This is a genomic window from Nostoc linckia z4 (assembly GCF_002608075.1).
Classification (GTDB): domain Bacteria; phylum Cyanobacteriota; class Cyanobacteriia; order Cyanobacteriales; family Nostocaceae; genus Nostoc; species Nostoc linckia.
This window is the reverse complement of the sequence record NZ_LAHA01000082.1, coordinates 1-52,465: the sequence shown is the minus strand read 5'-3', so window position 1 is coordinate 52,465 and position 52,465 is coordinate 1. Positions and strand designations below refer to the sequence as shown.

Annotated in this window: 46 protein-coding genes, 1 tRNA gene and 2 pseudogenes; 26 read left to right on the top strand and 23 right to left on the bottom strand. The window is 39.4% G+C overall.

Features of this window, described 5'->3' with window-relative positions; all coding sequences use genetic code 11:
* The first annotated feature begins 85 nt into the window (after positions 1-85).
* The 3 genes from upp to VF06_RS35470 all read left to right on the top strand — a co-directional run bounded on the left by upp (position 86) and on the right by VF06_RS35470 (position 1,568).
* Entirely contained in the window at positions 86-736 is a 651-nt protein-coding gene (gene upp, locus VF06_RS35480; RefSeq protein ID WP_099071432.1) for a uracil phosphoribosyltransferase, read from the top strand.
* A 74-nt stretch (positions 737-810) separates the two neighbouring features.
* Positions 811-1,164: a ssl2009 family thylakoid membrane protein gene (locus VF06_RS35475; RefSeq protein ID WP_099071433.1), complete on the top strand. Its 354-nt coding sequence runs from the start codon at positions 811-813 to the stop codon at positions 1,162-1,164.
* Positions 1,165-1,304: 140 nt separating this feature from the next.
* A complete protein-coding gene (locus VF06_RS35470; protein WP_099071434.1) occupies positions 1,305-1,568 on the top strand; it encodes a YggT family protein in 264 nt (87 codons plus the stop codon).
* 387 nt (positions 1,569-1,955) lie between these two features.
* Here the strand turns inward: VF06_RS35470 and VF06_RS35465 are convergent, their stop codons facing one another.
* On the bottom strand, positions 1,956-2,387 hold the full coding sequence (locus VF06_RS35465) for a biotin carboxylase (RefSeq protein WP_099071435.1): 432 nt from the start codon (positions 2,385-2,387) through the stop codon (positions 1,956-1,958).
* Between the two features lie 380 nt (positions 2,388-2,767).
* On the opposite strand from VF06_RS35465, the gene VF06_RS35460 reads away from it, so the two are divergent.
* Positions 2,768-3,382, top strand: coding sequence for a hypothetical protein (locus tag VF06_RS35460; protein ID WP_099071436.1), 615 nt, complete (start codon positions 2,768-2,770; stop codon positions 3,380-3,382).
* Positions 3,383-3,541: 159 nt separating this feature from the next.
* Here VF06_RS35460 and VF06_RS35455 read toward each other — a convergent pair whose 3' ends face one another.
* The 3 genes from VF06_RS35455 to VF06_RS41705 all read right to left on the bottom strand — a co-directional run bounded on the left by VF06_RS35455 (position 3,542) and on the right by VF06_RS41705 (position 6,108).
* Entirely contained in the window at positions 3,542-4,747 is a 1,206-nt protein-coding gene (locus VF06_RS35455) for an alpha/beta hydrolase (protein WP_099071437.1), read from the bottom strand.
* A gap of 328 nt (positions 4,748-5,075) precedes the next feature.
* Positions 5,076-5,957 (bottom strand): shikimate dehydrogenase, encoded by an 882-nt coding sequence (locus tag VF06_RS35450; protein WP_099071438.1) that lies wholly within the window; start codon positions 5,955-5,957, stop codon positions 5,076-5,078.
* A complete protein-coding gene (locus VF06_RS41705; protein WP_180267958.1) occupies positions 5,950-6,108 on the bottom strand; it encodes a histidine kinase in 159 nt (52 codons plus the stop codon). The genes VF06_RS35450 and VF06_RS41705 overlap by 8 nt, the downstream gene beginning before the upstream one ends.
* Before the next feature lie 98 nt (positions 6,109-6,206).
* Between VF06_RS41705 and VF06_RS35445 the strand changes: the two genes are divergently transcribed.
* Positions 6,207-7,142 (top strand): alpha/beta fold hydrolase, encoded by a 936-nt coding sequence (locus tag VF06_RS35445; RefSeq protein WP_099071439.1) that lies wholly within the window; start codon positions 6,207-6,209, stop codon positions 7,140-7,142.
* A 78-nt stretch (positions 7,143-7,220) separates the two neighbouring features.
* Here VF06_RS35445 and VF06_RS35440 read toward each other — a convergent pair whose 3' ends face one another.
* Positions 7,221-7,934 (bottom strand): hypothetical protein, encoded by a 714-nt coding sequence (locus VF06_RS35440; RefSeq protein ID WP_099071440.1) that lies wholly within the window; start codon positions 7,932-7,934, stop codon positions 7,221-7,223.
* A gap of 786 nt (positions 7,935-8,720) precedes the next feature.
* On the opposite strand from VF06_RS35440, the gene modA reads away from it, so the two are divergent.
* The 5 genes from modA (at position 8,721) to VF06_RS35415 (ending at position 13,650) form a co-directional block, all read left to right on the top strand.
* Positions 8,721-9,575, top strand: coding sequence for a molybdate ABC transporter substrate-binding protein (gene modA / locus VF06_RS35435; RefSeq protein ID WP_244918107.1), 855 nt, complete (start codon positions 8,721-8,723; stop codon positions 9,573-9,575).
* Between the two features lie 66 nt (positions 9,576-9,641).
* Complete coding sequence (locus tag VF06_RS35430; RefSeq protein WP_180267567.1) at positions 9,642-10,268, top strand: DUF642 domain-containing protein; 627 nt, start codon at positions 9,642-9,644, stop codon at positions 10,266-10,268.
* A 154-nt stretch (positions 10,269-10,422) separates the two neighbouring features.
* Positions 10,423-11,121, top strand: coding sequence for a DUF642 domain-containing protein (locus tag VF06_RS35425; protein ID WP_099071442.1), 699 nt, complete (start codon positions 10,423-10,425; stop codon positions 11,119-11,121).
* Positions 11,122-11,469: 348 nt separating this feature from the next.
* Positions 11,470-11,543: transfer RNA gene (locus tag VF06_RS35420), tRNA-Met, on the top strand.
* Between the two features lie 463 nt (positions 11,544-12,006).
* Entirely contained in the window at positions 12,007-13,650 is a 1,644-nt protein-coding gene (locus VF06_RS35415) for a purple acid phosphatase family protein (RefSeq protein ID WP_099071453.1), read from the top strand.
* Between the two features lie 76 nt (positions 13,651-13,726).
* Here the strand turns inward: VF06_RS35415 and VF06_RS35410 are convergent, their stop codons facing one another.
* Entirely contained in the window at positions 13,727-14,392 is a 666-nt protein-coding gene (locus tag VF06_RS35410) for a class I SAM-dependent methyltransferase (protein WP_099071443.1), read from the bottom strand.
* Between the two features lie 67 nt (positions 14,393-14,459).
* Here VF06_RS35410 and VF06_RS35405 point away from each other — a divergent pair, with 67 nt between their 5' ends.
* Both VF06_RS35405 and VF06_RS35400 read left to right on the top strand, forming a co-directional pair.
* Entirely contained in the window at positions 14,460-14,867 is a 408-nt protein-coding gene (locus VF06_RS35405; protein WP_099071444.1) for a hypothetical protein, read from the top strand.
* Positions 14,868-15,450: 583 nt separating this feature from the next.
* Positions 15,451-16,224, top strand: coding sequence for a hypothetical protein (locus tag VF06_RS35400; RefSeq protein WP_099071445.1), 774 nt, complete (start codon positions 15,451-15,453; stop codon positions 16,222-16,224).
* Positions 16,225-16,231: 7 nt separating this feature from the next.
* Here VF06_RS35400 and VF06_RS35395 read toward each other — a convergent pair whose 3' ends face one another.
* Together VF06_RS35395 and tftA are read right to left on the bottom strand one after the other, a co-directional pair.
* Positions 16,232-17,578, bottom strand: a complete 1,347-nt coding sequence (locus VF06_RS35395; RefSeq protein ID WP_244918108.1) for a BsuBI/PstI family type II restriction endonuclease — start codon at positions 17,576-17,578, stop codon at positions 16,232-16,234.
* 197 nt (positions 17,579-17,775) lie between these two features.
* Positions 17,776-19,125: a hormogonium tapered terminus morphoprotein TftA gene (tftA, locus tag VF06_RS35390; protein WP_099071447.1), complete on the bottom strand. Its 1,350-nt coding sequence runs from the start codon at positions 19,123-19,125 to the stop codon at positions 17,776-17,778.
* A 232-nt stretch (positions 19,126-19,357) separates the two neighbouring features.
* Between tftA and dnaG the strand changes: the two genes are divergently transcribed.
* Complete coding sequence (dnaG, locus tag VF06_RS35385) at positions 19,358-21,271, top strand: DNA primase (RefSeq protein WP_099071448.1); 1,914 nt, start codon at positions 19,358-19,360, stop codon at positions 21,269-21,271.
* Positions 21,272-21,881: 610 nt separating this feature from the next.
* Here the strand turns inward: dnaG and VF06_RS35380 are convergent.
* Both VF06_RS35380 and VF06_RS35375 read right to left on the bottom strand, forming a co-directional pair.
* A complete protein-coding gene (locus tag VF06_RS35380) occupies positions 21,882-23,792 on the bottom strand; it encodes a DUF1565 domain-containing protein (RefSeq protein ID WP_099071454.1) in 1,911 nt (636 codons plus the stop codon).
* A 365-nt stretch (positions 23,793-24,157) separates the two neighbouring features.
* Positions 24,158-24,577, bottom strand: coding sequence for a COG3650 family protein (locus VF06_RS35375; RefSeq protein ID WP_099071449.1), 420 nt, complete (start codon positions 24,575-24,577; stop codon positions 24,158-24,160).
* Between the two features lie 252 nt (positions 24,578-24,829).
* Between VF06_RS35375 and VF06_RS35370 the strand changes: the two genes are divergently transcribed.
* From VF06_RS35370 to VF06_RS35345, 6 genes and pseudogenes are all read left to right on the top strand, one after another.
* The gene (locus tag VF06_RS35370; protein WP_099071450.1) at positions 24,830-26,446 is read left to right on the top strand and encodes an ABC transporter ATP-binding protein; all 1,617 of its coding nucleotides are present in this window, start codon (positions 24,830-24,832) and stop codon (positions 26,444-26,446) included.
* A 188-nt stretch (positions 26,447-26,634) separates the two neighbouring features.
* Positions 26,635-27,105, top strand: a complete 471-nt coding sequence (locus VF06_RS35365) for a DUF3592 domain-containing protein (protein ID WP_099071451.1) — start codon at positions 26,635-26,637, stop codon at positions 27,103-27,105.
* 223 nt (positions 27,106-27,328) lie between these two features.
* Positions 27,329-28,054: pseudogene (locus VF06_RS35360) on the top strand (penicillin acylase family protein); the annotation flags it as partial.
* Positions 28,055-28,257: 203 nt separating this feature from the next.
* Positions 28,258-30,183: a penicillin acylase family protein gene (locus VF06_RS35355; protein ID WP_257208156.1), complete on the top strand. Its 1,926-nt coding sequence runs from the start codon at positions 28,258-28,260 to the stop codon at positions 30,181-30,183.
* Positions 30,184-30,512: 329 nt separating this feature from the next.
* The gene (locus tag VF06_RS35350) at positions 30,513-30,956 is read left to right on the top strand and encodes a hypothetical protein (RefSeq protein WP_099066231.1); all 444 of its coding nucleotides are present in this window, start codon (positions 30,513-30,515) and stop codon (positions 30,954-30,956) included.
* A gap of 321 nt (positions 30,957-31,277) precedes the next feature.
* Positions 31,278-33,053 carry an SWIM zinc finger family protein gene (locus tag VF06_RS35345; protein WP_099066232.1) on the top strand — a complete coding sequence of 592 codons (1,776 nt, stop codon included), beginning with the start codon at positions 31,278-31,280 and terminating at the stop codon, positions 33,051-33,053.
* 128 nt (positions 33,054-33,181) lie between these two features.
* Here VF06_RS35345 and VF06_RS35340 read toward each other — a convergent pair whose 3' ends face one another.
* Positions 33,182-33,982: a PEP-CTERM sorting domain-containing protein gene (locus VF06_RS35340; RefSeq protein WP_099066233.1), complete on the bottom strand. Its 801-nt coding sequence runs from the start codon at positions 33,980-33,982 to the stop codon at positions 33,182-33,184.
* Between the two features lie 795 nt (positions 33,983-34,777).
* Here VF06_RS35340 and VF06_RS35335 point away from each other — a divergent pair.
* The 7 genes from VF06_RS35335 to VF06_RS35300 all read left to right on the top strand — a co-directional run bounded on the left by VF06_RS35335 (position 34,778) and on the right by VF06_RS35300 (position 41,174).
* Positions 34,778-34,981, top strand: coding sequence for a hypothetical protein (locus VF06_RS35335; protein WP_099076563.1), 204 nt, complete (start codon positions 34,778-34,780; stop codon positions 34,979-34,981).
* 207 nt (positions 34,982-35,188) lie between these two features.
* The gene (gene dacB, locus VF06_RS35330; protein WP_244918109.1) at positions 35,189-36,661 is read left to right on the top strand and encodes a D-alanyl-D-alanine carboxypeptidase/D-alanyl-D-alanine endopeptidase; all 1,473 of its coding nucleotides are present in this window, start codon (positions 35,189-35,191) and stop codon (positions 36,659-36,661) included.
* Positions 36,662-37,160: 499 nt separating this feature from the next.
* Positions 37,161-37,736, top strand: a complete 576-nt coding sequence (locus VF06_RS35325; protein ID WP_099066236.1) for a TerD family protein — start codon at positions 37,161-37,163, stop codon at positions 37,734-37,736.
* Between the two features lie 35 nt (positions 37,737-37,771).
* Positions 37,772-38,374, top strand: a complete 603-nt coding sequence (locus VF06_RS35320) for a TerD family protein (RefSeq protein WP_099066237.1) — start codon at positions 37,772-37,774, stop codon at positions 38,372-38,374.
* A 137-nt stretch (positions 38,375-38,511) separates the two neighbouring features.
* Positions 38,512-39,084 (top strand): TerD family protein, encoded by a 573-nt coding sequence (locus VF06_RS35315; protein ID WP_099066238.1) that lies wholly within the window; start codon positions 38,512-38,514, stop codon positions 39,082-39,084.
* A 146-nt stretch (positions 39,085-39,230) separates the two neighbouring features.
* The gene (locus VF06_RS43190) at positions 39,231-40,478 is read left to right on the top strand and encodes a TerD family protein (protein ID WP_244918110.1); all 1,248 of its coding nucleotides are present in this window, start codon (positions 39,231-39,233) and stop codon (positions 40,476-40,478) included.
* Positions 40,479-41,174 carry a matrixin family metalloprotease gene (locus VF06_RS35300; RefSeq protein WP_099066239.1) on the top strand — a complete coding sequence of 232 codons (696 nt, stop codon included), beginning with the start codon at positions 40,479-40,481 and terminating at the stop codon, positions 41,172-41,174.
* Between the two features lie 122 nt (positions 41,175-41,296).
* On the opposite strand, the gene VF06_RS35295 is transcribed toward VF06_RS35300, so the two are convergent.
* From VF06_RS35295 to VF06_RS41700, 12 genes and pseudogenes are all read right to left on the bottom strand, one after another.
* Positions 41,297-42,307 carry a phycobilisome rod-core linker polypeptide gene (locus VF06_RS35295; RefSeq protein WP_099066240.1) on the bottom strand — a complete coding sequence of 337 codons (1,011 nt, stop codon included), beginning with the start codon at positions 42,305-42,307 and terminating at the stop codon, positions 41,297-41,299.
* A 192-nt stretch (positions 42,308-42,499) separates the two neighbouring features.
* On the bottom strand, positions 42,500-42,838 hold the full coding sequence (locus tag VF06_RS35290) for a CpeR family transcriptional regulator (protein WP_099066241.1): 339 nt from the start codon (positions 42,836-42,838) through the stop codon (positions 42,500-42,502).
* A complete protein-coding gene (locus tag VF06_RS35285; RefSeq protein ID WP_099066242.1) occupies positions 42,832-43,461 on the bottom strand; it encodes a chromophore lyase CpcT/CpeT in 630 nt (209 codons plus the stop codon). Before VF06_RS35285 ends, VF06_RS35290 begins: the two co-directional genes overlap by 7 nt.
* Before the next feature lie 134 nt (positions 43,462-43,595).
* The gene (locus VF06_RS35280; RefSeq protein WP_099066243.1) at positions 43,596-44,132 is read right to left on the bottom strand and encodes a phycobiliprotein lyase; all 537 of its coding nucleotides are present in this window, start codon (positions 44,130-44,132) and stop codon (positions 43,596-43,598) included.
* Positions 44,133-44,301: 169 nt separating this feature from the next.
* Positions 44,302-45,060, bottom strand: coding sequence for a phycobilisome rod-core linker polypeptide (locus VF06_RS35275; protein ID WP_099066244.1), 759 nt, complete (start codon positions 45,058-45,060; stop codon positions 44,302-44,304).
* 36 nt (positions 45,061-45,096) lie between these two features.
* The gene (locus VF06_RS35270) at positions 45,097-45,960 is read right to left on the bottom strand and encodes a phycobilisome linker polypeptide (RefSeq protein ID WP_099066245.1); all 864 of its coding nucleotides are present in this window, start codon (positions 45,958-45,960) and stop codon (positions 45,097-45,099) included.
* 432 nt (positions 45,961-46,392) lie between these two features.
* On the bottom strand, positions 46,393-47,397 hold the full coding sequence (locus tag VF06_RS35265; RefSeq protein WP_099066246.1) for a S1 family peptidase: 1,005 nt from the start codon (positions 47,395-47,397) through the stop codon (positions 46,393-46,395).
* A 429-nt stretch (positions 47,398-47,826) separates the two neighbouring features.
* Positions 47,827-49,302: a S1 family peptidase gene (locus VF06_RS35260; protein ID WP_099066247.1), complete on the bottom strand. Its 1,476-nt coding sequence runs from the start codon at positions 49,300-49,302 to the stop codon at positions 47,827-47,829.
* A gap of 36 nt (positions 49,303-49,338) precedes the next feature.
* The gene (locus VF06_RS35255; protein ID WP_099066248.1) at positions 49,339-49,887 is read right to left on the bottom strand and encodes a COP23 domain-containing protein; all 549 of its coding nucleotides are present in this window, start codon (positions 49,885-49,887) and stop codon (positions 49,339-49,341) included.
* Between the two features lie 329 nt (positions 49,888-50,216).
* The gene (locus VF06_RS35250) at positions 50,217-51,380 is read right to left on the bottom strand and encodes a serine/threonine-protein kinase (protein WP_099066249.1); all 1,164 of its coding nucleotides are present in this window, start codon (positions 51,378-51,380) and stop codon (positions 50,217-50,219) included.
* A gap of 292 nt (positions 51,381-51,672) precedes the next feature.
* Positions 51,673-52,251: a bilin-binding protein gene (locus VF06_RS35245; protein ID WP_099066250.1), complete on the bottom strand. Its 579-nt coding sequence runs from the start codon at positions 52,249-52,251 to the stop codon at positions 51,673-51,675.
* Positions 52,248-52,465, bottom strand: a pseudogene (locus VF06_RS41700) (hypothetical protein); the annotation flags it as partial. The gene VF06_RS35245 and the pseudogene VF06_RS41700, both read right to left, overlap by 4 nt.

Here is a 52,465-nt window from a genome sequence, read left to right as displayed (position 1 = left end):
ATCCCCTCTCCTAGTCAGTCGGATGCAGGAAAGAGTATTATGGTTTTTCAGTTCATGTACAATCAAAAGGCGCTGACTTCTAGCTATGACGCTACAATTGCGGGTTTATGTACCACCTCATCCCCTAATACAACACTGGCTGGCAGTGGCTCGTGATGCAGGCACGCCTTCAGTATTATTCCGCAGTGCGATGACTGAGTTGGGAAGATGGCTGACTTATGAAGCTGCACGTGACTGGTTGCCTACTCAAGAAACAGCAGTGCAGACTCCCTTGGATGCCTGTCCAGCAACTGTGATTGATGCACAAATACCAGTGGCAGTAGTACCAATTCTCCGGGCGGGGCTGGGATTGCTAGAGGGAGCGCAGACTTTACTGCCTTTAGCGTCGGTTTATCATCTCGGATTGGCACGAGATGAAGAAACGCTACAACCTCATTGTTATCTGAACAAGTTACCAGAAAAATTTCACCCCCAAACACGAGTGTTAGTTACCGATCCGATGCTGGCAACGGGAGGGTCGATTATGACAGCAATGGCAGAATTAACACAACGGGGCGTAGATCCAAGTTTAACGCGGATTGTTTGTGTGGTGGCGGCTCCACCAGCTTTGCAAAAATTGAGTGCTAATTATCCAGGTTTAATAGTTTACACCGCAACCATTGATGAAAAACTCAATAGCCAGGGGTATATAGTACCGGGATTGGGGGATGCAGGCGATCGCATCTTTGGGACTTAAGTTAGTATGCAGCTAGGATAGATTCATGGCATAACTACTGTAAGAGTTGCAAGATTGTTGAAGGCGGTAAACATATGAGTCAGCGAGATGGTTTTGCCAGTGGTTTTTTAGCAGGGGCATTTGTCGGTAGCGTATTTGGTGGTGTCATTGGCGCGCTGATTGCTTCTCGACGCGATTCGGAATTGCTAGCAGAGGAAGAAACAGAACAACCAGATAGCCAAGCCGAAGCCAAGAAAATAGCAGCAAAACGGCGTCAAATGAAAGCCTCAGAAACAGAGAGTGTTAGCATAGAAGTAGCTCGGCGATCGCTAGAAGACAAAATTGCCCAGCTAAATGCCACAATTGATGAAGTGCGAAAGCAGCTAGGAAATGTGAATGGCGGTTCACCACAAACAGTTGGCGATCGCTCTTTTCCTAAAGATTCCTAAACTTTGTGGAAGCATGATAAAAGTACCAAGTGTGGTAAATACTAAACCTGCAAACACCGTGACATAGACTAAATTAAAATCAATAGATAAGACCGCGTTTGAAACTTAGTAGGAAACCTTAGTAGGAAACCACGCTATCTATGGAATTACTGATTACCACTCTTGCTACTTTTACCCAGATTTATACTTTTTTGTTATTGATTCGGGTTCTTTTAACCTGGTTCCCGACAATCAACTGGTATGACCAACCATTTGCAGCTTTGAGTCAGATAACCGATCCTTACCTCAATGTGTTTCGGTCATTTATCCCCCCACTGGGCGGCATAGATTTTTCACCAATGTTAGCTATTCTACTTCTACAATTTGTAGGCGGATTTATCACTCGTCTAGCCTACGTTGTGTAATAGAAAATTTGCTGTTTGTTTGATGTTCAATTAGGGACTTCCAAGTAAAGAAATATTTCATTGCTGTTGTTCGCTGTTGACTGTTGACTGTTAACTGTGAATATGAGCCACTGAGGGTATGTAGGGGTTTCCCCATACCCTCAGTGGCTTTCAACAGTCTTTTATGGAATACTTTTTTGGAAGTCCTTAAAATTTATTTTACTTGGCAGTGGCTAAACGCCCTGCAAGCTCTAATAGTACTTAGCACTATTCATTGAGTCTTTTGCACAAGAGTGCTTTTTGCACTCTCGTGGTCAAAGGGATACATCTTTATTGGGGAAAGGGAAAATAATACCAAACCTTTCCCCGTTTCCCCTTCCTCTTTTCCCTACTTATCTTAGAAGTCTATTACTTCCGTACCGGAGCGCTAAATCCGGCTGCCTTAAACTGCTTGAGTTTTAATGGAGTAGGCTGATTTGCAGGTACAGAAATTCTCAATTCAAAATCGCTAACACCTGGTGGTATCTCAGCAATGGAACCAAGACGGGTGCGATTTTGCATTACTGAGTCATTGTTAGCATCATAGATGCGTCCATAAATATCTGCATCATAAACAGTTTTTTTAGTACCATTTTCTGCCTTGCCAATAACGATAAAGCAATTAGCAGCACCACTACCGCTACTAGTCACAGCTCCTTGTGCCAGTTCAGGGGGACAATCCTGATAAGAAATATCAAATAGTCTAATCTGTGTCAGCGCTAGAGCGGGGGGAGTAAGCACCCACGATAGAAGAGTGATGAAACAAGAAATCAAAACAACCGTGAGCGATCGCAACCGCATAAAAAACTCCGTAACTTAATTAAATAGTGATGTAACTGATAACCTCAGCTTACAACGGAATTACGGTTGATTGATGACAGTTGACTGATGACGGGAAACAGCAAATTTTTTCCTGTTTTTACCTGCAAGTCTCAGCATTATTGATTACACCCTAACAATAAGGGAACTTGAAAAAATAAATTATTCCGTTTCAGGTGCTTGATTGTTGACTGTTAACAGTGAACCGTCAATAGTCATCAGTATTCAGTAACAACGGAATATTTTTTACTTGCAAGCCCCTAGTCTTTAATCGAACTTCATATTATTAGAGGTAGATTGAAAACTTGAATTTAGCATTTGTAATAATTAAGTAAATAAACCCACGATTGCTATTAATTTTTATGACACCAGATGAGATTGAAACAGCTATGCAAGCAGCCTTTAATAGTTGTGATGCAGTTGGCTGTCCTCTCACTGACGCGCAGAAAGAGATATTATTGCAATTCGTTGAGCAAATTCAGGAAAATTCTCACTCTGGGCCGTCAGATGTTGCTAATCCCTTAGACGAACTTACCCCAGAGGAGTTAGAAGTTTTTTTAGAATTTGTGAAGACTCAAGAACAACGTAACCGTACTTGGAAAATACAATTACTCAATGATTGGCTGTTGGATAATGACTCTGGAACAGTACAATTTATCCGCCAACGCTACGGTTTAGAGTGGCTCAACCGTCTGGAGTCGTACCATTTTGATAAGTATTGTTATTTAGAAGATGTATTGAAGTTGAGAGTAGGCGATCGCATCGAAATTTGCAATGCATTGTGGGAATGGGTGCAAGCAGATGGCCCCTGTAAACCAGAGTGGTTTCCATCCATTGTGATTCAAATTAATGAAGTTAGCGATGTACGCCATAACTCCTGTACTAATTGCGTTGTCCGCTTCCTCAACGGCGCTGAATATGAAATTCAAGGAATCTACGAATGGAATCGCTATAACTGGCGCTGGTGTCAGAAGTAGGAGAAGTGGGCAGAGGCGGTTCGACTTCTCTACGAGACGCGAACGCTCACTAAGCGGGAGATGGGGGAGATGGGGGAGACAAGGGAGACAAGGGAGATGGGGAGATGGGGAGATGGGGAGAATATAATTCCCCAGTCAACACTCAACAGTCAACAGTCATCAGTCAACACTTCCACGCAATGCCCAAGCCAAAAACCTTTCAGTATGATACAAGGCTAATTGATTGCTCACACCATTAAAAACAGCATCAAAAGCGTGTTCTGCCCAAGGAATTTCTAGAAAAACCGCAGTGTTACCAGAACTATGTAAACTTTCGTACATCTGTTTTCCAAATTGAGGTTTTACCACATGGTCGCGACTGCCGTAAATTAATAAAGTTGGTGGTAAAGGATGCCTTAAGTAATTTATCGGTGAAGCAATTTGATATTGATTAGGCAATTCTTCTAACGAACCACCGAGAAATGCTTTTAAAACAGCGCGGTTATTAATAGGATCGGGACTTGGTGGTGATTTGTATCCTTCAGTTAAGTCAACAGGCCCGTAATAGCTGACCACAGCACGGATGGGTGGTGCATCCGGTTGATAAGCTGCTAGCATTGCTAAGTGTGCCCCGGCAGAATATCCTATAAGTACAAGATTTTCTGGGTCGGCTTCATATTCGGCTGCATGTTTGCGAATAAAATTGAGGGCTGTACGCACGTCATCCAACTGAGATGGAAATTGATATTGAGGTGCGTGTCGATAGTCGATGGCAAATACTGTATAGCCCTGCTGAGCTATATATTGATTGAATTCACTATTGGCGCTGGGATTGCCACGTTGCCAAGCTCCACCATAAATTACTATAACTGCTGGATATTTTCCCACCTCCTGCGGTTGGTAAACTTCCATTTTTAAAGGCACTCCCGCAGGATTCGCAAAGATAATATCTTTTTGCTGACGTGTTTTACCTAATGCAATACCCCGGAAAGAATTAACCAAGTTAAAGGGATGAGTTTGCATTTTGGCTTTTAATTGAACTGGGATTTTTTCTAGATAATCTGCTCCCAATGCTTGTTTCATCGCTCGCTCCATCTGCTTTTGAGTGAGTGGAATCTTCACTAACACCGAGCCACAAATTAGCAATCCGATGACATTGAAAATACAAATTAAAATCTGTACTTGACGGTAACGGATATAGAAAAAAGACAGCAATAAACAGAACAAATTTAATAACAATAACCAAGGACTTACTTCTGGCGCTCCCACTGCTAGAGTGAGTAAAAACATATTTGGAGCCGGAAGGATAATCCAAGAACTAAGGAATAGGCTTGTAAAAGCTAGTAATAATACAAGTATGGAAACAAGCGATCGCACAACAGCCATAACTCTTATGACAAAATAATATTTAAGTTTAAATGTAATTTATACAAATCACAGTTAAAGGATTTTTGCCATAATTTAAGGATAAATTAAGCAATACAATGGTTATTGATTACTGGGTAAGAATATAACACTAATATACATACCAATACCCTTGGGTTAACGAGCGTTCGTGGAAATAATTGCTCTTTGAAGACGCGATAAATCGCGTCTCTACATGAGGATTTTAGGTTAATCTAAACTGTATTGACATGTCCCCAACACCAAAATCATTTAGGATCATCTGAAAGTCAGAGACATTAGATAATTGGTGCATGAATTTTGGAATCAGTCATCTTGCCAAACCCAGATGATTTTGTAAAGCTTGGCGCATGACTTCTACAGGTATAGTTTCCTGCTGCAACCAGATTTTTAATGCTGCTACCCCTTGTTGGACTAGCATTTCTAAGCCATCAATGGCAATTGCGCCTTGTTTTTCTGCAAGCTTGAGAAATTGCGTTGGTTTAGGAGTATATATCAAATCATAGGCGATCGCACCTTGGGGCAATTGTGCTATTTCTTCTGCACTCAAAGGCGACTCATCAACTTTAGGATACATACCTATCGGGGTTGTATTGACTAGCAAATCTGCTTGGGGAATCAATTTTGCTAGTTCATCCCATGTACCGACTTGCAAATTCTGTTCTATAGCTGGATTACTCCAACTATCGCAAAATGCTTGTAATTTCTGCACATTGCGTCCCAATACATAAATTTTGGCAAAACCTAGTTGATGACAACCTGCCACAACTGCCCTAGCTGCACCACCATTGCCTAAAATTACCGCTACTTTTTGACTCCAATTTTGCTTATACGTTGTCTGCAAAGGCGCAATAAATCCTTCAATATCTGTATTTGTACCTAACCATTTGTGATTTTTGCGGCTAACAGTATTTACTGCTCCAATAGTTTGAGCAATAGGAGTAATTTCTGACAGCAGAGGGATAATTGCTTGTTTGTGGGGTATCGTCACACTAAAGCCCACTATATCAATAGCGGCGAAACCTGCGATCGCAATTTCCAAATTTTCTGGTGCGATGGAAAAAGGTAGATAAACATAATCTAATCCCAAATTAGCGATCGCTGCATTATGCATCACCGGCGACAGTGAATGTTCCACCGGATAGCCAATTACTCCTAAAAGTTTAGTTTTCCCTGTAATTAATTTAGTCATTTGTTATTGGGCATTGGGCATTGGGCATTGGGCATTGGGTATTGGGCATTGGGCATTGGGGATGGGAAGAGGACAAGGTAGACAAGGTAGACAAGGTAGCAATCTTTCTCCCTTGTCTCCCTTGTCTCCCTTGTCTCCCCCATCTCCCCATCTCCCCATCTCCCTCATCTTCCTCATCTCCCCATGCCCCATGCCCAATCCCCCACTTACTCTACAATTATTAAAGGCTACTTCACATTTGTTTAAATCATGCAGGCAACTACAGCCCCCTCTACAACTCCAATTCCTGGTAAATATTGGCAGTGGCGCGGGCACAATGTTTACTATGTACATGCGGGAGAAAAGCAAGCTCAGCGTCCGCCTTTGCTTTTAGTACATGGATTTGGTGCTTCCACTGACCACTGGCGCAAGAATATCACAGGATTGTGTCAAGATTTTGAAGTGTTTGCCATCGACCTTTTAGGATTTGGGCGATCGGCAAAACCAAAATTACAATACAGTGGTGACTTATGGCGCGACCAACTTCACGATTTTATCAGTGAAGCGATCGGCCAAAAAGCTATCTTGGCTGGTAATTCTCTTGGCGGTTATGCAAGCTTGTGTGTTGCAGCACAACGTCCTGATAGCGCGGCTGGCTTAGTGTTACTCAATAGCGCCGGGCCTTTTAGCGAAAGCCAACCTACACCGGAACCTGAAGCTTTACAAAGCCAAATTCAGCTTCCCAAACAACCCTCTTCTTTACAAAAACTCTTGGGTGACTCGGTTAAATGGATGTTTCAACAACCTTTAGCCCAATTTCTACTATTTCAATACGTGCGACAACGTTGGGTTATTCGCCAAACTTTAGAAAAAGTTTATCTTGACAAAAGCGCAATTACAGACCAATTAGTAGAAGAAATTTATCGTCCAGCTTACGATCCTGGAGCATTGGATGTGTTTGTTTCTGTTTTTAGTACGCCTCAAGGTGAAAAAGTCGATACCTTACTAAAGGAATTAACTTGTCCTTTGTTGCTGCTATGGGGAGAAGCAGATCCTTGGATGAATGCTAGAGAACGTTCTCGCAAGTTTCGTCAATATTATCCTCAACTTACAGAACATTTTCTAGCCGCCGGTCATTGTCCCCACGACGAAATACCCGATAAAGTAAACCAAGTTTTACGCGATTGGGTTTTGTCTGTTTCGTAGTGATAAATGCTGATTAGAGACGCAATTTAAGCGTCTCTAAAAAAGTTTAAAAACTCAAAATATATACTATATTTGAAATTATTTAACTATATATGATTTAACTTCTTGTTCTAGGCGATCGCTAATAATTTCTGTTCCAATACCTGGTCGATCTAAATTCACCCTCACAAAATTAGTGTTGTCTTCTGCACTGAATTTTTTATCATTATTGGAATCTTTAAGAATCTTGATAAAAATAGCGTTTTGGCTGGGAACAACAACCCAATTAAGAACTTGTGTATTGTTTGGGGTAATTTGCTGGATATTCTTACCCGATAAATCAGAAATATAACCAACAATGGCATCATCGATGTTAATTTTTTTATCGCCGTTTGTATCTTGGTCAATAATTTTATATAACCAAATTCTTGTAACCGCTTGATTTGTCGTTTTCACTTCTAGAAAATCAAAGGAGTTAATAAGGGCTTTTTTATTTAATAAAAGGTGAGCTTCGCCATCTTGTTTGCGATAAAATACAATGTTATACAAACTGCTACTTTTTCCATAAGAACGTGAAACACTTAGATTATTGTCCTGATTTCTATCCTGGTCTGTAAAATTAACTGGAATCATTAAATAATCAGACTGTTCCTTAATAATTAAATTACCATAGATAATATTTGATTCTGACTTTTTTTGGTCGGTTGCTTTTGCCTGTTCGCCGTTTCTGGTAACTTCGGGTTCACAGGAAAAAGAAACTAAGCCTATGATAATAGCTGTAGCAATTTTCTTTAAAAGGGTATATTTTTTCATAAATCTTTCACAGCAGAGTATGTTGCTGTTCCATTTTATTCGCTGTTATAAAATTCCCAAGAATTTTATGTAAATTTAGAGAATATCATAATCAAGAGGTAATAAGCAACAAATTTGACAGTCTCTTAATATAGTGATTTAAAAATCATGACTTAAAGGTTGTTTGAAAAGTACTTGGCTGTAATTTTAGATATCTATTTATCCCTCTTAACTTCAACTTAACAAGGGATAAACTGAAATCAAAGTTATTCTTTTTAAGCTATTAGACTTCTTGCAGAAGTTGGGAAAAGGGTAAGGGGAAAGGGGGAAAGGTTTGGTATTTTCCCTTTCCCCAATAAAGATGTATCCCTTTTCCCACAAGAGTGCAAAAAGCAATTGATTGCAAGAGGTCTATTTATTACCTAAATCTTTCTCAACAAAAGTGACAGTATTCACTCACATTGGATCTGGTAAATATATCTTTTTTCTACTTCTATGCTTAAAAACAAAGACTTGTATCTTGATTTTGGAGCTAGGTTGTTTCCCCTACACCCTACATAGTGTTCATGTGAGGTAACTACAAACTCATAGTTGAATGTCATGAAAAATTTACCAAATATTTTGGTAAATACCTACTTTACTGGTAAAATCTCTACATCCTAATCCCTTTTACTCTCTGTTTACGTAAACCTACCGGAGAATGATAAATTTCCATCCTTGGAAACGCTCTGGGCGATTCTTTGCGGTTATTTGTTTCCAGGTATGGATTATGCCAGTGATGGGGTTTCATTTCAAACTATGACTTTTATGAACAGAAGAAGACTTATTGCTTGGATGGCTACCGCAGCTGCCAGTATGATGCTGGTAGTTGGGTTGCAGTTCGTCAAATTATCACCAGCAAACTCAGTAACTACACTCAATGTGTATGCGGCTGTCAGCTTAACAAATGCGCTCAATAGCATTAAGACTCAGTACCAAAATGCTAACCCCGGTATCACTATTAATTATACATTTGGGGCCTCTGGTACTTTGCTCAGCCAAATACAAGCAGGAGCGCCGGCAGATATTTTCATTTCTGCTGCTGCTGACCAAATAGATGTTTTACAAAATGCAAGCCCAAGTAAATTGGTTGCAGGTAGCCGTAAAAACATTGTCAAAAACCGTCTAGTTTTGATAGCCCCTACAACACCTCCTGTGAGTGCTGGTAGTGCTGCTCTCAATAGCTTCAATGGTTTGACCAATGCCAACATTACTGGTATAGCCATAGGTGACTACACAGGGAATCCGCCAGTTGTCCCAGCAGGAAATTATGCCAAACAAGTTCTCACCAGCCGGAGTATTTTCACCACTCTCAGTCCTAAACTTTACCTTGCTAGCAATGTACGTAACGTTTTAACTGCGGTTGAAAATAAAACTCTTGTAGTTGGAGGTGTAAATAAAACTATTGATGCAGGTATCGTTTACAAAACTGATGCTGCCATTTCTAACAAAGTCAGAGTCGCAGATACTTCTTTGATAGCAGAAAGCGACCCGATTGTTTACCCACTGGGTATACTCACCAGAACTACAGTTTTAACGACTGCACAAAGTTTTTCTAACTATTTGAGTGGTACTACTGCTCAGAATATCTTCCGAAATAACTATGGATTTCTTGCACCTTAATCACTACAAAGTAAATCAATTAAGTAGTTGTTGTCTTGAATTTTGAACTATTTGGAGTCATGTTTTGTGAAGTTTACTCAAAAACTCTCAATTATTGTTTGTAGTCTGACTACTGCCTTCCTTCATACTGCTGTGATTACCAATACTTATAAATCAGCTGCACAAGCGGAAGGACAAGAATTAATTATTAACGGCAGCTTTGAATACGACGATCTTGTCAATCCTAATGAACCCGACACTCTAAATCCCAACGTTACGGGATGGATTAAATCTGGTGATTCATTAGCTGCATCAGGTATTAGAATTAGCAACTTTCCTAGCACTGGTAAGCAAGGTTTATCACTTGGTGCATTCTCAGACATTGGTTACATATCACAGACCATTCCCACAGTTCGCGGTCAACACTACCAACTTACCTACTATTTAGCATCCATAGAAGAAGCACCTGACCTCAAGAATAAATTTAAGGTCTTTATCGGTGGAAAGAAGGTTTCAGTGAAAACTGATACTTCTTTTCAGGCTTATACGCAATACACGGTAAATTTCAAAGCAAAAGGAACATCTACTGAAATCAAGTTTGGTTCCAAAGCCAAGTATGCGTTTTTATATTTGGATGATGTGAGTGTTAAAGCTACGCCCGAACATCCTGGAGAAAACTATGGGGATGAAGTCATAGATGATGAAGATGAATAAAACATCTGGTTTTTATCGTCCATGAATTGGGAATTGTAAATTGCTATGATGTCTGGCTCTACAGTTTTGATAATGCCTTGTTTAGAGCCAGCATTAATTAACCGTTTACGCAAATAAAATTGCAGAGATTTGGAATTATTTGGAGTCAAGTTTGATGAACTTAAGTAAAAAACTCTCAATTATTGTTTTTAGTGCTACCACTACCTTAGCTAGCACTGCTGTAATCTCTGGTACTTACATTCCAGCAGCACAAGCACAATACGATCCCAACTATGTTTTAGATCCCAGAGATATTGTTTTTAATGGAGGATTTGAACTCGATCCCCTTGTAGATCCTAACAATCCCAATACTACAAATCCGAATATCACAGGATGGAATAAAATTGGCGATCCCATCAATACATCAGGAACTAGAATTAGTAATTTTCCTCAAAGTGGTAATCAGGGTTTATCACTTGGTGGGTTTGTAGACCTGAGCTACATATCACAGACACTTTCTACACAACCTGGTCAGCAATACGAACTGAGTTACTATCTAGCATCCATAGCTGAAGCTCCCGATCTTGATAATCAGTTCCAAGCATTTATTGGTGGAAATAAGATTTTCGATGAAAAAAACATATCTTTCCAACCATACACTCAATATAAATTCAACTTCACAGCAGATTCATCATCCACAGAGTTAAAATTTGGCAATGTGGATAGATATGCATTTTTGTATTTAGATAATGTGAGTGTCAAACCTGTACCTGAATCATCAACTATTGGAGGAATAGTGGTTGCAGGATTATTAGGAATTTGGTTGAAGAAAAAGCGATCGCTTTCACTACCGCCTGATAAACTCTCTCAGTAATTGATATTTAAGTCGCAATCAAAGAGGGCGGGCAAGATGCCCACCCTACAAGATATTAAGAAAATTTTCATCTGCAAATTAGATGTGTTTTAGCCGATCGAGTATTTTGTGAAATAGTATTACACCCTAAAACTCTGTTTAACAATCACTTGATGTCTTACATCATCTAGGGATAATCAGTTGTGATTGCTGCATCTTTGGCAAAATCCCAAAAGCCTCTTCTCCCCTGCCCCCTGCCCCAAAATAAGCCAATCCTCAGTTCGTATTTGCAAAACAGAAAAACTATTTGTAAAAGAGGCTAGGCATCAAAGAATTTGTATGTTATATTCATAAATGACCGAAAAAAATGGCTCAGTAGCTCAGTTGGTTAGAGCACGGGACTCATAAGCCTGGGGTCGTTGGTTCAAATCCGACCTGAGCCACTTATGAAAAACGATAATATAAGGGTTTCAGCTTTCAGTTATTGGTGGACATGGAAGCTGAATCTTTGTTTTAACTCTCTTTGACTATCCAGTGACTATCCAAAATAGTCAAAGGATTCCCATTAAAATTGGTATTGAAGTATCTAAAGACGATCTTAGATTAAGATTTCCTAGAGCTTGCTTTAATGGAAATCAGAAATACTTATCTGTGAATTTAGCTGACACTCCAGACAACCAAGTTGTTGCTGAACTAAAGGTACACCAAGCTGAGTTAGATATGATTTACTCATGGCTCTCAACGGTTCTGTACTACGTATTTGCTTACACATTGAGAGCTTTTTTTTACTGCACAACCGACTTTTCAAGCATCCTCTTAGATAGCCGTAAAATCTCCTCAGTGGCTATGCTGTCGCTTGTTATATGCTTTACCCTAGTAAGCGTGCATTCATGTAGGCAAACAGATATGATATCAGCACCTTATCTGCTGACCGATCCGTTTTTGCAGCTGCCAACTGAAAATTCAGTGCGAGTAGTTTGGTTTACCGAGTTTGCTGGTACTCAACATACAGTGTCCTACGGTGAAAACCTCCAACAAATCGCTAAAGCAAATACTATCAAACTCAGTCGCACACGTGAAGACCAAAAATCAAGAGTTGGAAACCAAACGCAAGACAACCAAGTTTATCAAAAACCGGTCAGACGTGACATTTGGCGACATGAAGCCGAGGTAACTGGATTAACTCCTGGGATACGAGTAAACTATCGCGTTACAAGTGTGCGGGAAGATGGCGAAACTATTAGCAGTGATGTTTTTACTCTTGCGGCTACTCCAAAACCCGGTACACCATTAAAAATTTTGCTGACCTCAGACCATCAATTAAAGCCGATGACATCTGCAAATCTGCAAAAGGTAGTAGAAACTGTTGGACGAGTTGATGCGGTATGGTTTGCTGGTGATTTGGTCAATGTTAGCGATCGCGCCTCGGAATGGTTTGATGATAATAGCGGTGGTGCGCTGTTTCCTGGTTTACAAGGTCGCGCTAAATACGAAATAACCCACAATGGTGTTAAAACAACCTACACTGGTGGGCAAATAATTCAACATACACCCATGTTTACTTGCATTGGTAATCATGAAGTCATGGGACGATATGCTAGAACTGGCAGTTTAAATGATGAATTTGATGATACTATTCCTCAGGCAATTGCCCAAAAATTATACCCTGATAAATCTCTCATCGATAATTCTTTTAACACTATTACCTACGAAGAAATTTTCACTTTACCGACAAGCCAAGAAGGTGGAAAAAAATATTACGCAGTTACCTTTGGAGATGTACGTCTCGTAGTATTATATATTACAAATATGTGGCGTCCTCCCAGTTTAGATGGGAAGCGTAAAGGTAGATATGAAGAAGCAGAAAAAGATTTGCATAACCCAGAAAATTGGGGATACGGACAGGTAATTTATGAACCAATTGCTAAAGGTTCCCAGCAATATAATTGGCTAGAAACAGAACTCAATAGCCCTGAATTTCAACAAGCAAAATACAAAGTTGTAATGTTTCATCATCCACCTCATACTCTTGGTGATAATATAGTTCCCGCCTATACAGAACCAGTACAAATAATTGAGCGAGATGGTGATAACATTAAGGCTGTGCGTTACGAATATTCCAAAGGTGCAGATTATATCATCCGAGATGTTGTACCTTTGTTAGAAAAAGCTAATGTGCAATTAGTATTTTATGGGCATTCTCATTTGTGGAATCGCTTTGTTAGTCCCAGTGGAATGCACTTTTTAGAAACATCTAATGTTGGTAATACTTACGGTGCGGCTTGGGGTGATAGGAAACGAGAAGTGCCAACTAATTATCAAGAAGAGTATGTTCAACTCGGCGATGCCAATGGTTTAGTACCGATTGTACCAACAATTGCTCCTTTGTTAGGTGAAGATGCAAAACCGATGCCTTATATTGCTAGTAATGAAATTACAGTTTTTAGTATCTTTGACACAGCAACAGGTAGCATCGCTAGTTATCGTTTTGATACTCGTAAGCCTGATTCAGAAGTAGTAAAGTTTGATGAATTAGTCATTAGTCATTAGTCATTGGTCATTAAAAAATAATTACCAATTATAAAAAACTAATGACAATCAAATAAAGCAAGTGTATGAAAATGCACTAACGTCTTTTAAGTGCTAAAGTCAGCCCATCTGCAATGGGGACAAGAGAAAGAATTACGCGTTCGTCATGGTATAACTTTTCGTTTAATGCCCTAATTGCTTGGGTACTTTCATCTTGGAATTGTGGGTCAGCAACGTGTCCTGACCACAAAACATTATCAATGGCAATTAATCCGCCTGGACGGACTAATTGTAGCGATCGCTCATAATATCCTTCATAATTTTCTTTATCAGCATCGATAAAGGCAAAATCAAATGTCTCCGCTTGCCCAGTTGCTAACAATCGATCTAAAGTTTCCAAGGCTGGTGCTAAATGCAAATCGATTTTATGGGCTACCCCAGCTGCTTGCCAATACCGTCTGGCGATCGCAGTAAATTCTTCACTCACATCAGCCGCAATAATCTTACCATCATCTGGTAGCGCCAAAGCTACAGAAAGTGAGCTATAACCCGTAAATACACCAACTTCCAGGGTTTTCTTCGCTCCAATCAGCTGCACCAAAAACCTCATAAACTGCCCTTGTTCTGGCGAAATCTGCATTGTCCCATTGGGATGGTTCGCGGTTTCTTGACGCAACTTCCAAAGAATTTCTGGTTCTCGCAGCGATACGGATAAAAGATAATTGTATAGTTGGTTATCAAGACCTATGGACTGTTTTGGCATGGTAAATGAGAAAATTTAGGGAATCTACAGTTATACTATCGCTGATTAGGGGTTTCTGAGGATTAATATGGTGCGGTTGCTTTTAACAGTAATATTGTTGGTGCTATTGACGGCTTGTGGCACCATTGGATTGTTACCAACTAGCGAGTTAGTGCAAAAAGCGATCGCACTAGACTTAGAACAAACTCAACAAAAGCTTAATCAGCAGTTGGATCTAGATTTTCAAGGATTTGAAATCAAGCGGCTATCAATTACCCAAGAACAACCCCTAACTATTGAAAATTTACCAGCTTTTCGCGTTCAAGGAACATACGACTTAATTCTTAAGTTACCAAAACGAAGCTTAACACAACCAAAAAAACCCTTTAACCTTTACTTGCAAATTCAGCAAGAAGGCAAAACTTGGCGACTGTTGCTTCCAGATAAAAATAGTAAAAATACTCAACCAATTTGGCGTAGTTATCTCATTCAATAACTAATAGGCAATAGGGATGGTTTTAGATGATGTTGGAAAATGCGAATAGAATTCGCTACTACACAAACATTTGCGTAGCGTCTCGCAGAGAAGTCCACGGAGGTGGACTAACGGGAAATTAAGGTTTTGTCTGTGTAGCCGCGACTTCTAGTCGCCAAGGCAACTTAGTTTCTTTTTTTAAGATAGTTTGATTTTATTGTACGAACTTATTTAGTTCTGAATTTTGAACTTGTTAATCTTAGTATATGTGCAGCTATAAAAACTATCACAAGCATTTGTGTTACTAATTTTTACAAAAAGGTACAAAAGATACTTAGCCTATTTGGTGTAGCCATCTCATGCAAAAGATGGTGTGTGCAATAAAAAAAAGCATCACAATTATTTCAGTAAAACTGCTGGGCTATAGTCACGATAAAAATATAGCAATCATGTTTCAATTGCGAACAATATCGATGTTGACTGTTGACAGTCAACATAATTCGTAATTAATAAGGAAAAAAATACGCCATATTAATTCTGAATTCTGAATTCTGAATTCTGAATTCTGATTCTCAAATGATAGTTTCATCGGAGACAATACAAAATGTATATTAACTTTTTTATCAGTTCCATTGCCAGCATTGTGATTGTGGTGCTGGCTGCTTTTGGCTTACTCCAATGGTTGCACATACCTGCTGGTAGCTTTCTGGACTGGGTGATTGGCGGTGCGAGTTTTTGGTGGCTGTTGGTAATTGTGACCGTACCGTGGAATGTGCATTTTCAAGCTAAAGAAGTATTAGCAGAAGCAGCACAATCTAGGGAAAAAGGAATTCCAGTCGATGAAAAACAAGTGAAGTATGTCACAGTTTTGGCAAAGCGATCGCTTTGGGTTGCCATTGCTTTACACTTACTCTCAGCCGTTGGCCTTTATACTCTGGCTGTCACTGGTATTAGTACAGTGGGATATGTGAGTTCTGGTGCAGCTTTGTTATTAACAATTCTGCGTCCAGCGATTCGGGCTTATGAGTATTTATATGCAAGGTTAGCGATGATACGCCAAGAATGGAAGTATCCCCGCGAAGATATTATGGAATTGCGCGATCGCTTTTACAATTTAGAACAAAAAGTGCAATCTTTAGAGGATCAACTGAATTTAGAACAACCATCTTCATTACCAGCAACTCAACAACGTTTTGCTGAAGAAACTCGCAGAGATTTAGCCAGAGTTGTGGCTAATTTAGAAGAATTACGCGCAATCAATCACACAGAACATGAACGTTTAGGAAGAGAAGCTAGAAGTGCGATCGCTCAACTTTCAACTGATGGACAATTTCTCGATCATGTACGAGAAATCATTCGATTTTTTAAATCAGCCTGAATTCTAGCTATATTTCGTAAGCCTGCAATAAATGTTCGCCATTAAAATGAATGAGATGAGTTGCATCTTCAGCAACCCAAACATCTGTTTCCCAAGCAATCTCTGGTAGGTATTCTACCATTGCTTTGCGACTGAGAAATGTTGTTACCATAACTAAAGGGATTTTGACGCCTCTAAATAGAGATTCCAAATCCTTCTTTCGTTTTGCATTAATTGGCCCGTGTGAAGTTACAGCTTCAATTAGCACTAACCAATTATTTGTTGTCAAGTGAATAATTACATCTGGCATTTTGCCATGAGAATCAATAGTAACGCCTAAATCCGTTAATGCTGCTTCATCGAAATGTGTGAATTTTTCATCGGTATCACCAACATAAATTAGCTTTCCACCAGGAGTAAAACGTGGAGCGAAATCGTTAATAATTTTTTCAATCAGAATATTCTGACCACCTGGTGATAAAGTTTTAATATCTCCTGCAATTACGATCGGAATACGGGACATTTCCCGTTCTTGTGCATACTGCTTTTTGAGAGTTTCAATGGAAGCGAGGTAAGTGCTTATGCTTTTTTCCCATTCATTAGTACCATAGGTTCGTAATAATTCGAGCGCACTTTCTTCAATTTGATAGACAGTTTTTGGACTGTTGATAGGGCGGCTCAGATTATCTGGATTTGCAACTATCAAAGCAGCATCTAGAAATTGATGTACTGTTTGGCGGCGAACTGTTTTTCGTGTATTGGGCTTATAAGTTTTACCATAATGCTCAGCCATAAAGTCCATTATTGGCGTAATTCCCATTAAAGGAGAAGTCGCTAAATCCCAAGAGTCTGTCGGTTTTAAGTCAAGTAACGCCAGAAGGGTTAAAGCTGAGCGTTCGTTAAGCTGTCGTCGTGGAAAGCCCAATTGCCTTAATATTTGCAGTGCTTCGTCAATTCGAGACTTAATTTTGATGGGATTTTTGTCGGACTGATTTGACATATTAAATAACTTATTTTGCACAAGTAGATCGATTTCGCACCCAGAGGGAAAGCGTTCTTTAATCTCCGTTCCTAAAGACAATAATTGTTCTAATGTCGGATACTTTAATTTTCGCAAATCTGTTGCATTTACTTGAGTATGTCCATTAAACAACCGAAAAAATAAATCAACTAAAGTTGAATTAAGATAAACTACAAGCCCACAAGCCAAGGTATGGCTAAGACCGCGCCCATCTTTATGAAAATAATTCAAATGATTTTCAAAGCCGACATAATCACAATCAAATATTTCTGCATTATAAATTACTGCAACAATTCGCCTTTTTTCTTCTTTTGAAGAAAATCTTTTACAGAGGACATAATGCTCATTTGGCACTAGAATTTTCTCTGTTTGTTCTACATGCAATATAGCTTGTGGCTTTTTGGTTATTCTTGGATATTCTATATATACATTTGAAAAATTTAAAGGACAGTCAACACCAAAATTCTCATAAATAAAATAGGATTGCTATATCAAGTTTATGAGATTTATCAATAGCACAAAATACCACATAAACTGTAGTTACTCAAAACTCAAAGTAGTCCTGCTGATTCATACAATCGTTTCACCATTGCTGTAATTCTTGCACCATAATCTAAATCTGCTGACCAACGTCCTGATAGTTGGTCAATTAATGGTGCAATTCCTCGCGTTACAAAGCGAAATCTAGGGTCTACAACTTCCTGTACCAAAGGTTCTAAACTAGCGTAAGCTTTTAAATGTTGCACGTGTGCCCTGACTCCAATTCTGGCACTGGGAAAAGATGCAGCCTCAGAACCACCACCAATGGCACCCAAGCCAGCAAAGTTATTTTGTTCGGGTTTAATATCACTACCAAATCTTAAAAATCCAGTTTCTACACACATTTGGCAAAAGGCAATATCATAATTTACCCCTTCTATACCTGCTTCCTCCCGATAAAGTTTTGCGATATCGGGAAACTTTACCAAAGCATTTTCATTATTATTTCTGAGGAATAATTGTAACTGTATTTCTGAGGTATTACCGTTTGAAATTATCCGGTCTAATTGACCAGTACAAACTATTAAATTCGATCGCAAGCTGACGGTACGAGTTGTAGCATCCCAGCTGACTGCAATATTAAAATCTCGGAGTTCGATGGCTTTGACATACACGATTCTCCGATAAGTAATTCGATTGACATTTGGTGCTTTTGATAAATCTATTCGCAGACGGTCTACTAAATCAATGGGAATGTAAGCATTACCATTAACTAAAATTCCTTGCTCGGAATAATTTTGCCCGTTAATATTAATATTAATTGCTGGGTAAGTTGGTTCTGTGGGAGTTCCCGTAGGGTCAATTACACGACTCCAAGATACCAAGCCGTCAGCAATTCCCAAAGCAAAATCACGGCGACGACTTTGCAGCAAAGCCCGATCCTCTGGACTGCTGAGAAATCCCACTTGCATTAACAAAGCCGGAAGCGTTGTGCGGCGACAAAATGCCAAACTACCCAATCCACTGTCTGTATCTGGCTTGACTCCGCGATTTGGTAATTGGGGTACGCGGCGCAACAGTGCCACGAGTAACTGTTCGGCATTGGTTTTGCGTTCAGTATTATTAGCAATGTGAAACACACTCGCCCCACGTACAGCAGGACTGGTAGCTGCATCAGATTGAATTTCTAGCGCCACATCACCCCGGCGTCCACGGGAATTGATCCAGGCGATGGTGTCGGCAGCACTTAAATCGTCGGGAACTGCTAAAATTTCAAAATTCCGCGCCCGCAATTCCGTAACAATCAAATCCCGCAACAAAATCATTTCTTTAGCTTCAGTTGTACCACCAGCGATCGCACCCGGATCGATTCCTCCTGCTTCTTTGCCTCCGTGAGCCGCCGATATAAAAATACGTCCCATCTACAGTATTTCCTCTGATAAAATTAAACGTAAGCAATTTTAGATATAATTGGTGGCTTTGCAACAACAATATAATAGCTATCAGAAGTCGAAAGTAATTTGTCCTTTGTTATTTCTCCAAAGTTGATAGCGAGGGACTGGGGAGATGCGGAGGTGGGGAGAAAGTAATTCTTCTTTCCCCCAATCTCCCCATCCCCTTATCCCCCCATCCTCTTCCCCAGTCCCCAATTCCATGCAAATCCCCCGCTTACACCCAGACACAATTGAAGAAATTAAACTCAGAGCTGATATTGTCGATGTCGTCTCTGAGTACGTAGTTTTACGGAAGCGAGGGAAAGATTTTGTCGGGTTGTGCCCGTTTCATGATGAAAAATCTCCCAGCTTCACTGTCAGCCAAACCAAGCAAATGTATTATTGCTTCGGCTGTCAAGCCGGGGGAAATGCCATCAAGTTTGTTATGGAGTTGGGAAAGCGTTCTTTTGCTGAGGTGGTGCTGGATTTAGCACGGCGTTACCAAATACCCGTACAAACCTTAGAACCCGAACAACGCCAAGAATTACAGCGTCAGCTGTCTTTGCGGGAACAATTATATGAAGTTCTGGCTTCTGCGGCGCAGTTTTATCAACACGCCCTCAGACAATCCCAAGGGCAAAAGGCAATTGCATATTTGCAATTTAACCGCAAATTTAAAGAAGAAACAATACAGCAGTTTGGTTTGGGTTACGCCCCCGCAGGTTGGGAAACTCTCTATCGCTACTTAGTGGAAGACAAACGCTATCCAGTGCAACTGGTGGAAAAAGCCGGCTTGATTAAACCACGCAAGGAAGGGGGCAGTTATTATGATGTGTTCCGCGATCGCTTAATGATTCCCATCCGCGATGTCCAAGGACGCGTTATTGCTTTTGGCGGTAGAACTTTAACTGAGGAACAACCGAAATATTTAAATTCCCCAGAAACCGAACTTTTTAGTAAAGGGAAAACATTATTTGCCCTGGATCTAGCCAAAACCGGGATTTCGCAACTGGATCGAGCCGTTGTGGTGGAGGGTTATTTTGATGCCATCGCCCTCCACGCTGCTGGAATTAATAACGCCGTCGCCTCCCTGGGTACAGCCTTAAGTTTAGAACAAGTGCGGCTAGTATTACGCTACAGTGAATCGAAACAATTAATACTCAACTTTGATGCTGATAAAGCCGGAACCAATGCAGCCGAAAGAGCGATCGGCGAAATTGCCGAACTAGCATATAAAGGAGAAGTGCAGCTAAAAATTCTCAATTTACCTAATGGCAAAGATGCTGATGAATATTTGCGCGAACAAACACCAGAAGATTATGTTCAACTATTAGCAAATGCACCCCTTTGGCTAGACTGGCAAATTCAACAAATTATTCAAGACCGTGATTTAAAACAAGCTACTGATTTTCAACAAGTCACTCAGCAAATAGTTAAATTACTCAAAAATATCGCTAACAGCGATACCCGCAATTATTATGTTTCTTATTGTGCAGAAATCCTCAGTTTAGGCGATGCTAGACTTATACCGCTACGAGTGGAAAATTTATTAACTCAAATTGCTCCTTTTGCACCTACATATTCCAAACCCGTATCAGCAAAAAAAGCATGGGGAACTAGCGAAAAAGTTTCCCCACTCCCCACTGAACGCAGTCTTTTAGAACATGCAGAAGCATTATTACTGCGAATTTACTTGCATTGTCCCGAACAGCGTCAAGTAATTATTGAGGAACTAGAAGAACGAGATTTGCAATTTAGCCTTTCCCACCACCGATTATTGTGGCGACAAATTTTAGAAATGGCCGTTGAACAAGTAGATTTAATTTCGACTCTACAAAATAGATATTTAGAATTATCAGAAGACCTGGAATTAGTATCGCATTTATTTCATTTGAACGAAAAAACTACAAAAGAAATACTTCGCACTCCGCAGGTAGTTCAAGCGGCGATCGCTTGCATGGATTTGGTCATGCTAGAAAAACGCTATCGACACTTTCTAGAACTATGGCAGCAAACCGATCCGGAAACCGAACCAGAAAAATATCAATCCTATTATCAGGCTTTTTACACTGAAAAACTCAAACTGCAAAAAATAGACAGACAACGCCTATTTTCCATCACAGAATTGTTGTAGTTATTTCTTGCTAGCACGATTGCCGTGTTAACAGAAAAAATTATATCGACTCCATACAGCATTCTCTTTAGATGATAACAGGACTTACGCACAGGCAACGGAAAATCTAACCACAGAGGACACAGCGAAAAGTCGGAGCGCCGGCTTCCGGCGTACACCGAAGGGGTTGCCGCAGGCATCTGAACTTTTCAAGACAGAGGACACGGAGGAATAAGAGCAAGAGAGAGTTTTTGCGTAAGTCCTAGATAAGTAGCTCAATCTAAAAAAAAACTTCATACGTAGATGTCAATAAATGTAGTGGACTGACACAGCTAAAATAGTGCATTAATAAACTCTTGTGGGGTGGGCATCCTGCCGGCCCGGACGGGTGAGGACACCCATCCCACAATAAAATCTATTGCAACATTTTAGCCTTGTCACGCCACTACCATTGTTTTATGTTTAATTAACCCTCTTGTGTCACTCTCGGAAAACAATAATCTCAGCAAGATTCTGAAACTACACCTGTCAGGGTGGGGAGGTGGGGAGATGAGGATAATAATTCTTAACTTCTAACTTTTAACTCCTAACTCTTAACTCTTAACCTCAGTCACCATGCCCCATGCCCCAATTAATTCAACGGTTCCATAATGACTCTTAAGCCTTTACTAGACAGTGTTTTGAGCATTTCTTTAGCGTTGTATTCGCTGTCAAAAACTCCTGCTTGCATTACTTTTTGACCTTGCCAAACTGTGGGAAAGGCACCAGGAGCAAGCGATCGCACTAAGTCTCTATCTTTATCTGTTATTAATGTCACTACTATGCGATAACGTATACCGTAATGTGTTCCGGTGTTGCCTCTGTAAGAGATAGTTGTAGAATTTGCAACTGGTATTTTTGGCACATTGGGAGTATCAGTAACTGGCAAAGGTGTTTCATTGCCTAAAGCAGTAGGTTGTAGTATTGGTAATGATTGCTGCGTTTGATTACCTGTGTTGGGTATTGCTGGCTGGGGTGCAGTAAATTCAATGGTGTTTGGATCGATTTGCACGTAATTAAACTGTGCTGGGGTGGAATTTACAACTTGATTAGTGGAGATTTGCCTAGCTCTCAAGGTGCTAGAAGTGGGAAATCCAGCAACTTGAGGGCTTGGTGGTTGTTGAGTGGATGTAGGAGGCGAAAGCGTTACACTTGCTGGTTGCAATGGCAACAGTTGGCTGTTTAATTGTGCAGGAACAAGATCATTGGCTGAAATACTGTTACTGGTTTGCTGGGGAGTCGGGGGCGATGAGGATACTGACTCAGGAACAAGATTATCTGCTGAAATATTATTACTGGTTTGAGTATTAGTGCTTTGTGAGAGTTCAGGAGCCGAAAAAGTGATTTCGCCGGACGGTGGTATTTCTGCTATCTCGTTGTTGGACACAGGGGTAGGGTAAGAATTTTCAGCTACTACTGCTGTTGTACCGTTGAGATCGACATTACCAGCAATGCGATCGCTCCCCAAGTTATTGCCAGCAGCAGAAATCACTTGCTTGGCAGCACTGGCGTTAATATCGTAACGGCCATTATTTTGAAATTGATTACCCCCTGGTTCTGATGCGTTGCCTAAATCTGGCATTGCTTGGGCGATGGCTACTAAACCATCTTCTTTACTATCTTGAATAAGATTATTCCTTAAAACCGGGCGAGCATTTGCTTGGACTATGATTCCCGACCTATTATTCTGAATTTGATTGCTTGTAACAACAGGTGCAGCATTTTGGGCAATATTAATGCCAAAGCCGGTTTCCTGAAAGATATTTTCCTTCACTTGGGGACGGGAGTTACCAGCAATTGTGATGCCATTAGCGCCATTGCCCTGGAAGTAATTTTTGCTAATCAAGGGGGCAGCATTACCACTGACGGAAATTCCATCTTGGATATTACCCGTAAAGGTATTTTCCACAACCACCGGATTAGTAGATTCAATCCACAAACCATAACCACGACGGTTTGAATTTGTCAGCGTCACCCCAGTTAGCACTGCTTGGTTTGCTGCCACAATTGTTACATTTTGACCGCCAAAACTGCGGCTGAGGTAATCACCACCTCCTTGAATGATGACATCCTTACCGCGATCGCCCGGATTTCCTTGAATGGAAACACCTGGTTTTAGCATTAAAGGAAATACCTCTCCCGTCTCAGTGCTATAAGTACCAGGGGAAAGGATAATTACCGTATTGGCCTTGGCTAATCGCAGCGCTTGAGTAATGGTTTTTACCGGAGCCGATTCACTACCATTACCTGCACTGTCGTCGCCAGCATTGGCATTGACAAATACCACATTCCCCTGAATATTGCTGGTTTCACCTATGGGTGCGGAATCTGGTGTCGATGGCATCTGAGCGATGGCACTATCCACCCTTGTGAGTTTGAAGCTAAAAGTAACAATCAGTACATAAAAACTTAAAACTAACAGCTTTTTCGCTTCGAGAAACTTTTGTTTTCTTTGCAAAAAATATACATTTTGGTACGTACTAAACCCAAAATAGGGAATCATTTTTAACATAACTCCTCCAAGTATCAATAAATTCTTATACTTTTAGACACCACTATGCCGATAATATTACCCACATATTGGTCTATTGGCGACTAATCAACCAAGAAAGTGTCAATAGCACACAATACTTGTCGGGTTTTGGGGAAAAGGGGAAAGAAAAAACCTTTACCCTTTACCCTTTAACCCCTTCGGGGTTCGCCAGTCGCTCATGGGGGAAACCCCCAAGACCGCGCTGGCTCACCTTTTCCCAAAACCAAATTCCGAGTTGAAAATGCACAAAGCGAGCAGTATTGCAATAGCACACAGTTCTGTGCGCCCCGACAACAGTTTAGCGATCGCGCCCCATGATTTACCGCACAAATACCTTATTTTTTCTCAGCGCAACCTTCTAAAACCTTATTTCCCAGGATAAAAATTGCCGAGTAGGGATACTCTTTATCTGACATTCCATCGCTACAAGTATCAACTTTTTTGATAATTAAGATGTTGTTGCCTTTACCTTGGAGTCGGTAGACTCGCAGTAAATCTGCGGGACTAGCTTCTGCTTTTAAGGGTGCAACATAGGAAAAGGTTTGTTTTTTGACATCTGGTGACGAATAAACAATTCCTCTCTTGCTCACAGTAACACTCCAAAAAGGTTCTGTACCCCTAGCGATGAATTCTTCACTTTTAATCGTTTGGGCAATTTTTCTATGAATCAAGAATTCATTAGCAGTGCTGGGGGTGTTAGCTAGTAAAGTTGCACCCAATCCAAGCAGAGAAACACAATAAATGAAAGTTCTCATATATAAAGAATTTATGCCTATTAAATGGAACAATTCTACATTATTTATGACATATATTAATACTATTTTAGTTTTCAAGAATATCGGTGTTGACTGTTGACTGTTGACTATTGACTGTCAATAAACCTAACACGTAATATTTCACAAATGATTCGGGATTGCTTACCTACAATGCGTTTCGGTCACCATGATAATATCGGCGTTGTGTAAGTCTTACCATATAGAGTGAATAAAATAAAGGTACAAAAAGTAATGAATAAGTCACTTTCTCGGTTAGAAGTGAAAAATATTAGTAAATCATATTCTGGGCGTGTGGCAAATCATCAGATAAATTTGGCAATTCAGCCAGGAGAAATTCATGGAATTTTGGGGGAAAATGGAGCGGGTAAGAGTACTTTAATGAAAATTATCTATGGCTTGGTGCGTCCGGATGCTGGTGAGATTTTTTGGCAAGGGCGACAGGTTAATCTTAATAGTCCACAGTCGGCGATATCTCTGTCAATTGGAATGGTATTTCAGCACTTTAATTTATTTGAAACCCTGACTGTTACAGAGAATATTGCCCTGACGCTGCCTCGTAGCGAAAAATGGGATTTATCACGAGTTGCCAAAAGAATTCTCACTTTATCAGCAGTATACGAACTAAACATAGACTGCGATCGCCCTGTCCATACTCTTTCAGTTGGTGAAAAACAGCGCTTAGAAATTCTCCGGTGTTTATACCACCGTGCAAAATTACTGATTTTGGATGAACCAACGGCAGTTCTCACTCCTCAAGAAACAGAAAGACTCTTCGCGACTTTAAGGCAAATTGCCTCTGATGATTGCAGTATTTTATTCAGTAGTCACAAGTTATTAGAGGTGCAATCTCTGTGTAGCCATGCTACAGTTTTGCGTCACGGTGAAGTTGTTGCTAATTGTAACCCCAAGGCAGAAACACCAGCCAATCTAGTCAGGATGATGATTGGTGCTGATGTGCAAGGAATTGGAGACTCTTTGCTGGGGACTGGGGAAGAAGATGAGAGAAAACAAGAATTATTTTCTGCTTCATTGACCTCACCTTCTGATGGGCATTTAATAACTACTAAAAAACCCAAACAGCAACCACCAGGGCCAGTTTGCTTGCTGGTTAAGGATTTACATCTTAAACCCCAAAATGCTTACGGTACAACCTTGCAAAACATTAATTTAGCAATTCACACTGGTGAAATCGTTGGTATTGCCGGAGTAGCAGGCAACGGACAAACAGAGTTAATATCAGCTTTGAGTGGTGAAATCATCTCTCCTGAGGCAGAAATGATTATGTTAGGTGAAATGCCCATAGGCAAAACTAATGTTGCCCAACGTCGCCGCTTGGGATTGGGATATGTTCCAGAAGAACGTTTAGAAAAAAGTGTAGTGCCAAATTTCAGTTTACTAGAAAATGCTTTGTTGACAGCCCACGGCCAGGGATTGTTACGCCAAGGAGTGATTCGCTTTAGCAAATTAAAAACCTGGACTCAACGAATTTGTGATGCTTTCGATGTTAATCCAAAACAAGTAAATTCTATTGCTGCTAGTTTATCGGGGGGGAACTTGCAAAAGTTTATTATGGGGCGGGAGATATCCCAAAATCCAGCAGTATTAATTGCAGCCCATCCGAGTTGGGGTGTAGATGTAAACGCCACTGCCAAAATTCATGAAGCATTAATTGAAATGCGAGATACCGGTGCAGCAGTGCTAGTGATTTCTGAAGATTTGGATGAATTGTTTGCATTGTGCGATCGCATTGGTGCAATCTATAAAGGACAACTTTCACCTTTCAAAGCAATTCCAAATACTCACCGCGATGAAATTGGTAGCTGGATGGGAGGGTTTGGTTTTCATTAAAGAAGGGAATAGGTAACAGGTAACGGGCAATAGTTTTCTATTATCGCTTTGGGGAAGATGACAGTTATCTGTTGAGTGTCCAATGTCCTGTTTGGCTTATTCTGTAGTACAAATCTCTGCGTCCCTGGAGGGTTTCAAAATATTATCTGTACTTCACTTGACAATAGTTATAGGAATTTTCAGAACTTATGAATGGAGATACAAAATTTTTTCTCATCTTTGGTTCAATATTCGGTGGTGTTGGCACCATAATTACTGTCACAGGCATCATTATTGGATTAAACACTCGTTCTTTTGTAGCTTCGGCAATTCCAACACAAGGGACAGTCATCGAGTTAGTACAACGTTGGTCAACTGATAATAAGGGGCGTTCCTCTTATGTGTATTATCCAGTGGTGCAATATACTACTCGTTCTGGCGAATCAACAGTATTTGAATCAACTTCAGGTACTAACCCACCACAATTTGCTAAAGGTCAGCAGATAGAAATTCTCTACGTTCCTGACAAGCCAGGTTCAGCAACAATCAACTCCTGGTTCAGTTTATGGTTTTTACCTTTAATGTTCACCGGCTTGGGATCGATTTTTGCTGTAGTTGGAGGAGTTGTACTGCTCAAGTCCTTTCCTGGTTTAATGCGAAGGAATTCACAATTCAAATAGTCACCATAGCAATTTTATTTTAGTTGTGAAAAATATTGAGGTTGAGTGTTGAGTGTTGACTGTTAACTGTTAATAGTCAACAAACCTAACATGTAATATTTCGCAAATTATTTGGGACTTTGTTTTCTTTACCCGGTAAAACCTTAATTTTTTAGCAAATAATTTTTCCACGTCAACTCTACTGTAATATCAACTTGGTAACATCACGTGATTTGATTTAACAATGGCACGGCAAGCCCAAATAAAAAGCTCTACTAAATCCTGGTTTCCTGAAATTATCAAAACAACTTTGATTTTCCTGTTAGTCTTAGGGCTATTTTTAATGGGACTTGCCAGTCACATTGCGCGCCAATCGTTTCCCCAAGAAAGTGGCACAATTCAACTACCTGGACTGAAAGCTGAAGTAACCGTTCAGCGTGATAAATGGGGAATTCCCCATATCTATGCTGCTAACTCCCACGATTTATTCATGGCTCAAGGTTATATTCACGCCCAAGACCGTTTTTGGCAAATGGATTTTTGGCGACACGTGGGTTCTGGGCGACTTTCTGAAATGTTTGGCTCTTCTCAGGTTGAAACTGACAAATATCTGCGGACAATGGGTTGGGGGAGGGTGGCGCAGCAAGAAATTCCCCAAATCAATGCAGAAATGAAGGCATATCTGGAAGCTTACGCGGATGGTGTGAATGCTTATTTAGCAAAACATCAAGGCAGCACCTTGAGTTTAGAATATGCTGTACTCAAGTTCCTCAATCCTGGATATCGACCAGAACCTTGGCAAATACTCCATTCTTTAACCTGGGGTAAGGTGATGGCTTATGATTTGGGGAGAAATTTTCAGAGTGAAATTGAACGTGCAATACTGCTTAAAACTTTGACTCCTAGTGAAGTTGAGGAACTGTTTCCGCCTTATCCTGAGAATTTGCCCGTCATATTGCCAGAGTTAGAGAAGAAAGGAGACGCGGGGATAGGGGGACGTGGGGACGCGGGGATAGGGGGATATGGGGATGGGGTGAAAGAGGACGCGGGGATAGGGGGACGTGGGGACGCGGGGATAGGGGGATATGGGGATGGGGTGAAAGAGGATAGGGAGAAATTTTTCGCCGCGTCGNGGGACGTGGGGACGCGGGGATAGGGGGATATGGGGATGGGGTGAAAGAGGACGCGGGGATAGGGGGACGTGGGGACGCGGGGATAGGGGGATATGGGGATGGGGTGAAAGAGGATAGGGAGAAATTTTTCGCCGCGTCGCCGCGTCTCCCCGTCGCCGCGTCTTCTTCGGTATTTTCTGCTTTAGAGTCAATTCATCAGCCGATGATGGCTTTGGAAAAATTAATTGGTTCTACGGGAGTTGGTGTTGGTTCAAATAACTGGGTGATATCTGGTAAACGCACAACCACAGGTAAGCCAATTTTGGCGAACGATCCCCATTTGGGCGTGCAAATTCCCTCAATTTGGTATGAGGTGGCTCTACATTGCACCCCTAGAAGTGCAGAATGTCCTTACAATGTTGCGGGCTTTTCTTTTGCAGGGATGATTGGGATAATTGTAGGTCATAGCGATCGCATTGCCTGGGGTGTGACTAATGTCGGGGCAGATGTGATGGATTTATACATCGAGAAAATTAACCCGAAAAACCCGAACCAATATGAGGTTAATGGTAAATGGGTTGATATGGAACTTGTAAAGGAGACGATTCAAGTTGCAGGAAGTCAGCCAATTGTGCAAACGGTTCGCTACACCAGACACGGGCCGATTCTTTCTGATGTTTCGCCGAATCTCCAGCAGTTACAACCGAGTCAGCCGCTAGATTTGCCGCAAAATTACGCTGTAGCTTTGCAATGGACAGCATTAGCACCTTCTAAGCTAGGCTATGCTATTCCCCAAATCAATCGCGCCCAAAATTGGCAGGAATTTCGCAATGCTGCGAAAAACTATGATGTGCCTGCTCAAAATTTAGTCTACGCTGATATAGATGGCAACATTGGCTACCAAATGCCTGGTAAATTCCCCATCCGAGCCAAGGGAGATGGGCGTTATCCGGTTCCTGGTTGGACAGATGAATATGAATGGCAAGGCTATATTGATTTTGAGGAATTACCCAAAAGTTTCAATCCCACCGAAGGTTTTATTGCTAGCGCTAATAATTTAGTTTCCCGTGAATATCCATATCTCATTACCGCAGACTGGGTTTATGGTTATCGCGCAAAGCAGATTGTTGAGATGATTTCCCAACAAACTCAGCCGATTTCTTTGAAGAATGTACAGCAGATACAAGGTGACAATCACAATCTCAATGCCGAAACACTAGTACCATTATTACAAGCGATCGCAGTTGATACACCCGGTTTGCAAGTAGCCCAAAAACTGTTAAAAGACTGGAATTTACAGTTAGAAATGACATCACCCACTGCGGCTTTGTTTGAAGTGTTCTGGAAAAACTTACTAGCAGATACATTTCACGACCAGTTACCTAAAAGATACTTTCCGGATGGAGGCGATCGCTGGTATAGTGTGGTGGCAAATCTGCTAAAACAGCCCAATAGTTCTTGGTGGGATAATCGCAACACCCCAAAAGTTGAAAATCGCGACCAAATCCTGCGGGAATCTTTGACAAAAGCTGTAGATGAATTAGAACGCATTCAAGGTAAAGACCCGAAAAACTGGAATTGGGGCAAACTACATACTGTCACTTTTCGTCATTCTACCTTGGGTAAATCCGGAGTTCCATTGATTGAAGCTTTGTTTAATCGCGGTGTTTTTGCCACAGCTGGGAACGGCGAAACAGTGAATGCTAACCGTTGGATGGCAAACAAATCCTTTGAAGTAAACGAAATTCCTTCATTGCGAATGATTGTAGATTTGGGAAATTTAGATAATTCATTGGCAATTCATACCCCCGGACAATCAGGTCATGCATTCCATAGACATTATCAAGATATGGTTAATTACTGGCGTCAAGTTGAATACCACCCCATGCTTTGGCAAACACCTAATGTAGCAGTAAATACTACTGAGACACTGAAGTTAATGCCAAAATTAGCCAAGAAGGCTTTTAATCCAAAATCCCAAATCTAAAATCCAAAATTGATATTAATCCTTTGAAGCCTTCTGCCCTGTGCCCTGTGCCTTTCTCCATCGATTTGTTGCTTTCAGTAAAATTACATACACATAAACGAAAAAATGCAGTATAAAGTAGCAGGGATACAAAAGTCATATCATCTCCGATTAAATACTTAATGGTTTAAACCGATGCTCTGAGGCATAGAGATTTAAATAATAAGTGATTAACTGGAGGTGATATCAGAGCAGAAATAGAGATTTTTGAAAAACAGAAAAGTATTTTTGCTGACTATCAATTTCCTTAGCCCAACGTTAGCAAAATATAGTCGGAGATGATGGAATCTATGGAACATCTAGTTAAGAAAACTTTTATTCTCTCAGCCACAACTGCAATCGCATTATTATTTGCAAGTTGTGGGGAAAGTAAAGTTGCTCAATGTAACAAAATTATCAAGGTTGCCAATCAAGCATCCGCTTTAGGTCAGGAATTCGGTAAAAATCCCAATCCGGCCAAAGGTTCTAAGTCTTTAACTGAACTGGCCGCTAAGATAGACCCACTGACCCAAGAAATGAAAGCATTAGAAATTAAAGACGAGAAACTCCAAGGTTTTCAAGGACGTTTTCTCACACTTTATCAGGATATCAGTAAAGAATTGAAGAATGCTGCAACAGCTATAGATAAAAAGAATCTTCCAGGGGCAAAGAATTCTTTGGCATCTCTACAAAAGAGTGGTCAGCAAGAAAGTTCAATAGTCAAAGAAATTAATGGCTATTGCTCTGGTACTTAAGGGAACTCCAAAAAATGGCGTTGCTGAATAATGGGATGATTTAGGCTGACGCGGGGACACACCAGACACGGGGATTATGTCTTGATGCAAATTCTCATATCATCCCGCAATTATGCAAGGCCCAAAAAATAAATTATTGGCGTTAAAACGTTGACTTTTGAGGGCCACTTGCTCCATTGGGGGAACCCCTACGTACCCGTCAGTGGCTCTTATTAACTGTGAACCGTCAACAGGAGCCACTGACAGTTATGTATTCTTTACATGAAGTTAGTTTAAGACCTAAGCTGGATTTATCTAGAGGATTTACGCAGGCGATCGCCGATGTCTATTCCCCAAATTAGTGAGTTTACTATCCGCCGCCATGCCAACGCCAAATCTTTCCAGCGGGGCGAGGCATATTATCAAGCTGGTGCTGTCAATGGTATCACCCAACGTGGTGGTGTGCTGCAAGCAGATGTTCTGGGCACTGAAGCCAGACCTTATCATGTCAGCTTGAATTTTGATAGCAGTGGATTGACTTCTGTCAACTGCACCTGTGCATACAATTTTGATGGGTGGTGCAAACATATTGTGGCAACGATGCTTGTGTGTGCGCGTCACTCAGAACACATTGAACAGCGTCCCACCTTAGAAGAATTACTCGATCGCTTAGATCGCGACCAAACCCAAAGGCTGGTGCAAGATTTAGTAGCAGAATACCCAAGGCTGATTGAGGCAATTGACCGTCGTGTCAGCTGGATGATTGCTCCTGTTCGCCAAGAAAAAAGTAGCAAACGCGTGCCGCGCAGTACAATCAATTTGACTTTCTTTCGGCGAGAGGTGCGGCAAATTTTCCGGAACGCCATAGCGTATTTCGAGGAAGGTTACGAAGAAGACCAGATTGCTGAAGAATTGCTCAACCTGGTGCAAACTGCGGTGGATTTTAGCAAACAGGGAGAAGCTGAAAATGCGATCGCTATTTTAGAGGCCATTACCTGTACCTGTGTGGAAAATTGGGACGATGTCGCAGAATACGGCGTCCAAAATGATGAAATTGTCCAGGAATTAAATCAAGCTTGGTGTGAAGCAATTCTAGGCGCTGAACTCACCCCAGATGAAAAAGTTGATATTCAAATCAATTTAGAAGCATGGCAAGATGAATGGAATGCTGATTTTGGCTTGATTATGGAAGCTTTACGCCAAGGCTGGGATTATCCACCTTTGGTGGAAGTTCTTCAAGGTAATATTACTGAAAGAGGAGCTTGGGAAGAAGATGTACCAGACTATGCAGACGATTTGGCACTCATTCGCCTGAAAATCCTCGAACGTCAAGAACGTTACCAAGAATATCTCTATTTGGCTGAAGCAGAAGGGCAAACCCAGCAATATCTCACAATGCTGGGGCGTTTAGGCAGAGTAGCAGAAGCCGTTGATGCTGCTCAAACTCAGATGAATTCACAGGAAGAAGCTTTTGCCTTAGCGAAAATACTCACCGACAAGGGAGCATTACAGCAAGCACTAGATATCGCCCAAAGTGGATTAAATTTACCAGGTAATTGTCAGTATGAGTTAGGAATTTGGACAAGTGATTTGGCTATTGAATTAGCTAATCATGAAGCTGCTTTATTAGGAATTAAGGCGGCTTTCCAAGTCAAGCCCTCGTTTTCAGACTATCAAAAGATGCAAGAATTAGCTGGTAAAAACTGGGAAACCGTCAAAACAGATTTGCTGAAAATCATCCGTAATTACAATGGTTGGGGAACAGAATCGGCCAAAGTAGATATTTTATTGCATGAGGGGCTAATTAATGATGCAATTGCCATGGCCAGCGAACTTAGTTCCTATGATTCTGAGTTAATTCACCGAGTTATGGATGCTGCCATCCCTCATAATCCTGATTGGGTAATTGCTAATGCCTGTAATCGTGCGGAAAAAATTATCGATGCAGGTAAGGCAGAATACTACAACTATGCCGTGGAATGGCTAAAAAAGGCCCGTGCTGCTTACTTGCAATCTGGGAGAAAAGTTGACTGGTCAACTTATCGAGAAAACTTAATCCAAACCCACAGTCGTAAGCGTAAATTGATGGGCATGTTTCACCAAAGGGATATGGAATAGGGGGATGGGGAGAAAAGTTGAGAAAAATTCAATAGACTTCTTACAAAAATCGATTTTTCATAGAGATATTCTCCCTTGTCTCCCCCGTTATCCCCCTTGTCTTGCCAAGTCTTCAGCTGAACCTGATATCAGCACTCTGCTGTGTCTTTTTTCTTTTTGAGGATGATACCAAAAGCAGCGGCCATCAGGGTTCCGAAAATGCTGGTGGGTTCTGGGATAGAAGTTTCTTCCACAGGTATGGGTACTTTAATGCTCAAATTCTTGAGGGGAGTGTTAGTTAAAGTTAGAGATGTGATGCTTGGCGAACCAGGGATATCGGACTGGAAATCAAAAACTGTAGGAGTTAAACTACCATTGCGATCGCTATATCGTTCTCCATAACCATAAACCTCAAAAGTACCCTGATAGCTTTTTCCAGTTTCTGGGTCAGTGACTTTACCAGTATAAAAAGCTTTGATGAAATTAAATTCGTCTTGAACTACTCCCTGAAATGTTGTTCCTGCCAATTGTCCTTGGTATTTGAAGGGAGTCAACTCACCATCAGCAAGAACCGGCGATGTCAAAACACCATTGAAAGATACAAAAGGAATACCTTTAAAGTCAACGAAGTAATGCAGACTTCCATCAGGACGTGTTTCTACCTGCAAATAATTTGATTGATACACGGGAACGTAATTAGGATTATTAGTAGTGCCTAAGTTGCGGTAATAAGTTCCAGTTTCATCAGTATCAATACGGGTAATACTGTTATTGAAATTGGGATTATTTGCAGGGAGTTCGATAGTTCCTGATAATGTACCAGTGGTTTTAATTGTAATGAATTGAGCGGCAAAAGCACCAGAACCACCCAAACCAATCATGACTGCGGTTAAACAAGTACTGCCAATAATTGCACTACCTAGCTTGGCTCCTGATGAACTTACTTTCATGAACAATTTGCTCCTGTAATCGCCGATAAAAAGACACACCTAGTGCGTTGAGATTCATTGAAAATGTTTCTCTAGCATGATTTATGATTCCCAAACTATTGATAAAAGTCTCATTCATTACAAAAAATTTTGTTGGAAAAAATAGGAACATTTTCTTTACTAAATTAGTCTGCATCGTTTATTATCAAAATAAATCTCTACTTCAGCCGATAGTAGAATTTAGAATTATCAGCGGCTCTCTGTCTAGTTTTCAGACCTAAATACAGTACTTTGCTTTCCTATAAATCTGCTGTAAATCCACAAAAAAATGGACTGGCAGATTGTTGGCAGTTCGTAGATAAGGGAACTCAAAAAATAAATTATTGCGGTTGAGGTCGTTGACTGTTGACCGTTGACGGTTCACAGTCAACAGTTTTGATTGTTCGGCTTCAGACGAAATTATGTTTTATATCTATCAGCGATCGCAATATTGGTCTGATATGATTCAGTTTGACAATATCTTTCTTTGCTATCAATAAGCAAGGGAAAGTAGTAATCGAAATAAAGGAGTAAAACTGGAGATAAATGTATTGCCAGATACAGCAAATTTCAAATTCAGTGAAGTAAATGACTTAACTTAAAAAGTCTAGTATCAAATCTGATGAATTTACTCATTTAGACTGAAATAATTCTGAATTTGGCTTTGAAATTCATCAAAAATCTGTCACATGACTGCGGAAGGGTTAGGGTTTTGGTGTCCAAATTGATAAATAAAAAGCGGCTACTTAAACTGAACAACCACTGGCGCAATAACTTATGCAACGATACACATACATGAAAGTAGGTCAGTCTGTAGTATTAACTGACCACATAACAGGTGATGAGTTAGTTTTGCAAGGTGATGACTATCTCAATTTCCTAAATAAGGTTATGCTCATGACTAAAAAGTTAGTATTTCCCCAAGAGAAATGGTCTACTTGCAGTGAATTCATCGACTACCATATTAGTCAATACTTCTAATAAAATTTTACAAACATCTTCATCCACGTAGATTTTTCGTAGGGGAGCAGGTAGCAATTTCACAGTTGATTGCTGACAGTTCACAGTCAACTGTCAACAGTCAACTTCCTTATACTAGTTAAGTAACTTTACCGAACTAATTGTTCTTTCTTTATGAAAGATTATGCTGGCAAGGTAAAATTATTAACATTGAGATCAGGTATATTGGTGAAACTTAAGACTTGCAAGCGATCGCTGGGTGTTTTATTCATATTTTTAACTACCCAGATTACATTTAATTCTAGAGTTGCTAAAGCACAAACCCCAACAGCACCCACAACTACTACAAAAGCAATTTGCTCTAGCCAATTGCCAACAGCTATAGATTCTGTTATCAATCGTCCCTTATTTAGTCGGATGCGTTGGGGAATTCTAATACAACCTTTATCAACGGGATTAACTCTTTACAATCGAGATGCCGATAAATATTTTACTCCAGCGTCTAACACGAAGTTGCTGACAACAGCAGCAGCACTACAGCAGTTGGGTGCTAATTTTCGTATTCGTACTTCTATTTATCAAAATGGCAATGGTGTTTTACGTGTTGTTGGTAGGGGAGATCCTAGTTTAGATGATACTCAACTACAAGCCTTAGCACAACAATTGAAACAAAAAGGTATTACTCAAATTCCGGAATTAATTGCTGATGATAGTTATATTCAAGGAGATATTGTTAACCCCACTTGGCAATGGGAAGATGTCCAGTCAGACTACGGCGCACCAGTCAATAGCTTTATTACCCATCAAAATATTTTTAGCTTAAAATTAGTACCCCAGGCTGTCGGTAAACCTTTAAAGTTGGTGTGGGCTGATGCTAGTGAAGCAACACAGTGGCGAATCATTAATCAGTCAATAACCGTCGATGGCAATCAACCAACTTATATCAATGTTAACCGCGATTTATCAGGAACAGTATTGCGAATTGAAGGACAGTTAACAACAAATTCTGAACCTTATTTACTAGATTTACCTGTAGTCGATCCTAATTATTACTTTTTACGGCGCTTTCGTACTGCTTTAAGACAACAAAAAATTCCTTTGGGAAAAACCTTAGTAATATCTGGTGGTACTAATCAAGAGGAAATTGCCTTTGTAGAGTCACCATCTTTAGCTGAATTATTAGCAGAAACGAATGTTAATAGTAATAATCTGTATGCTGAGGCATTATTAAGAGCATTAGCTGTAGAAAAACCCAGACTGAAAAATCAAACTAGTGCTAATGTTGGTTTGGAAGTCGTCAAAGCAAGTTTGACTCAATTGGGAGTCGATCCAGCAAACTATATATTAATAGATGGTTCTGGCTTATCACGTCGTAATTTAGTTACCCCAGAAGCTTTTGTACAAGTTTTGCGGGGAATCGCAAGAACACCAGCAGCATCAATATATCGTGGATCTTTACCAGTCGCTGGTAAAAGTGGCACGTTAAAATTTCGTTTTCAAAATACACCAGCTGAGGGTATTGTTCAAGCTAAAACGGGTACGTTAACTGGTGTAGTTTCTCTATCTGGATATGTGAATGTGCCGAAGTATGAAACATTAGTTTTTAGTATTCTTGTCAATCAATCGGAACAGCCTACAACAGTTGTGCGCCAAGCAATTGATGAAATAGTCGTCTTATTAGCTCAATTACAGCGTTGTTAATAAATGTTGAGCAATTGTAATTTTTGCATTTTTACATTGAATTTGTTAAAGCGATCGCAGTAAAAATTACTGCCTGTTTGTCATTGAATATCATAGCAAGACTGCCATCGAGAAACTATGTAACATCAATACCAAAATTTGATAGTTTAAGTATTTTTCCTGATTACACTCTTCCTTACAGATGAATAGGATAGAGCGCATAATACTGCTATCCATTTAATCCTATGTTACTCACCAATTAATGCTGGCAAACAACTAAATTTACACAATAAAACTTAATAGCTTGATTGGCATGATTTAAAAGCTAACTTTTAAACAAGAAACACACTCAAGCTAAAAAATAGTTAAACCAAAAATTAAATATTTACTATTGAAGTCTTTTATAAGTAGTCAGCACTCTAGCTGATTCGTTTTGTTGTGATTTCTAAGCCTTTCATTTATTTACGGACAATAACTTAAAAAAGTTGCTTCGTCCATTTGCTATAAACAGGAAAAAATTATGGCAGTTTCACTAGCTAAAGGTCAACGAGTTTCACTAGAAAAAGTTGCTCCTGGCTTAACAGATGTTTTTATTGGACTGGGATGGGATGTAAAAGTTACAGACACAGGTCACGATTTCGATCTTGATTCATCAGTATTTATGTTGGGTAGTGACGAAAAACTTCTTTCTGACAACCACTTTATTTTTTATAATAATCTCACAAGTCCCGATCCTCATAAATCCCTTCAACACATGGGAGATAATCTCACAGGTGCAGGTGACGGAGATGATGAAGTTATCAAAGTTAATCTCACAAAAGTACCATCAGAAGTTGAAAAAATAGTTGTTACCGTAACTATCTATGAAGCACAGCAACGTAGTCAGAACTTTGGTCAAGTGAAAAATGCCTTTGTGCGTATTGTCAATGCTCAAACAAAACAAGAAGCTATCCGCTATGACCTGGTTGAAGACTACTCCATAGAGACAGCGCTAATCATGGCAGAACTTTATCGCAAAGACGGCGAGTGGCGTCTCAATGCTGTAGGTGCAGGCTATCAAGGTGGCTTGAAAGCGCTACTTGAACGCTACAGCTAAGAATTTATTAATCCATATAACTAACATTAAGTAACATGGGAATCAACTTACAAAAAGGACAACGTATTTCACTTTCTAAAGAAGCTCCCGGACTAACAAAACTGATGTGTGGACTAGGCTGGGATACAGCGAAACATTCAGGCGGTGGTTTTTTTGGTGCTTTCAATAACACTCAAGATTGTGACTTAGATGCTTCCGTCTTGTGTTTAGATGAAAATGGCAAAATCAGAGATACAAGCAACCTTGTTTACTTTGGAAATTTATCTCACAAATCGGGAGCTATTACTCATTTAGGTGATAATCTCACAGGTGCAGGAGATGGTGATGATGAGCAGGTGCTTGTAGATTTATCTCGACTACCAAAAGAGATAGTCAAACTGGTTTTTACAGTGAATATTTACGATTGTATTGCTCGTAAACAAGAATTTACCCAGGTTAAAAATGCTTTTGTACGCCTAGTCAATACATCTAACAATCAAGAATTAGCTAAGTATAATTTGTCTGGTTCTGAATATAAAGGAATGACTGGGATGATTATGGCTGAAATTTACAATCACAATAATGAATGGAAGATGGCAGCTATTGGCAATGGCATTAATGTTCATGGTTTAGAAGGACTTGTGAGAGCTTACGCTTAAATTAAAAATAGCGCAGCATTAGCAATTCACGAAGCGTCTTAGAATTTTTTTATTTCATATATCTTCGACTAATTGTTGAGCTAATCAACTCAATAACAACTCAAATAAAATTCATTTCCAAATAATAGGTAGTAATCATGTCAATTAACCTCAGCAAAGGCGAAAGAATCAATCTTTCAAAAGAAGCACCAAGCTTAATCAAGGCTGGAATTGGTTTAGGATGGGATATTAACGTTACAGATACAGGTTCAGCTTTTGATTTAGACGCATCTATATTTATGTTAGGTACTAACGGAAAAATTCCTAACGAAAAATACTTTGTATTTTATAACAACCCACAATCACCCGATGATTCTGTGAAACATGAGGGAGATAGCAGAACTGGAGAGGGTCACGGAGACGACGAAACAATTCAAATTGATTTGAGTAAGGTTGATGCTTCCGTTCAAGAAATAATTTTTGTTGTCACTATTCACGAAGCAGAACAAAGAAAGCAAAACTTTGGGCAAGTCAGAAACTCATTCATTAGAATTTATGACAACACCACAGAAAAACAAATTGCGAAATATGAATTAGATGAAGATGCTTCCGCAGAGACAGCAATTGAATTTGGTAAACTTTACCGAAAAGATGGAGAATGGAGATTTCAAGCTGTCGGCGCTGGTTATAAAGCAGGGTTACAAAGTTTTGTAGACCGATATGCGGCTTAGTAGATATCTTATCAGCTAATAAAAAAGGGGTATTCATTATTGTTACCCCTTTTTTGTATAAGTTCATGTCAAGTTTAAAGTCATATTCGTTAAAATTGATAATTTTTTAAGTTAATAAAATAAAAAATTTAGAGGATATATCTGAAATGGAAATTGAATTAAGTAAAGGTGGTAGATTTAATCTTTCTCAAGAAGCTCCCAGTTTAAAAAAGGTAGCTATTGGCTTGGGTTGGCAAATCAATCAAGCTGGAGAAACCTATGATATTGATGCTTCGGTGTTTATGTTAAATGCAGATGGTAAAATACCTGATGATAAATATTTTGTATTTTACAATAATCTGCGATCGCTCGATGGTTCTTTAATACATTCAGGAGATAATAGAACTGGCGAAGGAAATGGAGATGATGAAACTATTTATGTTGATTTAGCAAAAGTTAACCCAGCTATTCAGGAGATAGTTTTTGTTGTCACTATTCATCAAGGACAAGAAAAAAATCAAAATTTTAGCCAAATAAAAAACGCTTTTATTAAGATTTACAACCAAGAAAATAAAAATTCTCTGGCTCGGTACAACTTAAGAGAGGCTTTTTCTCAAGAGACAGCTTTGGAATTTGGGCGCTTATATAAAAAGCATAATCAATGGAGATTTCAAGCGGTAGGAGAAGGGTATAGTTCAGGGCTAAAAAGTTTTGTAGACAAGTATGTTGTTGAAACTAAACCAGAAGAAAAAAAACAATATTCTAAATTAACAAGTTTGCAGGATAGCCGTAAAAATTATAATAATATGGCTATTCAACTTAAAAAAAGTGGTGATTCACACAATATTGATCTTAAGAAATCAAGTAATTCTTCGCAACTGATAATTCACGCTAACCTTAACTGGAATCGGCAAGAAAGCAACATTGGCGGATTATTTAAAAATATACTTGGTGGTAACAAACCACCAGACCTTGATTTAGGGTGTATGTATCAGATGGTCAATGGTCAAAAAGGAGTTATTCAGCCTTTGGGAAATAGCTTTGGCTCTAAAAACTCTTCACCATATATTTTTCTTGATAAAGATGATCGTACTGGAGCAGCAGCCAATGGTGAGAATATTTACATTTTTAGACCCGATTTAATCAAACGGGTCATGTTCTTTGCCTTTATCTACCAGGGGACACCCGACTTTAAATCGGTGCAGGGACGTATATTTTTCAAAATTAGCAACGGCGAAGAAGTATCTTTGGAACTCAATAATCCAGACAGTAATCGACGTTTCTGCGCTGCTGCGATGATTAAAACTATTAAATCACAGATTATTATCACCAAAGAAGAAAAATATTTTTTAGGACATGAAGAAGCTAGTAAAAACTATAGATTTGGTATTAATTGGACTCCTGGATCTAAATAAATGTCTCTATACGATCGCCTAAATTTAACCAGACCTAATTGTAAGCTAAAAGTCCCAATTTGGGAACGTATAGACTTAACTAGACCTCCCAAACTCCGTTGTCAAGGATGTCGTTCGCCCATCCAACGTCAATGGGAATTTTGCCCTTGTTGTGGCACAACTTTGAGCGACAAAAAAAGCGAGTTTCGCCGTTGCATTTGGGTAGATATATCGGGGATGTACATCGAAGTAGAAAATAGAGAAGCAATTAATAATCTTCTCTTTGATGCCTTCTCTAAAATCTACGGAGCTTTTAGAGGTGTTGATGTATTTTTGACATCAGATCCGCCAGAACCAAAGGAATGGGGTAGTAATTTTACTCATGTATATATATTTGCTGATAACCAACCAGTTGATTATTTAGGTGTAGCTAGCTTTAAATTAGGAATGGTTACAGACCGTGCTATTATCCGCATCGATCGAGTATTTTATGCTTCTTATAATGCTAGTCTGAATGTTAATCAATTGTCTAACTTAATTGCTAACACAATTGCTCATGAAATTGGGCACACATTAGGTCTAGACCACTCTGCGCTACCAACAGATGTTATGCATGATGGACTTGACCATATTATTCATAGCTCTATGCCACCATCATTTCACGCTTCACAAATCAACGCGATGAATCATGCCATTCGCAAACAAGCAGACTTTTAAAGTTGATGCACCCTAATATACAAATGAACTTAATAAATTTGTAGTAAGTACTTTAGTGCTTAGAATATTTCCTGACTAAAGTCCTCACTACAAACGATTTACTTGACTATTGTGTGGGTAATTTAGCCATTGAAAACGCGACTGCGCCATTTATTTAAACGGGCTTCTCCAACTGCGGCCAAGCGTCTAGCGTCAGCAATTTCCTCTTGTAATGCAGTAATCTGTTTTGCTTGAGCGTCGGCTTGCTGTTGCAAAGATGTATATTTATCTGTACTTGGAAAACCAGAAAGCTGCGAACTCGAACTAGTGGTGTATTGTGTTGTTCCGATGCTGGCAAATGGTCGTAACTCTGCTAATTGTTGTTGTAAAGTTTTAATCTGATTTTCTTGTTCTTGAATTTTTTGCCGCAAGCTTTGTTCGGCTGCGTTATTAGGTGCAAAAAATGTATTAACTTCAGCAACACTTTCTGACTTAGGTTTGAACAATTCAGCTAACAATGCACCAACATCTGTGGGTTTAAGTTTACCGTAAGGAGTGTTAGTAATTAGCGATCGCACCAACTGAGGTTTATTATTTGCTGCTAAATTCTTGTCGCTGCTAGAATTACTTCTTACTAGTTGCAGCATATTGGTAAATTCCAATATCTTTTTGCCAGTTTGGGTTTTGTAGCCTCGATAATAGGGTACTATGTTATCGCCAAAGGCATTTAAATATTCGTCACTATCAAGATAAGAATCAATATCACTTTCAAAACCCTGTTCATCTAAAATATTGCTGTGATATATCATCTCAGAGTAGTCATCAGGTGCGCGACCTAAAAGATGCTTAAAGTTCAACTCGATAGCACGGTAGCGGTAAACATTGTCAAAAAATCTAGAGCGATACAAATCAGATTTGGCAATTTGACGCACAAATTCTCGGACACTAATTATACCTTGCTTGAGTTGTGATTCTGGGGCAATCAGGCGTTCGCTTTCCATCACGTAAGCATTGCCCAAAACTTGCCGATAAACTGCACGAATCACAATTTCGATGTCATCAACCGAACTACCAGGCCACAGTTCAATGATTTGTGTTTCGGAAAATGCTTGATATTGGCGTTGTCTAATTTCATCATCTGAAAGAATAGGCATACTTTTTTACAACCTTTGAAAAAACAATATTTTTAAAAGTAATGGGATACCAATAATTGATAAGTTATCAAGTTTTGGGAGATTTTTTAGTTACATTTTCTAACAAACGCAGATGCCTCAAATTAGTTATCAGTTAACACTCAACACTCAACACTCAACAACCACTCCTGTTGGTTATGCTTTTTTTGGCTCTCAACAACGAACATCAAATCTAGTGTAGAAACCACCGTATTTTATCCAATATTGTTTCAAGTTGTGATGAGGTGTATGTAAACTGGCTTTTGCCTGATATAGAATGACTTGGCGATGATCTCCCATCCAAATTTTATTAATGGGGTCAACAGATATGACTGTTCCTCCTAAAGAAGCTACACATTCAGAAAACCTTTCTATCGTTGTATATTCTAGTGTCTCGAAGATAAAAAAGTTACCTGAACAAATCAAGTGACGACTGCGAATCCAGCAGCGCATTTTTTTTTCAGCTTGTGGAGGCAACATTTTAGGTTTAATAGATTCGAGCTGAATTAACATAATGCGCTCACCGCATTCAATTCATCAGCAAAACTTTCTCGTTTTTCAAACCGCAAAGGGCCAGCAGTGGAACCCCATATTTGTTCGTGGGTTTCAATATCCATGCCTTTATCTAGACTTATCCAGGTACGCTCAGTTATTTCTACTTCGCTAACAAGATATGTCTTGCGGCCATTGCGAGGAATTAAACATTGATTTCCTGGTTCTACATTACCGCGAAACATTTCACCTTCTCGAACAAAAATCATCGAACAATGATAGCGCCGTTCAATACTATCTGGGGTGATAGTTTTGAGAATATCTAATTCACGACCAGCACCTGCATAAAGTATAGGGTCTTTCAAGCTGTAATTTTCGATATAAATACCATCGCCCAACTCTACCAATCTATGTACTCCCTGGCGATAGGGTGTCCATAAATCGTGGTCATATGCTTGTTCGGAATAAAAACCGACGCCAGAAAAAAAGTCAAATGGTAAAGGACGAAAAAAAATGTGGATGTGGGCGTAAAGTCGGGGATTTGCAAAAGATTGTTTTTGATTGCTAAAATCTCCTGCCATCCAACAAGCTAAGGTGAGCAAATCGCTAGACTTTGTGTTGGAGTCACTGGGTGCTATTGTCATATTCAACCTCAGGTGTGACAAGACAAAATTAGATAAGCCAATGTGGGCTAAAAACACTTTTTATAGGCGTTAATTGTTGACTGTTGACGGTTGACAGTCATCAGTCATCAGTCATCAGTCATCAGTGAACATCACTAACTTGTTGAATTTGACAAAGACCGAATTTCTGAAGAAAAGGAAGCAGTTGTCACGCCTTTGCCATCGCTGGTTTTAATCATCGATACGCGAAATCGGAGATTTGGGTTAGCAAACCAAATTCTTTCTTCAGCCGCAGCCAGTTCATACTCTGTCAGTAGGGTAAAAACACCATCATCACTTAAACTGTATTTACCTATTGCCGGAATTGTTTCGGCATATCCTTTTTCCCGTAATAGTTTACCTTTAGAAGGATTTTCAATATCGGGAATTGGTACAAGTACTGTACTACCAGAGATTGGTTTATCGTCCCAGTCTGATTCACCTTCCCAAGTCATGCGGAATGGATGAGTAATAATACTAATATCAACGTCATATAATTTACATACTTCTCGTACTGCCGGGTCGTCGGTAGATAGAGATTCGATGTCAATGGTAGATAAAACTTCTTCAAAATGGGCGAATGCTAAGTGATGACCGCTACGTTGCGATCGCCATCGTCCAATTGAAAGTTCAAAGAATTCAGTAATTTTCATTACAAAGGGGATTTGAAAAAAACAATTGACAATCAGTCTATATGGTAGTTTATTTTACTTTTTATCGAAGCTGGGATTAGGGATTGGGTATTGGGAACTGGGAAAACAATGAGAATAAGCTATGCCCAATACCTTGTTTAACCAATGCCCAATGCCCAATCCCTATTTTTTAGACAATCTCTGTGATGCTAACAATCTTGCCACTAGTACGATTAATCCGCTGAATTTGCGGTGTCATCTTGCTAGCAGGAACAATGTACTCCGTTGTACTGCGGCGGAAAGGATTATTGAATTTTCCGCTTCCACCTTGAACGAGGATTTTAAATCTCTTTTCAGTACTACCAATAACGGAAGGTAACTTGATCTTAGCAGGACTGTTGGTTGCTACTGAGTATACCAACTGAGAGGACTTGAGAGTACTTGAACTTTCAGCTGCACCACGAACCAGGCCAAAAATTCGGTTATAGCCGACTTGCTTTTGTCCTACTTGGCTACTGTTTCCCCGATAGTAGGGTACTGTGTTGTCGCCAAAATTCGCTTGATACTCTGCGCTATCGATGTAGGAGTCGATCTCTGCATCATAACCGTTTTCAATGGTACGAGTAATATGTTCAGAAATCTCTGCCTGATCTAAGGGAGCGCGGCCTAACAGATGTTTAAAGTTGAGTTCAATGAACCGATAAGGAGCAGTGCTTTCAAAAAACCGAGTACGGTAAATCTCGGATTTGGCCACGATTCGCACAAATTCACGAACGCTGATTTGGCGATCGCGCAGTTGCGATTCTCCAGTCACAAGCCGCTGACTTTCTAACAAGTGAGCGTTACCTAATACTTGTTTATAGACGGCTCGAATCACTGCTTCTACTTCTTCAGTAGAGCTAGTTGGCCACAGCTCCACCTTGGGGGAATTTATAACAATGCTTCCCATGTACCTTTTCCCAAGCTTAGTTTGTGAATAGATTCTTTAATTGACAGGAGTGATACTAGCAATCACACCACCCTGTTTGTGAATCCGCTGATACTCTTGTGATAGTTGATTGTAGGGTACGAAATACACCTGGTTACTACGGCGAAACTTGGAAATACTATTTACCACATTTGCTTTGTAGCCAGTGACTTCAATCCGGTATATCTTACCATCATCACTTGCTCCCACGCCTTGACGGGTGCGAGGAGTAGATGTTGGATTGCGGAATGTAGCACCCTTGCTGAGTGGCGAAACCACAGGAGTCGGTGTGTTTTGAATTACTAGGCTGTTCAATTTTGGCTGTTTACCAGCTAAGTCTCCTTTGAGACTGCTGCTAGCAGAACCACGTACTAACTGGAATAAGTGGCTAAACTGAACCAAGCTCTGAATTGCTTCAGTTTTGTAGCCACGAATGTAGGGTACTGTGTTTTCACCAAAAGTCTCTTGGTATTCGTCGCTGTCTAGATAAGAATCAATCTCAGCTTCAAAACCCTTTGTATCCAGAATCGTGCTATGCGAACGGGTTTCTTCTAAATCCAATGGCGCACGACCAAGGAGATGTCTGAAATTTAATTCAATCGACCGATAGCGGGGAACGCTATCAAAAAAGCGCGAACGATAAAGATCCGACTTGGCAACTTGACGCACGAATTCACGCACGCTAATTTCACCCCGTTTGAGTTGGGATTCTGGAACGGCTAGCCGTTCGCTTTCCAACACATAGGCATTGCCTAAAACTTGCTTGTAGACGGCTCTAATGATGGTTTCAATTTCCTCATTAGAGCGACCTGGCCACAGATCAATGGGATCGGTGTCTTCAAATAAAGCGACCCCTAATCGTGATGCTGGTCCGAAAGCCATTCAAACTATCTCCCAGTAAACAACTAAATTTTATGAGAAGGATTTCGGCAGATGTTACAAAACTTTACATGACTTTAAACAAGAGGGAAAGCTAGAGTCTTAAAAATGCCTCTGAACGTCCATAATTCAAGTTTTTTGAGTTTTTAACATCATTATGCCTTTACACATTCTGATACGATGCTGAAGCCATATTTATTAAAATTTGTTAAGTTAAATGATACATAAAAAAAATTTAAGCTTTTTTTAGTATTTAATTGGCTAGTAAAGCAAAAATTGTGTTGAGCCAGAAAACTACTAGTGATAAATAACACACAGTGTGGCGTTTAAAAAAAGGTATGGCGATCGCCAAAATAAAATGAAACTGGAATTCAACACAAAGACATGTTGCAAGTTTCGCCCTGTTCCGTTGTTTTTGAGGCTCGAACCTAGTACTCACCTATCAAAATCGCAGCGTTCACCAGGAGATAAAATAGGAGGACATTGAGTTACTGGAGACTTTTGGCGACACTCAACATTAGCGACAAACTCTTTTTGAGAAGAAGTATTTGATTGCGTTTCTATTTCCAATCTTTGAGGAAGTTTTGACTGCAAAATCTCAAAGTTTTCACGAATAGGAACACCCAATCCATAATTAAATTTGGGATTTGGTTTTATGGGCAGAGAGTTACAGCCATTATCAGATATCGGGCCAATATTGCCACCTTGTCCTGCTTGAATAGCAACAACATGTCCATTGGAATCAAATACAGGCCCTCCACTCACACCCTCAATAATATTATTCGTATAACTCACATTCCAGCCATTTTTAGAATCTGGGTTAATTTTACATATTTGACCTTCAGTCTTTTGAAATTGTCGTTGATTTCCTCCCAAGCAACTAGTCCATCCAAATGCATAAACTGGCATTCCTTGAAATATCGATTTTGCTAGGGGTGCAACTTGATATTCTCGATTTGGTTCAGCAGTAAATTCTATGACTGCTAAATCAGTAGATTCCCGAAATTTTTGGACTTTGTTTTGATAATCATTGTATTTTGCAACAATATGTTCTTTACCATCTGGTGTTAACAATTTGTATGGAACTTCCTCTTCTCCTGGTTCAGTTCCTACAACATGTGCCGCTGTTAATACATAATAAGTGTTAGTGTTATTTTGTTTATAAATAATTACGCCAGAGCCAGGTTGACCTCTTCCAGTAATAAATACAGTGCTTTCTTCTCCTAGTTTATTGATTTGTTGTGGTATTAAACCAGAAGTTATAGGAGTAGGAGGTGTTGTCGGAGGTTTTGTCGGAGGTGTTGTCGGAGTAGGAGTTATTTGTTGGATTTCAGTAACGGTTGCAGTAGGATTATTAATTGGAGTCTTTCCATCACCGCAACTCGAACTCAGACAGATGATAGCTGCCATCGCCATCATGAGCATGAAAAATTTTTTCATCACAAATGTAAATTTAAATTCAAATTTCAACGCATTTTTACTTAAAAATTTTAATCTTAAATTGATAAAATAAGTTAATTAGCTATAAAAATTCAATTAGATGCTGTTGACTGCGTTAGCTTGAGGTGAGCTAATAGATTATTTATAGGACTTACGCAACGCCGATATTATCATTGCGACCGAAACGGAGTGTAGGGAAGCAATCCCAGCGTCAGGGGGGATTACTTCGCTATCGCTCGTAATGACGGAATTACGTTATTTTTGCGTAAGTCCTGATTTATAAAGTTTAATTAGTAAAGTAACTCCAAAAAATCAATTATTCTGGTTAAAGTTTTGATTGTTGATTGTTAACTGTTAACCGTCAACAATCAACGGTCAACGGTCTAATGGAGTCAATGTGCAATATTTATGTGGAATAGCTTAACACACCTACTTATCTTGTTCTTCTCTCGAAAATGTATTCTGTAGTTTTTCTATATCGTATTTTTTTACTTCTCTCAATGCTTTGACAAGCTGTTGGAAATTTTCTTGCAAAGTTGTTAATTTTTGCTCTTGTAAATCAATTTGTGTTTTTTGAAATAAAACAAAATTGTTTGTGGTTTCTAATTCTTGCTTCATTTCCTCTTGCTCAGAAGCAAAATTAGATGTCTGTTGTTTTTGATTCTCTTCTATCTTTTGAAATCTTAGTTGATTTTTACCTTGATTGAAAGAAATATGATAATCTAGTTCTTTTTGTTTATCTTCTATAGCTTGAAATTTGGAATTATTTGCTTGAAACAAAGATAAATAATCATCTAGTTCTTTTTGTTTATCTTCTATAGCTTGAAATTTGGAATTATTTGCTTCTTTATACAAAGACAAGTAATAATCTAGTTCTTTTTGTTTATCTTCTATAAATTTAAATTTTTGGTCATTTTTACGTTGATTCCACTGGTTGAAAATCAACCAAACAATGACCAAGATAAATAAAATAATAAATATAATGATTAAACTATTGTTGGGTGCGATCGCTGGAGTTTGTAAATTTGGCTCAGAATTGTTTTGTACGTTGTCTAATGCAGAAAATCTAGGAGTATTTTCTATTTGTGAGCTTGTATTACCATCCAGTTTTGTATATTCAATCGGAATACCCCAAGCAAAGTATCTCATCAATAATTTAATATTTTTATTGGGTTGACTTTTATCAGTAAATGTGTATTGGTCTGGAGTATTGGCAAAGGGTGATTCTACAGATTTACTTCTGCCATTAACCCCTACTACTTCACCTATGGTGTTTATGATTGGGCCGCCACTTGTCCCTGATTGAACATCAATATCGTATCCTATTCTATAGCCTTCAATTAAAGTTTTTTTCTGTAAGAGAAATTCTATAGGAGCGATTACACCTGATTTAATTATCAGTTTAGGTTTGCATAAAGTAGATTCACATGGAAACCCAGCAACAAAAACTTTTTCTTCTGGTTGCAATTTATAAGAATTACCTAATTTTGCTGTTTGGTATCCCACAGAACTACTAAAAGTGAGGATGGCTAAGTCATAGTTATTGAAATTATTTGCCTTTTTATATAAAGAAGCTTTGTAAATGCGATCGTCATAAGTTTTAATTTGATACTGATATCCACTTTGCAGTTTGCTAATTACATGGTCATTAGTTAATACTTGATAATTTTGATTTTGTTTTTTAACTATAAACCCAGTTCCAATTGAGTTTTCTTGTTGTTGAGAATTTGCTTCCAATATCTGAACTGTAATTTTTTTAGCAATACTTCTGATTTCAGCATCGGACTTGTTTTTGCTAGAATTTGTTTGAGCGATAACTAAAAAATTAATAGCCTGCGTTGGTGCTTCCAACAATAGTACACAAACGCAGGCTAAAGTGCAGATTAAAGACAAAGTTCCTTTCATCAGCGAAGTGCTTTTCCAAGCTGTCTCAGTCTAAAATTATCTAGTTCTACAAACATATTTAGCACTAGATTTACCTTGCAAATATAAACGAACATTAACATACAAGGGACAACTTGTTGCTGGTACACCTATTGAAGGCCCTACTTCAGGGTTAACAATTTCTAGTAATTCTTGCACGATCGCATTAGGAGGTATGCGCGTGTTAGGGTCTAGAGTGTAAATAAGTCCCTTACAACCACCACCATTATTGTCAGTCCGGCAAATAATGGGATACTTTCCATCTTCACTTCTACCATGAGTCATGTAAAATGGACGTTGATTCAACATGTAGTAATTTAATCTGTTAGTCACTTCCTGACAGCGTTGTTCCCGCGTATACTTAGCCAAACCACCAAAGTCAGAAGTCCAACGAATAAACGGTTTTTCTCTGCGTGAGTCTTGGTAAATAGTTGTCCATGTACCATTAGATTTTTTGCATACAAAACCTTCAGTTGTATTGGCTTGGGCATTTGTAGAGGGTGCAATAGCAGATGCTAATGTCAACATCAACGCTGCCATGAAAGACAAACTTTTTTTGGAGTTCATTTTTATGCCTCTTAAGCAATGATAGAAAGAATATTTTTTGTATATTTCGGTATTTTATCTAGACGAAGGTAGTGGGTATTTTAAGTTTTAGTATTTTATATATTTTTTTGACTATATGAGTCATTGCAATCTTTCCCAGGGGACAAGATGGGAGGACATGGGTTTAGTCTTTCTTGAGGTAGTTTTATGTACTTCCAACAATCAATGCGATCGCAAGTAGTATAAGCAAAGTTTCCTAGCGTTGCAAGACTACCAAAGACACTAAGAATAAATAATGTGATTTGTAATCTGGGATTCTGAACGATCATACTAATGCTATTGGTATTTCATCATTTTTGACAAGTTTTGCCTGGTGCCAGAATCGGAGGACAAGGATTAATATTTTTTTGATTGTTATTATTTTTATTAGGTAAATTGGAAGATTTTTCACTAGCTTCTTTCGATATTATTTTTTGTGGTTTTGGTTGAGAAACACTAGAGTTATTTTCTAGAGGCATCAACAATCTTTTGACACTAAAAAACGATGTCGAACCAAATACCGCTATAACTATCAGTGGTAATACTGGAAACCTAAACCATTGAGGAATGATACTTCTTTGCTGTAAAAGAGTTTTGTGTATGGTTTGAACTGGTAAATAATTTTTTGGCGCAAGCATCAAGGTGTTTTTTGGTTTTTCTAGTTCAACTAAATCAATCAATACATCTGCTGCTGATTGATATCGACTGCAATAGTCTTCATTAACCATTTTTTCGAGTATTTCTACCAAGCCATCGCTTGCTTGAATGCCATCAGGCCAAATTACCTTACCCGCTTCGTCTTTTAATTTTTCTGGTTCCAACCCTGTTAACGCTTCTAAGGCTGTCATTCCCAGAGCATATATATCACTATTGAATTTTGCTGAGCCTTTTAGTTGCTCTAAAGGACTATATCCTGGCGTATAAATTATTGTTTGTTTTGTTTGAAATTGAGTATTAACTACTCGTGATATTTCTTTTACTGCACCGAAATCAATCACTGTGCGTTTGCCATCATTGGCACGTATAATAATGTTGTCTGGTTTAATGTCTCGATGAATTATTCGCTTTTCATTTATTACTTTGAGAATAGATAAAACATCTTTGAGCAAATCTATTACTTCATGCTCTGGTAGTCTGTTTTTTTGAGCTAACTCTTCTCTGAGTGTTTGTCCTGCAATGTATTCTTCTACTAGATAAAATTCTTGCTTTTCTTCAAAAAATGCTATAAACCGCGGTATTTGATGGTTTTGCAGCTCGTTACTCAAGTCGTATAAGACTTCTGCTTCCCTCTCAAATAATTCCTTAGCTTTATTCAAAGTTGTTTGACTATGACCAACAAAGCAAAACTGCTTCACTACAACGTTACGTTTTCTCGCGTGTAAATCTTCCGCTAGGTAAGTTTGCCCAAAATTTCCTTGACCCAAGCTGCGTAAGATTTCGTAGTGTCCTCCGATAATGAGCTTTGTCCTAGTCATTTTTACCAGCCGTAAAGACACCGATACAATTTTCAGAATAACTCAACAATAAGGACTTGTCAAAAGACTACACTTATCACTTTCAAATTATTACTGAATATTAGTACCGTAGCAAAAGTTACTGAGGACGGCAATTTAGCGATCGCCAAATACAACACACTGCAATCTCATTTCAAACAACATATTTGCGTTAAATAAATTGTATTTTTAAATACAATTTTTAGATAAAAATTTTCATTTGATTTTGAAGCTACATCGCTAAAAACCAAACTCACTAATTTTTTGACACTAGTTAAATTTTGAAAGCGGCTAGTTGGGTGATTAAATGGTCAAAATAAGGAGTCAGAGTTTCTTGGTCATTGGCTTGGCAGCGTTTCAAACTAGCAGCTTTAATATTTTTTAATCCTAAAACCATAGCATCCAAAGGAACTTGTAATTCCTGATAAAGCAAATTCATATAGTGCAGTCCTGTGGGACTAGTATATTCAGCGTGGCTACCTGCAATACCATAGGTGATGCAGCGGAGAAAATGCCAAAAATCTCGCCAGCAAGCTTGAGCGCGTTCAGGAGGATAAAGACCTCCCCCAGGCTCGATAATTTCTGGATAAGTCAGCAAAACCTGAACTCTTGCCTCATCCACAATTTCGGCTGCGCGATCGCGTAATAATTGAGCAACAGGAATTAAGGCACAATTATTAGGTGCTAAAGTTTCAATTTGTAGTAAATCTTCGTCGCTAAGATAGCGGAGATTATCATCCGCAACTTGGAATATATCGATAGCACCTTGAGGATGGGACTGTTTCCACTGAGCAAAGCTGACAATTCTAGCTTTGGCTATTAATTGCTTAACGGCTTCGGTTAATTGAGTCATAGGTTTTGGGCATTGGGCATTGGGCATTGGGCATGGGGCATGGGGCATGGGGCATTGGGCATGGGGCATGGGGCATGGGGCATTGGGCATTGGGCATTGGGCATGGGAAGAGGACAAGGTAGACAAGGTAGACAAGGTAGCAATCTTTCTCCCTTGTCTCCCTTGTCTCCCTTGTCTCCCCCATCTCCCCCATCTCCCCATCTCCCCATCTCCC

What these genes read in the sequence shown, in the direction of transcription:
- VF06_RS35415 (WP_099071453.1), top strand. Translation starts at nt 12,007, where the DNA reads ATGATATCAGCACCTTATCTGCTGACCGATCCGTTTTTGCAGCTGCCA.
- VF06_RS35410 (WP_099071443.1), bottom strand. Translation starts at nt 14,392, where the DNA reads ATGCCAAAACAGTCCATAGGTCTTGATAACCAACTATACAATTATCTT.
- VF06_RS35250 (WP_099066249.1), bottom strand. Translation starts at nt 51,380, where the DNA reads ATGACTAGGACAAAGCTCATTATCGGAGGACACTACGAAATCTTACGC.
- VF06_RS35440 (WP_099071440.1), bottom strand. Translation starts at nt 7,934, where the DNA reads ATGAAAAAATATACCCTTTTAAAGAAAATTGCTACAGCTATTATCATA.
- VF06_RS35470 (WP_099071434.1), top strand. Translation starts at nt 1,305, where the DNA reads ATGGAATTACTGATTACCACTCTTGCTACTTTTACCCAGATTTATACT.
- modA (WP_244918107.1), top strand. Translation starts at nt 8,721, where the DNA reads ATGAACAGAAGAAGACTTATTGCTTGGATGGCTACCGCAGCTGCCAGT.
- VF06_RS35300 (WP_099066239.1), top strand. Translation starts at nt 40,479, where the DNA reads ATGTCTCTATACGATCGCCTAAATTTAACCAGACCTAATTGTAAGCTA.
- VF06_RS35275 (WP_099066244.1), bottom strand. Translation starts at nt 45,060, where the DNA reads ATGGGAAGCATTGTTATAAATTCCCCCAAGGTGGAGCTGTGGCCAACT.
- VF06_RS35400 (WP_099071445.1), top strand. Translation starts at nt 15,451, where the DNA reads ATGTATATTAACTTTTTTATCAGTTCCATTGCCAGCATTGTGATTGTG.
- VF06_RS35270 (WP_099066245.1), bottom strand. Translation starts at nt 45,960, where the DNA reads ATGGCTTTCGGACCAGCATCACGATTAGGGGTCGCTTTATTTGAAGAC.
- VF06_RS35465 (WP_099071435.1), bottom strand. Translation starts at nt 2,387, where the DNA reads ATGCGGTTGCGATCGCTCACGGTTGTTTTGATTTCTTGTTTCATCACT.
- VF06_RS35475 (WP_099071433.1), top strand. Translation starts at nt 811, where the DNA reads ATGAGTCAGCGAGATGGTTTTGCCAGTGGTTTTTTAGCAGGGGCATTT.
- dnaG (WP_099071448.1), top strand. Translation starts at nt 19,358, where the DNA reads ATGCAAATCCCCCGCTTACACCCAGACACAATTGAAGAAATTAAACTC.
- VF06_RS35370 (WP_099071450.1), top strand. Translation starts at nt 24,830, where the DNA reads ATGAATAAGTCACTTTCTCGGTTAGAAGTGAAAAATATTAGTAAATCA.
- VF06_RS35255 (WP_099066248.1), bottom strand. Translation starts at nt 49,887, where the DNA reads ATGAACTCCAAAAAAAGTTTGTCTTTCATGGCAGCGTTGATGTTGACA.
- VF06_RS35245 (WP_099066250.1), bottom strand. Translation starts at nt 52,251, where the DNA reads ATGACTCAATTAACCGAAGCCGTTAAGCAATTAATAGCCAAAGCTAGA.
- VF06_RS35280 (WP_099066243.1), bottom strand. Translation starts at nt 44,132, where the DNA reads ATGAAAATTACTGAATTCTTTGAACTTTCAATTGGACGATGGCGATCG.
- VF06_RS35325 (WP_099066236.1), top strand. Translation starts at nt 37,161, where the DNA reads ATGGCAGTTTCACTAGCTAAAGGTCAACGAGTTTCACTAGAAAAAGTT.
- tftA (WP_099071447.1), bottom strand. Translation starts at nt 19,125, where the DNA reads ATGGGACGTATTTTTATATCGGCGGCTCACGGAGGCAAAGAAGCAGGA.
- VF06_RS35365 (WP_099071451.1), top strand. Translation starts at nt 26,635, where the DNA reads ATGAATGGAGATACAAAATTTTTTCTCATCTTTGGTTCAATATTCGGT.
- VF06_RS35260 (WP_099066247.1), bottom strand. Translation starts at nt 49,302, where the DNA reads ATGAAAGGAACTTTGTCTTTAATCTGCACTTTAGCCTGCGTTTGTGTA.
- VF06_RS35405 (WP_099071444.1), top strand. Translation starts at nt 14,460, where the DNA reads ATGGTGCGGTTGCTTTTAACAGTAATATTGTTGGTGCTATTGACGGCT.
- VF06_RS35375 (WP_099071449.1), bottom strand. Translation starts at nt 24,577, where the DNA reads ATGAGAACTTTCATTTATTGTGTTTCTCTGCTTGGATTGGGTGCAACT.
- VF06_RS35350 (WP_099066231.1), top strand. Translation starts at nt 30,513, where the DNA reads ATGGAACATCTAGTTAAGAAAACTTTTATTCTCTCAGCCACAACTGCA.
- VF06_RS43190 (WP_244918110.1), top strand. Translation starts at nt 39,231, where the DNA reads ATGGAAATTGAATTAAGTAAAGGTGGTAGATTTAATCTTTCTCAAGAA.
- VF06_RS35265 (WP_099066246.1), bottom strand. Translation starts at nt 47,397, where the DNA reads ATGAAAAAATTTTTCATGCTCATGATGGCGATGGCAGCTATCATCTGT.
- VF06_RS35455 (WP_099071437.1), bottom strand. Translation starts at nt 4,747, where the DNA reads ATGGCTGTTGTGCGATCGCTTGTTTCCATACTTGTATTATTACTAGCT.
- VF06_RS35450 (WP_099071438.1), bottom strand. Translation starts at nt 5,957, where the DNA reads ATGACTAAATTAATTACAGGGAAAACTAAACTTTTAGGAGTAATTGGC.
- VF06_RS35460 (WP_099071436.1), top strand. Translation starts at nt 2,768, where the DNA reads ATGACACCAGATGAGATTGAAACAGCTATGCAAGCAGCCTTTAATAGT.
- VF06_RS35340 (WP_099066233.1), bottom strand. Translation starts at nt 33,982, where the DNA reads ATGAAAGTAAGTTCATCAGGAGCCAAGCTAGGTAGTGCAATTATTGGC.
- VF06_RS35295 (WP_099066240.1), bottom strand. Translation starts at nt 42,307, where the DNA reads ATGCCTATTCTTTCAGATGATGAAATTAGACAACGCCAATATCAAGCA.
- VF06_RS35425 (WP_099071442.1), top strand. Translation starts at nt 10,423, where the DNA reads ATGAACTTAAGTAAAAAACTCTCAATTATTGTTTTTAGTGCTACCACT.
- VF06_RS35290 (WP_099066241.1), bottom strand. Translation starts at nt 42,838, where the DNA reads ATGTTAATTCAGCTCGAATCTATTAAACCTAAAATGTTGCCTCCACAA.
- VF06_RS35285 (WP_099066242.1), bottom strand. Translation starts at nt 43,461, where the DNA reads ATGACAATAGCACCCAGTGACTCCAACACAAAGTCTAGCGATTTGCTC.
- VF06_RS35345 (WP_099066232.1), top strand. Translation starts at nt 31,278, where the DNA reads ATGTCTATTCCCCAAATTAGTGAGTTTACTATCCGCCGCCATGCCAAC.
- VF06_RS35320 (WP_099066237.1), top strand. Translation starts at nt 37,772, where the DNA reads ATGGGAATCAACTTACAAAAAGGACAACGTATTTCACTTTCTAAAGAA.
- VF06_RS41705 (WP_180267958.1), bottom strand. Translation starts at nt 6,108, where the DNA reads ATGGGGAGATGGGGGAGACAAGGGAGACAAGGGAGACAAGGGAGAAAG.
- VF06_RS35445 (WP_099071439.1), top strand. Translation starts at nt 6,207, where the DNA reads ATGCAGGCAACTACAGCCCCCTCTACAACTCCAATTCCTGGTAAATAT.
- VF06_RS35315 (WP_099066238.1), top strand. Translation starts at nt 38,512, where the DNA reads ATGTCAATTAACCTCAGCAAAGGCGAAAGAATCAATCTTTCAAAAGAA.
- upp (WP_099071432.1), top strand. Translation starts at nt 86, where the DNA reads ATGACGCTACAATTGCGGGTTTATGTACCACCTCATCCCCTAATACAA.
- VF06_RS35380 (WP_099071454.1), bottom strand. Translation starts at nt 23,792, where the DNA reads ATGATTCCCTATTTTGGGTTTAGTACGTACCAAAATGTATATTTTTTG.
- VF06_RS35335 (WP_099076563.1), top strand. Translation starts at nt 34,778, where the DNA reads ATGCAACGATACACATACATGAAAGTAGGTCAGTCTGTAGTATTAACT.